The 56316-nt window shown below is 69.2% G+C and carries 61 protein-coding genes (2 of these 61 cut by a window edge); 22 read left to right on the top strand and 39 right to left on the bottom strand.

Annotated features, from left to right (window positions below):
- Window positions 1-222, bottom strand: partial view of a DNA helicase PcrA gene (gene pcrA / locus IG04_RS0121145; RefSeq protein ID WP_030478402.1) — the beginning only. The gene continues 2091 nt to the left of window position 1, outside the view; only the first 222 of its 2313 coding nucleotides appear in the window; the start codon lies at window positions 220-222; the stop codon falls past the left edge of the window.
- A gap of 59 nt (window positions 223-281) precedes the next feature.
- Here pcrA and IG04_RS0121140 point away from each other — a divergent pair, with 59 nt between their 5' ends.
- The gene (locus tag IG04_RS0121140; protein ID WP_030478401.1) at window positions 282-494 is read left to right on the top strand and encodes a hypothetical protein; all 213 of its coding nucleotides are present in this window, start codon (window positions 282-284) and stop codon (window positions 492-494) included.
- Window positions 424-846, top strand: a complete 423-nt coding sequence (locus IG04_RS48980; protein ID WP_420843952.1) for a chorismate mutase — start codon at window positions 424-426, stop codon at window positions 844-846. The genes IG04_RS0121140 and IG04_RS48980 overlap by 71 nt, the downstream gene beginning before the upstream one ends.
- Before the next feature lie 21 nt (window positions 847-867).
- On the opposite strand, the gene IG04_RS0121130 is transcribed toward IG04_RS48980, so the two are convergent.
- Window positions 868-1920: an arginase family protein gene (locus tag IG04_RS0121130; RefSeq protein WP_036015389.1), complete on the bottom strand. Its 1053-nt coding sequence runs from the start codon at window positions 1918-1920 to the stop codon at window positions 868-870.
- 70 nt (window positions 1921-1990) lie between these two features.
- Here IG04_RS0121130 and IG04_RS0121125 point away from each other — a divergent pair, with 70 nt between their 5' ends.
- The 6 genes from IG04_RS0121125 (at window position 1991) to IG04_RS0121100 (ending at window position 8548) form a co-directional block, all read left to right on the top strand.
- Window positions 1991-2317 carry a hypothetical protein gene (locus tag IG04_RS0121125; RefSeq protein ID WP_030478398.1) on the top strand — a complete coding sequence of 109 codons (327 nt, stop codon included), beginning with the start codon at window positions 1991-1993 and terminating at the stop codon, window positions 2315-2317.
- Window positions 2318-2422: 105 nt separating this feature from the next.
- Complete coding sequence (locus IG04_RS0121120) at window positions 2423-3271, top strand: hypothetical protein (RefSeq protein ID WP_030478397.1); 849 nt, start codon at window positions 2423-2425, stop codon at window positions 3269-3271.
- Between the two features lie 172 nt (window positions 3272-3443).
- The gene (locus IG04_RS0121115) at window positions 3444-4280 is read left to right on the top strand and encodes a hypothetical protein (RefSeq protein WP_030478396.1); all 837 of its coding nucleotides are present in this window, start codon (window positions 3444-3446) and stop codon (window positions 4278-4280) included.
- 192 nt (window positions 4281-4472) lie between these two features.
- Entirely contained in the window at window positions 4473-5312 is an 840-nt protein-coding gene (locus IG04_RS0121110) for a hypothetical protein (RefSeq protein WP_030478395.1), read from the top strand.
- A gap of 146 nt (window positions 5313-5458) precedes the next feature.
- A complete protein-coding gene (locus IG04_RS0121105; RefSeq protein WP_036015317.1) occupies window positions 5459-6784 on the top strand; it encodes a serine/threonine-protein kinase in 1326 nt (441 codons plus the stop codon).
- Between the two features lie 120 nt (window positions 6785-6904).
- Window positions 6905-8548, top strand: coding sequence for a serine/threonine-protein kinase (locus IG04_RS0121100; protein WP_030478393.1), 1644 nt, complete (start codon window positions 6905-6907; stop codon window positions 8546-8548).
- Window positions 8549-8563: 15 nt separating this feature from the next.
- On the opposite strand, the gene IG04_RS0121095 is transcribed toward IG04_RS0121100, so the two are convergent.
- Window positions 8564-9466 (bottom strand): LysR family transcriptional regulator, encoded by a 903-nt coding sequence (locus IG04_RS0121095; protein ID WP_030478392.1) that lies wholly within the window; start codon window positions 9464-9466, stop codon window positions 8564-8566.
- A gap of 81 nt (window positions 9467-9547) precedes the next feature.
- On the opposite strand from IG04_RS0121095, the gene IG04_RS0121090 reads away from it, so the two are divergent.
- Both IG04_RS0121090 and IG04_RS0121085 read left to right on the top strand, forming a co-directional pair.
- Window positions 9548-10474 (top strand): DMT family transporter, encoded by a 927-nt coding sequence (locus IG04_RS0121090; protein WP_030478391.1) that lies wholly within the window; start codon window positions 9548-9550, stop codon window positions 10472-10474.
- A 121-nt stretch (window positions 10475-10595) separates the two neighbouring features.
- A complete protein-coding gene (locus IG04_RS0121085) occupies window positions 10596-11015 on the top strand; it encodes an SsgA family sporulation/cell division regulator (RefSeq protein ID WP_030478390.1) in 420 nt (139 codons plus the stop codon).
- Between the two features lie 145 nt (window positions 11016-11160).
- Here the strand turns inward: IG04_RS0121085 and IG04_RS0121080 are convergent, their stop codons facing one another.
- Window positions 11161-11511 carry a hypothetical protein gene (locus tag IG04_RS0121080; protein ID WP_030478389.1) on the bottom strand — a complete coding sequence of 117 codons (351 nt, stop codon included), beginning with the start codon at window positions 11509-11511 and terminating at the stop codon, window positions 11161-11163.
- Window positions 11508-11996: a hypothetical protein gene (locus IG04_RS0121075; RefSeq protein WP_030478388.1), complete on the bottom strand. Its 489-nt coding sequence runs from the start codon at window positions 11994-11996 to the stop codon at window positions 11508-11510. The genes IG04_RS0121080 and IG04_RS0121075 overlap by 4 nt, the downstream gene beginning before the upstream one ends.
- A gap of 130 nt (window positions 11997-12126) precedes the next feature.
- Between IG04_RS0121075 and IG04_RS44120 the strand changes: the two genes are divergently transcribed.
- Complete coding sequence (locus IG04_RS44120) at window positions 12127-13416, top strand: serine/threonine-protein kinase (protein ID WP_051770322.1); 1290 nt, start codon at window positions 12127-12129, stop codon at window positions 13414-13416.
- On the opposite strand, the gene IG04_RS0121065 is transcribed toward IG04_RS44120, so the two are convergent.
- Genes IG04_RS0121065 through IG04_RS0121055 form a run of 3 tightly spaced genes read right to left on the bottom strand, consistent with a single transcriptional unit; the run spans window position 13409 to window position 15530 of the window.
- Entirely contained in the window at window positions 13409-13600 is a 192-nt protein-coding gene (locus tag IG04_RS0121065; RefSeq protein WP_030478386.1) for a hypothetical protein, read from the bottom strand. The genes IG04_RS44120 and IG04_RS0121065 overlap by 8 nt on opposite strands.
- A gap of 5 nt (window positions 13601-13605) precedes the next feature.
- Entirely contained in the window at window positions 13606-14256 is a 651-nt protein-coding gene (locus IG04_RS0121060) for a response regulator (RefSeq protein WP_030478385.1), read from the bottom strand.
- Entirely contained in the window at window positions 14253-15530 is a 1278-nt protein-coding gene (locus IG04_RS0121055; RefSeq protein ID WP_420843951.1) for a PspC domain-containing protein, read from the bottom strand. Before IG04_RS0121055 ends, IG04_RS0121060 begins: the two co-directional genes overlap by 4 nt.
- Window positions 15531-15554: 24 nt before the next feature.
- Here IG04_RS0121055 and IG04_RS0121050 point away from each other — a divergent pair, with 24 nt between their 5' ends.
- The 4 genes from IG04_RS0121050 (at window position 15555) to IG04_RS0121035 (ending at window position 18761) form a co-directional block, all read left to right on the top strand.
- Window positions 15555-16739, top strand: coding sequence for a PspC domain-containing protein (locus IG04_RS0121050; RefSeq protein ID WP_144065195.1), 1185 nt, complete (start codon window positions 15555-15557; stop codon window positions 16737-16739).
- Complete coding sequence (locus IG04_RS46600) at window positions 16732-16923, top strand: hypothetical protein (protein ID WP_036015313.1); 192 nt, start codon at window positions 16732-16734, stop codon at window positions 16921-16923. Before IG04_RS0121050 ends, IG04_RS46600 begins: the two co-directional genes overlap by 8 nt.
- Before the next feature lie 168 nt (window positions 16924-17091).
- Window positions 17092-17616 carry a DUF4365 domain-containing protein gene (locus IG04_RS0121040; RefSeq protein ID WP_211257787.1) on the top strand — a complete coding sequence of 175 codons (525 nt, stop codon included), beginning with the start codon at window positions 17092-17094 and terminating at the stop codon, window positions 17614-17616.
- Window positions 17613-18761 (top strand): hypothetical protein, encoded by a 1149-nt coding sequence (locus tag IG04_RS0121035; protein WP_030478381.1) that lies wholly within the window; start codon window positions 17613-17615, stop codon window positions 18759-18761. The genes IG04_RS0121040 and IG04_RS0121035 overlap by 4 nt, the downstream gene beginning before the upstream one ends.
- A 37-nt stretch (window positions 18762-18798) precedes the next feature.
- Here the strand turns inward: IG04_RS0121035 and guaA are convergent, their stop codons facing one another.
- Window positions 18799-20358, bottom strand: coding sequence for a glutamine-hydrolyzing GMP synthase (gene guaA, locus IG04_RS0121030; RefSeq protein ID WP_030478380.1), 1560 nt, complete (start codon window positions 20356-20358; stop codon window positions 18799-18801).
- Window positions 20359-20377: 19 nt separating this feature from the next.
- Between guaA and IG04_RS42725 the strand changes: the two genes are divergently transcribed.
- Entirely contained in the window at window positions 20378-21046 is a 669-nt protein-coding gene (locus IG04_RS42725) for a phosphotransferase family protein (protein WP_051770317.1), read from the top strand.
- Window positions 21047-21056: 10 nt separating this feature from the next.
- Window positions 21057-22502, top strand: a complete 1446-nt coding sequence (locus IG04_RS0121020; RefSeq protein ID WP_030478378.1) for an aldehyde dehydrogenase family protein — start codon at window positions 21057-21059, stop codon at window positions 22500-22502.
- Between the two features lie 13 nt (window positions 22503-22515).
- Here the strand turns inward: IG04_RS0121020 and IG04_RS0121015 are convergent, their stop codons facing one another.
- From IG04_RS0121015 to guaB, 9 genes are all read right to left on the bottom strand, one after another.
- Complete coding sequence (locus IG04_RS0121015) at window positions 22516-23835, bottom strand: FAD-binding oxidoreductase (protein WP_245815889.1); 1320 nt, start codon at window positions 23833-23835, stop codon at window positions 22516-22518.
- A 95-nt stretch (window positions 23836-23930) separates the two neighbouring features.
- Entirely contained in the window at window positions 23931-25184 is a 1254-nt protein-coding gene (locus tag IG04_RS0121010; protein ID WP_051770315.1) for an FAD-dependent monooxygenase, read from the bottom strand.
- Window positions 25181-26140 carry an MBL fold metallo-hydrolase gene (locus IG04_RS0121005; protein ID WP_030478375.1) on the bottom strand — a complete coding sequence of 320 codons (960 nt, stop codon included), beginning with the start codon at window positions 26138-26140 and terminating at the stop codon, window positions 25181-25183. The genes IG04_RS0121010 and IG04_RS0121005 overlap by 4 nt, the downstream gene beginning before the upstream one ends.
- Before the next feature lie 12 nt (window positions 26141-26152).
- Complete coding sequence (locus IG04_RS0121000; RefSeq protein ID WP_030478374.1) at window positions 26153-27829, bottom strand: FAD-dependent oxidoreductase; 1677 nt, start codon at window positions 27827-27829, stop codon at window positions 26153-26155.
- A gap of 33 nt (window positions 27830-27862) precedes the next feature.
- Window positions 27863-28402: a type II toxin-antitoxin system RelE family toxin gene (locus IG04_RS0120995; protein WP_030478373.1), complete on the bottom strand. Its 540-nt coding sequence runs from the start codon at window positions 28400-28402 to the stop codon at window positions 27863-27865.
- A complete protein-coding gene (locus IG04_RS0120990) occupies window positions 28395-28715 on the bottom strand; it encodes a type II toxin-antitoxin system Phd/YefM family antitoxin (RefSeq protein ID WP_030478372.1) in 321 nt (106 codons plus the stop codon). Before IG04_RS0120990 ends, IG04_RS0120995 begins: the two co-directional genes overlap by 8 nt.
- A gap of 65 nt (window positions 28716-28780) precedes the next feature.
- Complete coding sequence (locus tag IG04_RS0120985; RefSeq protein WP_144065194.1) at window positions 28781-29005, bottom strand: hypothetical protein; 225 nt, start codon at window positions 29003-29005, stop codon at window positions 28781-28783.
- A gap of 148 nt (window positions 29006-29153) precedes the next feature.
- Window positions 29154-30287: a GuaB3 family IMP dehydrogenase-related protein gene (locus IG04_RS0120980; RefSeq protein WP_030478370.1), complete on the bottom strand. Its 1134-nt coding sequence runs from the start codon at window positions 30285-30287 to the stop codon at window positions 29154-29156.
- 51 nt (window positions 30288-30338) lie between these two features.
- Window positions 30339-31850: an IMP dehydrogenase gene (gene guaB / locus IG04_RS0120975; RefSeq protein ID WP_030478369.1), complete on the bottom strand. Its 1512-nt coding sequence runs from the start codon at window positions 31848-31850 to the stop codon at window positions 30339-30341.
- A gap of 142 nt (window positions 31851-31992) precedes the next feature.
- On the opposite strand from guaB, the gene IG04_RS0120970 reads away from it, so the two are divergent.
- On the top strand, window positions 31993-32376 hold the full coding sequence (locus tag IG04_RS0120970) for a DUF5319 domain-containing protein (protein WP_030478368.1): 384 nt from the start codon (window positions 31993-31995) through the stop codon (window positions 32374-32376).
- Window positions 32377-32493: 117 nt separating this feature from the next.
- Here IG04_RS0120970 and IG04_RS0120965 read toward each other — a convergent pair whose 3' ends face one another.
- The 5 genes from IG04_RS0120965 to IG04_RS0120945 form a co-directional block, all read right to left on the bottom strand.
- Entirely contained in the window at window positions 32494-33390 is an 897-nt protein-coding gene (locus IG04_RS0120965; protein ID WP_030478367.1) for an anti-sigma-D factor RsdA, read from the bottom strand.
- Window positions 33391-33963, bottom strand: a complete 573-nt coding sequence (locus IG04_RS0120960) for a sigma-70 family RNA polymerase sigma factor (RefSeq protein WP_030478366.1) — start codon at window positions 33961-33963, stop codon at window positions 33391-33393.
- A gap of 308 nt (window positions 33964-34271) precedes the next feature.
- Window positions 34272-34868, bottom strand: coding sequence for a response regulator transcription factor (locus IG04_RS0120955; RefSeq protein WP_030471988.1), 597 nt, complete (start codon window positions 34866-34868; stop codon window positions 34272-34274).
- Window positions 34869-34949: 81 nt separating this feature from the next.
- Window positions 34950-35846: a hypothetical protein gene (locus tag IG04_RS0120950; protein ID WP_051770311.1), complete on the bottom strand. Its 897-nt coding sequence runs from the start codon at window positions 35844-35846 to the stop codon at window positions 34950-34952.
- 86 nt (window positions 35847-35932) lie between these two features.
- The gene (locus tag IG04_RS0120945) at window positions 35933-36871 is read right to left on the bottom strand and encodes a MerR family transcriptional regulator (RefSeq protein ID WP_051770360.1); all 939 of its coding nucleotides are present in this window, start codon (window positions 36869-36871) and stop codon (window positions 35933-35935) included.
- Between the two features lie 180 nt (window positions 36872-37051).
- Here IG04_RS0120945 and IG04_RS45450 point away from each other — a divergent pair, with 180 nt between their 5' ends.
- Window positions 37052-37348 carry a WhiB family transcriptional regulator gene (locus tag IG04_RS45450; RefSeq protein WP_084400893.1) on the top strand — a complete coding sequence of 99 codons (297 nt, stop codon included), beginning with the start codon at window positions 37052-37054 and terminating at the stop codon, window positions 37346-37348.
- A 197-nt stretch (window positions 37349-37545) separates the two neighbouring features.
- Here the strand turns inward: IG04_RS45450 and groL are convergent, their stop codons facing one another.
- Window positions 37546-39171 (bottom strand): chaperonin GroEL, encoded by a 1626-nt coding sequence (gene groL / locus IG04_RS0120940; RefSeq protein WP_030478363.1) that lies wholly within the window; start codon window positions 39169-39171, stop codon window positions 37546-37548.
- Window positions 39172-39255: 84 nt separating this feature from the next.
- Window positions 39256-39549 (bottom strand): co-chaperone GroES, encoded by a 294-nt coding sequence (gene groES / locus IG04_RS0120935; RefSeq protein ID WP_030478362.1) that lies wholly within the window; start codon window positions 39547-39549, stop codon window positions 39256-39258.
- Between the two features lie 175 nt (window positions 39550-39724).
- On the opposite strand from groES, the gene IG04_RS0120930 reads away from it, so the two are divergent.
- A complete protein-coding gene (locus IG04_RS0120930; protein WP_030478361.1) occupies window positions 39725-41230 on the top strand; it encodes an alkaline phosphatase D family protein in 1506 nt (501 codons plus the stop codon).
- Window positions 41231-41232: 2 nt separating this feature from the next.
- Here IG04_RS0120930 and IG04_RS0120925 read toward each other — a convergent pair whose 3' ends face one another.
- From IG04_RS0120925 to glmS, 12 genes are all read right to left on the bottom strand, one after another.
- Window positions 41233-42483: a hypothetical protein gene (locus IG04_RS0120925; RefSeq protein WP_030478360.1), complete on the bottom strand. Its 1251-nt coding sequence runs from the start codon at window positions 42481-42483 to the stop codon at window positions 41233-41235.
- Window positions 42476-42910, bottom strand: a complete 435-nt coding sequence (locus IG04_RS0120920; RefSeq protein ID WP_051770309.1) for a GtrA family protein — start codon at window positions 42908-42910, stop codon at window positions 42476-42478. The genes IG04_RS0120925 and IG04_RS0120920 overlap by 8 nt, the downstream gene beginning before the upstream one ends.
- Entirely contained in the window at window positions 42907-43875 is a 969-nt protein-coding gene (locus IG04_RS0120915; protein WP_051770307.1) for a glycosyltransferase family 2 protein, read from the bottom strand. Before IG04_RS0120915 ends, IG04_RS0120920 begins: the two co-directional genes overlap by 4 nt.
- Window positions 43876-43927: 52 nt before the next feature.
- Window positions 43928-44983 (bottom strand): tRNA (adenosine(37)-N6)-threonylcarbamoyltransferase complex transferase subunit TsaD, encoded by a 1056-nt coding sequence (gene tsaD, locus IG04_RS0120910; protein ID WP_030478357.1) that lies wholly within the window; start codon window positions 44981-44983, stop codon window positions 43928-43930.
- Window positions 44976-45434: a ribosomal protein S18-alanine N-acetyltransferase gene (gene rimI, locus IG04_RS0120905; protein WP_030478356.1), complete on the bottom strand. Its 459-nt coding sequence runs from the start codon at window positions 45432-45434 to the stop codon at window positions 44976-44978. The genes tsaD and rimI overlap by 8 nt, the downstream gene beginning before the upstream one ends.
- Window positions 45431-46111 carry a tRNA (adenosine(37)-N6)-threonylcarbamoyltransferase complex dimerization subunit type 1 TsaB gene (gene tsaB / locus IG04_RS0120900; protein ID WP_030478355.1) on the bottom strand — a complete coding sequence of 227 codons (681 nt, stop codon included), beginning with the start codon at window positions 46109-46111 and terminating at the stop codon, window positions 45431-45433. Before tsaB ends, rimI begins: the two co-directional genes overlap by 4 nt.
- An 83-nt stretch (window positions 46112-46194) precedes the next feature.
- On the bottom strand, window positions 46195-46530 hold the full coding sequence (locus IG04_RS0120895; protein ID WP_030478354.1) for a hypothetical protein: 336 nt from the start codon (window positions 46528-46530) through the stop codon (window positions 46195-46197).
- Window positions 46531-46593: 63 nt separating this feature from the next.
- On the bottom strand, window positions 46594-47055 hold the full coding sequence (gene tsaE / locus IG04_RS0120890) for a tRNA (adenosine(37)-N6)-threonylcarbamoyltransferase complex ATPase subunit type 1 TsaE (protein ID WP_036015380.1): 462 nt from the start codon (window positions 47053-47055) through the stop codon (window positions 46594-46596).
- On the bottom strand, window positions 47052-48149 hold the full coding sequence (locus IG04_RS0120885) for an alpha/beta fold hydrolase (RefSeq protein ID WP_030478352.1): 1098 nt from the start codon (window positions 48147-48149) through the stop codon (window positions 47052-47054). Before IG04_RS0120885 ends, tsaE begins: the two co-directional genes overlap by 4 nt.
- Entirely contained in the window at window positions 48146-49231 is a 1086-nt protein-coding gene (alr, locus tag IG04_RS0120880; RefSeq protein ID WP_030478351.1) for an alanine racemase, read from the bottom strand. Before alr ends, IG04_RS0120885 begins: the two co-directional genes overlap by 4 nt.
- Window positions 49232-49268: 37 nt before the next feature.
- The gene (locus IG04_RS0120875; RefSeq protein WP_030478350.1) at window positions 49269-50654 is read right to left on the bottom strand and encodes a bifunctional ADP-dependent NAD(P)H-hydrate dehydratase/NAD(P)H-hydrate epimerase; all 1386 of its coding nucleotides are present in this window, start codon (window positions 50652-50654) and stop codon (window positions 49269-49271) included.
- Window positions 50655-52514, bottom strand: a complete 1860-nt coding sequence (gene glmS / locus IG04_RS0120870) for a glutamine--fructose-6-phosphate transaminase (isomerizing) (RefSeq protein WP_030478349.1) — start codon at window positions 52512-52514, stop codon at window positions 50655-50657. It abuts the gene before it with no gap.
- 134 nt (window positions 52515-52648) lie between these two features.
- Here glmS and IG04_RS0120865 point away from each other — a divergent pair, with 134 nt between their 5' ends.
- Window positions 52649-53476: a dienelactone hydrolase family protein gene (locus tag IG04_RS0120865; protein WP_030478348.1), complete on the top strand. Its 828-nt coding sequence runs from the start codon at window positions 52649-52651 to the stop codon at window positions 53474-53476.
- Between the two features lie 10 nt (window positions 53477-53486).
- Window positions 53487-54143: a hypothetical protein gene (locus IG04_RS0120860; RefSeq protein WP_144065190.1), complete on the top strand. Its 657-nt coding sequence runs from the start codon at window positions 53487-53489 to the stop codon at window positions 54141-54143.
- Window positions 54144-54188: 45 nt separating this feature from the next.
- On the opposite strand, the gene IG04_RS0120855 is transcribed toward IG04_RS0120860, so the two are convergent.
- Together IG04_RS0120855 and IG04_RS46595 are read right to left on the bottom strand one after the other, a co-directional pair.
- Window positions 54189-54692 carry a hypothetical protein gene (locus IG04_RS0120855; RefSeq protein WP_030478346.1) on the bottom strand — a complete coding sequence of 168 codons (504 nt, stop codon included), beginning with the start codon at window positions 54690-54692 and terminating at the stop codon, window positions 54189-54191.
- Window positions 54689-56316, bottom strand: partial view of a hypothetical protein gene (locus IG04_RS46595; RefSeq protein ID WP_030478345.1) — the 3' portion only. It continues 1036 nt past the right edge of the window; the window shows 1628 of its 2664 coding nt (coding positions 1037-2664); the start codon falls outside the window, past its right edge; the stop codon is at window positions 54689-54691. Before IG04_RS46595 ends, IG04_RS0120855 begins: the two co-directional genes overlap by 4 nt.

Below are 56316 nucleotides of genomic sequence, written 5' to 3'. Positions count from 1 at the left end.
CGTGATGGCCATGATCTGGCCCGGGTGCACGTCACGCGCCGCGAGCAGGTACGCGATCCGACGGGTGAGGACGCGCGTCTTGCCCGAGCCGGCGCCCGCCACCACCAGCAGCGGGGAACCGGCGTGCTCGACGGCACGGCGCTGCGCGGGGTTCAGGTCGTCGAGCAGGTGGCCCGCGCGGGAAACGGGGGGACTTGAAGGCAAGTCGAACAAGGCGCTCATCGTCCATCCACGGTACCGGGCGGCACCGACAAATCCGGTACCGCCCGACCATGTGTTCGATGAGCAGGAACTATCAGGTGCTGGTGTCGATCATGAAGTTCTGCCCGGAAGACGGACAGGCCCTGCCTGCGGCCCGCACGTCCCACCTGGTGAGCCTGTTCACGGCCCGAACTTGGCGGGCCCCGGAGGTTCTGTGCAACACTGAATCCATGCGCGCGACGTTCTTCGAGTTTTTCTACGGGACCCGGACTCCGGCTCCCGTGGTCGTCTAGCGCTGAAAAGCCACCACGAAGCCCCGGAGTCCTCGGACCCCGGGGCTTCGTCGCTTCCGGGCCAGGACTCGAAGTTCTCGAGAGGTCATCAATGATGGACACCACCACTGACCCCGACATCAACGAGCTGCGCGAGGAGATCGACCACCTCGACGCGGAGATCCTCCGCCTGGTGCAACGGCGCGTCGAGATATCCAAGATCATCGGTGCGGCCCGGATGGCGGCCGGCGGCACGAAGATCGTGCACAACCGCGAGATCGACGTGCTCAACCGCTACCGGCCGCTCGGCCCGGAGGGCAAGGACCTCGCCATGATCCTGCTCAAGATGGGCCGCGGCCCGCTCGGCAGGTAGCTGGTCAGGACGGGCCCGGCGTCACAGCACGCCGGGCCAAAAAGGCTTCAGGGCGGCCCTGACGCGCTCGAGGTCCGCGTCCGCCGACCGGCTGTCGTCCGGCACGTAGGCCAGCGGATCCTCGAGCAACGGCTCCGGCAGCCGCAGCAGGCCCTCGACCAGCGCGTGCAGGCACAGCGCCGAGTACCCGCGCAGGTAGCCGCCCTCCTGGGTGAGCACGGCCCGCGGTCCGAACGACGCCACCCGCCGCCCGATCTCGCGGTACCCGTCCGCCGTGAGGTTGTGGCGCCCGTTGGGGTCGAACGCCGATCCGTCGAACCCGGACGCGCACACCAGCAGGTCCGGCTCGAACTCGCGCAGCAGTGGGAAAGCGATCTCGTCAAGCGCGCGCATATATGGCGTGTCGCCCGCACCGAGTGACAGCTCGATGTTGACGTTTCTGCCGTTGGCGCCCACTTCTGACGGCGCGCCCGTCTGCGGGTGGTTGGTGCCCCACGAGCCGTGCCGCATGTGCACCGAGATGGTCAGCACGTCCGGCCGGTCGTAGAACACCTCCTGCGTGCCGTTGCCGTGGTGCACGTCCCAGTCGAGGACCGCGACCCGCATCCCTTGCCGTCGCGCGGTTTCCGCCACTAATGCCGCGTTGTTCACGAAGCAGTAGCCATCCGCCATGTCCGGCTGCGCGTGGTGCCCCGGCGGCCGCACGAGCGCGTACGCCACCGGCGCACCGGACTCCAGCGCCGCCAACGCCGTCCCCGCCGCCGCAGACGCCGCACGCCACGTCTCCGGCCCTACGACCGTGTTCACGTCCAGCGCCACACGCTCCGATACGCGCAACGAATCCAAGTACCCCGCTGTGTGCACGCGCAGAAGCTCGTCGACGGACGCATGCCGCCCCTCGTGCCACTTCAAGTGCGGCGCCACGGGACCGTGCGTCAGCGCGTGCCGGAACGTGCGCAGCCTCGCCGCCGTCTCCGGATGCGGTTCGGCGACGTCGAGCCACGGCCAGGAGCCCGGCAGCTCCCACAGGCCCTCACCGGCGTCGTGCTCGAGGCAGTCGTCGTGCCAGAACATGTCCACCCGAATCGGATATCAGGGCGATCACGGATGGTCCACCGAAAAATTCTCGGGGCACACTGGAGGCATGGGCCTCATCGCCGCACTGATCGCCATCGCCGGCCTGCTCGCCGCCTTGGCGCACGACGCTTACCTGGGCTTGCTCGGTTCGGCCGCGAACAAGAAGGGCCTCGCCGGAGCACCTGTCTCACAGTTCGTCCGCAGCCGCTGGAAGACCGCGATCATCACGACCGCGGGCGCGGTGATCGGTTTGCTGATCACCAACGGCGACTCGCTGGGCGCCGACGTCATCGGCTCGCTGATCGCGGGTGGCAGCGGCCTGGCCGCACTCAACGGCGTGCAGAACACGCGCAAGCAGCTCAACAGCGGTCAAGCTCAACTGCCACCGCGCTGACAAAGTTCACACAAAAGAGTGTCACTCGTCCTGAACACCCCCATTTGATTGCTTCGGCACCGCCGGACGGCCCTACCCTGATTGCGTCGCAGAGGGGTGTCGGGGATGGACGAACTGCCGGGCAAACATCGTGTCGACGACGGGCCGCGGCCGCTGGACGCGCGACCCGTCGCCGGGGGCGACCGCATCCCGCTGCCCCGCCGCCGCCAGATCGACCCGCTGCAGGACACCGACGGCCTGCGCAAGTTCAACATCGGGCTGGTGCCCGCCTCGGTCACGCCGCCGCGCACCTGGAAGCGCGCGGCCTGGTTCGCCGTCGTCTCGTCGGTGCTCGTGCTGGTCGGCCTGAGCGTCGCCGCGGCCAAGCTGGTCGGCGGTGGCGGCGAGGTCGAGACGGTAGGGCTGCCCGGCTACCCGTCGGACGTGCCGACGATCGCGGCACTGCGCACGGGCGGCACGAGTCCGTCGGCCACCGGCGGCTCCACGCCCTCCGCCGCGCCCACCGGCAGGGTCGCTCCCGCGCCGGGCACGGGAGCGAGCAGCGTGCCGGGCACGAGCGGCCCGGCGTCCGCCACGAACACCAAGCCGTCCGGGACGCTCCCGCCGGTCATCACGACCGTGCCGGCCTCCGAGGTCCCCGTCGTCGACGGCGGCAAGATCGCCGAGCAGACCGAGCACTTCTACCAGGCGATGGCGACGAACGCCGACACGGCGCTCGCCATGACCACGGACACCGTGCGCTCGAACGCCGATGCGTTGCTAGAGGGCCGGATCGCCGACATCTCGCTGATCGAGGTGAAGGAGATCCTGGTCGACCCGAGCAAGGGCCTCACCGTGAGCCTGCTGCAGGTGACGAAGAAGGACGGCTCGATCAGCACCGAGAAGCGCGAGCTCACCTTCACGCTGGACGACCTGCCGCTGATCAACGGTGAACGGTTGAAGCTCGGCGGCTGAAGTGGCTAAAGGTCATGCCCTGAGTTACCGAACGTAGTAGGTAGCACCATCGAGCGAATCCTGATCACCGCTGGCCGCCACAGACGAGTGAAGTCCACCAGGAAACTGGCGTCATGACGTGAGGCCACGGTACGTCTTCACCTGAACACGGACAGTACGGAGGACCAGAGCAGTGCAGCGTCCCGCGGCGACGACCGGACGGCGGCACAACCGCGCCGGCTCGATCAGCGTGGCCGAGCTGATCAAACAGCAGCCGGCACCGATGCGCATCCTGTCGAACGAGGAAGCCGCCACCGACGCTCTCGTCACCTCCCTGCTCGGCCCGACCGAGAACATGACCGCGGCGACGACCGTGATCCCGGTCGTCCCGAACCGCCGCCGGCGCACGAAGCCGGGCCCCGTCGCCAGGGTCGCCGGCCTGCTGACCGGCGTGGTCGTACTCGTCTCGTCCATCGCGGGCGCGGCGATCCTCGCGGGCAAGCGCCCGGCGAACGTCGGCGTCCCGGTCGCCGACCGGCCCGTCGCGCTGTCGGGTTCGAGCGCGCTGCGTCCCGACGTCCTGTCGGCCCAGCTGCCGCACGAGCACCCGCCGCTGCAGACCACCTCCACCGCCGTGATGCCGATGCCGCAGCCGTCCGCGTTGCTGCTGGAGACCGCCGCCGCGACCACAGAACCCTCCACGCCGGAGGTCTCGATCGGCCCGCTGCCGCAGGTAGACGTGGTGAAGAAGTTCTACGAGCTGCTCGCGACCAAGCCGAACTCGGCGGCCAAGCTGCTCTCGCCGGAGCTGGTCGGCGCGAACCCCGCGGAGTTCGCCCGGTCCTGGGGAAAGATCAAGACGGTGAGCGTCGACCAGACGTCGGTGCGGCCGGACGGATCGGTGCTCGCCGTCGTCTCGATGCAGGAGATGGACGGCGGCTGGCTGCGCATCGAGCAGCTCTTCTGGCTGACCAGCACGACCCAGCCGCGGATCGTCGGCACCGAGGTCCTTTCGGCGCAGCGCAGTTAGGTCGCACCCAACTGGCTCGCCGTTCGCAGTCGAACGGTGACCGCTCGTCGCGAAAACTGGGTTTCGATCGTGAAAATTCCCCCATAGGGGTTACATCTCGGGTCACGATTCGGTATCCATGAGCCCGCCAGTGCGCGTACGCGAACTTGGAAGGGTGAACGAGCGGTGTCGATTGAGGACCATCGTCGGCGGTTGAACGGATCGGCCGAGTCGACCGGCCAGTTGTCCGTCGCCGAGCTGATCGCCCGCCGCGAGGCGGAGACCGTGGAGATCCCGGTGATCACCGCCGACATCACCCCCGAGGCGTTCGAGCCGACGATCAAGTTCAAGGCGGTCAAGGCTCCGGGCGGCAAGAAGAAGCAGCCCATGAAGGAGCTGCACATCACCGAGCTGCTGCGCCGTGAGGGCCGCGCCGACGACACCCAGCGCGGCGGGTTCACCGTCGGCAAGCTGGCCGCCGCCGCCAGCGGTGGTGTCATCATCTGCGGTTCCGTGGCGTTCGCAGCCTCCTCGTGGCTGTCCTCGCCGGACGAGCGCCCGCTCGCCGAGGTGCGGTTCGACGAGCGCGCCCAGGCCCGTGGCGCGAGCGCGGGCACCGAAGGCGTCGTGAAGCTGCCGTCGAACAAGACCCAGCAGTCCGACGCCACCGAGACGCAGCAGGCTGACCCGACGTCGGCGGACCCGACCACGCGCGTCGCCCCGTACGTCCAGACCCAGCAGCAGCGTCCGACGCAGCAGACCCCGACCCAGCAGCCGACGCAGCAGCCCACCACCGAGACCTCGACCACTCCGTCGACGTCCACGGAGACCAGCACGCCGAGCACTCCGCCGTCGAGCGAGACGCCTCCGCCGCCGAGCTCGTCCGCTGCCACCCCGCCGACCAACAGCACGCCGCCGCCCAGCTCCGAGAACCCGCTGCCGCGGCCGTCCAACCCGGTCGACGTGAGCGTGGACCTCGGCATCCTCGACCCGGTGCTGAACACCGTGGGCGACACCCTCGGCGGATTCGACTTCTTCGCCCCTGTGAACTGATGTACGACAGGTAGCTCAGCGGCGGGCCCCGACAGGTACCCTGTGCGGGCATTCCGGACGACCGCTGACTACCGCACGAGGAGCACGAGCGTGGGATCTGCTGCCGCAGCCGCAGTCACGCCTTCGAGCACCCCTGGGGTGGGCTTGTGACGACGTCCGGCACCTCGGACGGCCGTCTGATCGCCGACCGTTACCGCTTCCTCGACCGCATCGGCTCCGGCGCGATGGGCATCGTCTGGCGTGCCCACGACGAACGCCTCGGCCGTGAGGTCGCGATCAAGCAGCTGCTGCTCGCGCCCGGCCTCGACGAGGCCGAGCAGGACGAGGCCATCCAGCGCGCCATGCGCGAGGGCCGCATCGCCGCCAAGCTGCACCACCCGAACGCCATCGCCGTGTACGACGTCGTCGAGGAAGACGGCGTCCCGTGCCTGGTCATGGAGTACCTGCCGTCCTACAGCCTGGCCGACGGGCTCGCCGAGGGCGGGCCGATGGACCCGGTCGAGGTCGCCAGCATCGGCGCCCAGTGCGCGGCGGCGCTGGCCGCGGCCCACGCGGCGGGGATCGTGCACCGCGACGTGAAGCCGGGCAACGTGCTGATCGCCGAGAACGGCGTCGTCAAGATCACCGACTTCGGCATCTCGCGCGCGTCCGACGACATCACGGTCACCAAGACCGGCCTGATCGCCGGCACGCCCGCGTACCTCGCGCCGGAGATCGCGCGGGGCCAGGACCCGACGCCGGCCTCGGACGTCTACTCGCTCGGCTCGACGCTGTTCGCCGCGATGGAGGGCGAGCCGCCCTACGGAGTGAGCGAGAACACTCTCGGTGTGCTGCACGCCGTCGCGGCCGGGCGGATCAACCCGCCGACCGTCGACCACCCGCTGTCCGACACGCTGCTGTACCTCCTGAACTACGAGCCGGACGACCGGCCGACCATGACCCAGGCGCGCGAGGTGCTCAACGCGGTCGCGCACGGCCGTTCGCCGTCGTTCAGTGGCCTGGCGGTGCCCGACGGACCCGATCCGACGGCGATCGTGGAGCCCGATCGGACCCGAGTGGTCCGGCCGGTGGCTCGGACCGCGCCCCCGCGGACCGCTCCGCCGATGGCGCCCGCCAGGAGCCAGGAGAACAACAAGCCGCTGGTGATCGCTGCCGTCGTGCTGGCGTTGCTGCTGATCATCGGCGGTTTGATGGTCGCGCTCGGGGTGTTCAACAAGGAGCAGCAGACCCCGTCCGCGCCGCCGGCGAGTTCGTCGCAGACGGTAGAGCCGACGAGTTCGTTGCCCGAGGTGACGACAACCACGCCCGAGGCAACGACAACGCGCGAAACGACGTCTACGACTACGACGACAACAACTACGACCACCACGACTACGACGACGACTACGACCACAACGACAACAACGACGCCGCCGCCGTCGTCCACAACCACGACGACGACTACCACAACCCCGCCAGCGGGTCAGGCCTAAGCGTCGTTACTCCGTAGAAGTCTCGTAAGGTGGGTACTCACACCTGATGGGGTGATCTGAACCCGAAGGTGTGATCAGCCGTTGAACAGAGAGCAAGTGACCGCACAGCGGGGAGCAACTGTGACCGACGATGGCCGATTGGTCGCTGGTCGCTACCGATTGAGCCAGCGGATCGGCAGCGGCGCCATGGGCGTCGTCTGGACGGCACACGACGAACGCCTGCACCGCACAGTCGCGGTCAAGCAACTCCTCCTGCAGCCTGGACTAGCCGAAGCTGACACGGACGAGGCCAAGAGACGTGCCATGCGCGAGGGCCGTATCGCCGCGCGCCTGCAACACCCTCACGCGGTCGCCGTCTACGACGTGGCCGAGGACGACAGCCAGCCGTGGCTGATCATGGAGTACCTGCCGTCGAAGAGCCTGTCCGCGGTGCTCTCCGAACGCGGCACGCTCCCTCCGCGGGACGTGGCGTCGATCGGCATGCAGGTCGCGTCCGCGCTGGCCGCCGCGCACATCGCCGGCATCGTGCACCGCGACATCAAGCCCGGCAACATCCTGCTCGGCGACGACGGCACGGTCAAGATCACCGACTTCGGCATCTCCCGCGCGACCGGTGACGTCACGGTCACCGCGACGGGCATGCTCGCGGGCACCCCCGCCTACCTCGCACCCGAGGTGGCCAAGGGCTACGACCCCGGCTCGCCGTCCGACGTGTTCTCCCTGGGCTCGACGCTCTACGCCGCGATCGAGGGCGAACCGCCGTTCGGTCTGAGCGAGAACACCATCGCGCTGCTGCACAAGGTCGCGTCCGGCAAGGTCAACCCGCCGCGCAACGCCGGCCCGCTGACGGCGCTGCTGATGCGCCTGCTGCGCGCGGAGCCGGAAGACCGCCCGACCATGGCCGAGGCCCGTGACGCGCTCGCCGCAGTCGCGAACGGCCAGGCCGCTCCCGCCTTCACCCCTGCCGTGGTTGCCCCGACCCACCCGCCGTCGTGGCGCGGTGCGCCGGTGCCGCAGCAGCAGCAGACCGCCACGCGGGCCCTCACGCCGCCGCACGGCCACCAGCAGGCCCCGCCGCCGCCCAACGCGACGCGGGTGGACATGCACACGCCGCCACCGCGCACGGCGTCCGCGCAGCAGCAGCCGTCGAACCACCGCCCGGCCGCCGCGCCGCAGTACTCGCAGCGCCCGAGACAGGCAGCGGCCTCTTCGGCGTTGAAGAGCAAGAAGTCGACGGTCTACACCGCGCTCGCCATCGTGGCGGCGGCGGTCATCGGCATCATGTTCGCGAGCATGATCTCGAACGGCGGCGGCAACGGCAGCGGCAACAACGCGGGCGCCAACACCTCGACGCAGCAGACCCCGGGCGGCGACCCGACCAAGCAGTCGACGACACCGAAGTCCGCGGGCAAGGCCGGTCAGTGGACGAGCCAGCCCGGCGCGCCTGACATGGAAGCGTTCCTGAACGAGTACTTCGACACCGCGCCCAAGGACCAGCAGGCGGCCTGGGCACTGGGCAACGGCAACTTCCAGGGCAGCTTCTCCGGCGGCTACGGCGGTTTCCAGGACTTCTGGTCGGGCGTCAAGGACGCCAAGATCCTCAAGGCGACCGAAAAAGAAGGCTTCTACTGGGAAGTCGACGTCCAGTACACGAAGAAGAACGGCGGGACGACCACCGAACGCCGGGGCATCTCGTTCGAGTGGAAGAGCCCGAACTTCCTCCTGCACAGCGACAAGTCGCTCGGCCCGGCTACCGGCTACTGATCGCGTCAGCCCTGGTCAGGAGGCCCGTGCGGCCTTCTCCAGGGCTTCCGCGAGAGTGAGCACGGCGGGATTCCGCGCGGCATCCTCGCGGTACACGACGTGAATGTGCCGGACGGGTTCTGGATTGCGCACCTTGCGCACGACAACGCCGGGGTGCGCATATCCCAGCCCGAGCCGGGGAATGATCGTGACGCCCAGCCCAGCTGCCACGAATCCCTGCGCGGTCGCGTAGTCGTCGCTTTCCACGACGACCTTCGGTGAGAACCCGGCGCCCGCGCAGGCATTTCGCACCAGGTTCGCGCACAGACCCGTGGCACCGCAGTCCGCGTCGATCCACGGCTCGTCGGCCAGTTCACCGAGGTCGAGCACGCGTTTGCGCGCCAGGACGTGGCCTCGCGGGAGCACGGCGTACAACGGGTCGGCGAGCAGGTGCCGCGCGACCATGCCCTCCGGGGCTGGCGCGTCGGGTTCGAGGACGGTGATCGCCACGTCCGCGCGGCCAGCCGCCAGTTCGACGAAGGGGTCGGTCGGCTCGGTGAGCTTCAGGTCGAGCTCCACCCCCGAGCGCTCGGCCCGGAACGCCGCGACCGCGGGGGGCACGAGCGCCGCTCCCGCCGTGGCGAAGTAGCGGACGCGCAGGGTTCCGGCGCAGCCGTTACGCAACGCCGTGAGGGCGCTCTCGGCCTCGGCCAGTTGCTCGGCGAGGCGGCCGGCGTGCTCGGTGAGGAGGCGACCGGCCGCGGTCGGCCGGATGCCCCTGCCGACGCGTTCCAGCAACGGCATGCCTGCCTGCTTCTCCAGGCCCGCGACCTGCTGCGAGATGGCGGACGGGGTGTAGCCGAGGTTCGTCGCCGCCGCGGTGATGGAACCCGTGCTCACGACGGCCCTGAGCACCTGCATTCGTCGCACGTCCAGCATGCCTCGACCTTACAGCGCTGCTTAAAGGTTTCCCACAACAATTAAATTGTTTTCACGTGTTCCCGGGCGCATGGTTGACCCGTGAACCAACGCGGAACGTTGATCAGGATGGGCGTGCTCGCCCTGCTGTGGGGATCCAGCTTCCTGTGGATGAAGCTCGCGCTGGGAAGTCTCGCGCCCCTGCAGATCTCGCTCGTGCGGACGTTCTTCGGGGCTGTCGTGCTGTTCGCCGTGCTCGCGCTGGCGAAGATGAGCCTGCCGCGGGATCGGAAGATCTGGGGTCACATGCTCTTCGTGGCCCTGTTCGGCAGCGCCATCCCGTTCACGCTGTTCGCGTTCGGCGGCCAGACCGTCGACTCGGGCGTCTCCGGGGTGCTCAACTCCACGACGCCGCTGTTCGCGCTGGCCATCGGCCTCGTGCTCGGCTCGGAGAAGATCAGCAACTTCGTGCGCCTGCTCGGCCTCGGGCTCGGCTTCGCGGGCGTGCTGGTGATCTTCGCGCCGTGGCAGTCGGCCAACAGCATCGCTAGCTGGGGTGCGGTGCTGTGCCTGATCGGCGCGGCGAGCTACGCCATCGGCTACTCCTACGCCGGCCGTTACCTGGTCAACACTGGCGCCACCTCGACGCAGCTCGCCGCCATGCAGCTGACCACCGCGTTGGGAATGCTGCTCCTGGCGACGCCGTTCGGCGGCCTGGAGCCGCTGCACCTGCACTGGGTCGGCATCGTCGCCGTGATGATCCTCGGCGTCTTCGGCACCGGCGTGGCGTTCATCCTCAACTACCGCGTCATCGCCGACGAGGGAGCCACGACGGCGACTACCGTGGGTTACCTGCTGCCGGTGGTTTCGGTACTCCTTGGAGCGATCTTCCTCGGGGAGCAACTCAACGCGAGGATCGTCATCGGCATGCTGGTGGTGCTCGTGGGCATTGCGCTGACCCGGCGGAAGCCCGTCGCGGCAGGTCAGACCGTCTCACCAAACGAGACGCGCGACCTGGTCAAACGCTGAGAGGTGAGACGCACGTCTCCCCCGTTAGGATGGTTCCGAGACGAATCGCGTCCTTATCAGGCTGCTTGGCCGTCTCCTCTTTGTGAGCGGACATGGAGACCAGCCTGGAAAGGACATCGACATGAACACCGACAACCTGAAGGTCACCACCCGGACGACTTTTCAGCTACTGGCACCCGGAGCGGCCCCCGCCCCGGTCGAGGCCGAACTCGTCTACGACCCGGAAGACCCCTACGCCGTCGCCGTCGTCTTCTTCACGGGCTCCGGCCGCGTCGAGTGGATGTTCGCCCGCGACCTGCTGGCCGACGGCCTGCTGACGCCGTCCGGTGAGGGCGACATCCTGGTCCGGCCCGCCTCCGACGACCCCGAGCGCGTCCTGGTCGAGCTGAACGCGCCGACCGGGTTCGCCATCCTCAGCGCCGTCGCCGAGGACGTGGCGGAGTTCCTGGACAACTCCTACGACGTCGTCCAGCCGGGCGAGGAGGACCTGTGGATCGACTTCGAGCGGGAGCTGCAGAAGCTGGTCTCGACGATCGACTAGTCCCTGATGACGGTCCGGGGTGGTCATACGGGCGCGGGGCGAGGTGCCGGCACGCGGGGCAGCGTGGCCGACCAGCTCGTCACCGGAGACCAACCGGGGCTAGCGATCTGCGACGTCGTGGGCAGCGGCGGCGAGATCGCGACTGCTACTCGGTCGCCTTGGGGTGCGCGCCGGCGTAGTCGATCCACACCGTGTGCTTCTCCACGTCGAGCAGGTACCAGACACGGTCCCCACCGGTGACTTCGATCTGCCAGCGCGGCATGGCACGGCCGCCGCGGGCCCCGCACGAAAGGCTGCCCTTGAGCTGCTCGTGACGGCTGGTCTGCACAGCAGGTCCAGGGTCCGTGCGCATGGCGTCCCAGGCCCGGCGGAGGTTGTTCGTAGCGCGGTTCTCCAGTTCCTGCCAGCCCTTCACCGACTCGCTGGTGCGAAAACGGATCTGCCACTCCCCGTTGACGGGTGGCGGAGCGACCGGATCGTTCTTCTTCGGGCTCACGCGATGGTGGCCCCCGGCGCCGGAACCTCGCCGAAGTCCTCGCCGTCATCCCGGTTGAGGATCGCGACCAGTCGCGGATCAGCGTGAACCTCGGCGGTGCGCCGCCATTGACCGATCAGCCGCGACACGGGTGCCGGACTGCCCAGGGAGTTCGCGGCTTCGAGCGTTTCGACGAGTTCGACGACAAACGCCTGCATGTCCTCGCGCGGCAGAAACCGGACCCACGGGAACACCTTGGGCATCACATCTGTGACCAGTTCGCGGACCTCGGCGTGGTGCTGCATCAGAGCGATGAAGAGGGTCGTGGTGGTCGAGACGACCTCCCGCACTTCCTCAGCCCTGCTGGCCGTCGTCAGCACCAGGTCCTCCTCACCACCGCGGCGATGCAGGAGCAGAGTCTGATTCGGCGACTCGTGCAGCTTTCGCACCGAGTCGACAGGCTTGTTGGACAACTCGCTGAAGTTGATCCCAGAAGCGGTGGGCATACTTTTAAAGTACTTGAAAACTGGCCGCGCCGCCAGCGGCTACCGAAGACCCTTCGTCCGGCGCGATCTGCACCACCCCGCAAGCGGGGAACCGCAGATGCACGTCTGCGCGATTGATTAGTCTCAGGGTGTGACAACCATCGGGGGCCGCTACACGCTGCTCGAGCGAATCGGCAGCGGGGCCATGGGGGTGGTCTGGCGGGCACGGGACGAGGTGCTGGCCCGCGAGGTGGCGGTCAAGGAGCTCATCACCGGTGACCACCAGCGGGCGATGCGGGAGGCGCGCAACGCCGCCCGGCTGCACCACCAGCACGCGATCGCGGTGTTCGACGTCGTGGGCAGCGACGACGAAGAGCCGTGGATCGTCATGGAGTACCTGCCGTCGCACAGCCTCTCGGCGCTGATCGCCGAGCGCGGGCCGCTCAAGCCGGCCCAGGCCGCGAGCATCGGCGCCAAGGTCGCCTCGGCGCTGGCCGCCGCGCACACCGCCGGACTGGTCCACCGCGACGTCAAGCCCGGCAACGTCCTGATCGGCCACGACGGCACGGTCAAGCTCACCGACTTCGGCATCTCCAAGGCGACCGGCGACGGCACGATGACCGACACCGGCATGATCTCGGGCACCCCCGCCTACCTCGCACCCGAGGTGGCGCGCGGCGAGCAGCCCGACGAGGCGTCCGACGTGTTCTCGCTCGGCGCCATGATCTACACGGCCATCGAGGGCGAGTCGGTCTTCGGGCCGAGCGACAACAGCTTCGGCCTCATCTACCGCGCCGCCAGCGGGCAGCTCCGCGATCCCAAGAACGCCGGTGAGCTCACCCCGTCGCTCATGCGGCTGCTCTCACAGGACCCGAAGGACCGGCCCACGGCGCAGGAGGCCGCGGATCTGCTGGCCGCCGAGCCGCAGCCGTCGCAGCCGCTGCAGATCCCGCAGCAGCAGAGCAGGCGCAGGGCGCCGAACAGGCGGATCCTGGTGATCCTGGCCGTCATCGCGGTGCTGGCGATCGGTGGTGGCGCCGCCGCCGCGTACTGGAGCGGCACCCATGGCGGGGGCACCACCCCCCTCTACCAGTCGGACTTCCAGCAGCAGCAGCCCCGCTACTTCACCGCGACCGAGGCGGCCGGGTTCGTGCTCGACCACTACGGCCAGCTCCCCACCAGCGCCGACGTGGCGTGGCGCAACCTCCACGAACAGGCGACCGAGCCGCAGGAGAAGTACGTGGCGCGGTGGAAGGGCTACTCCTCGGTCAAGTGTTCCCTGTCCAGCGTGCCCGTCCGGTCGAACGGCCCGAAATGGGTGGTGACCTTCGACCTGGCACTGCAAACGGCCCTGGGCGAGCAGAAGAACGGCGTCTACGAGGCCGAGGTCGCCGCCGTCAACAACGAAATGCGGATCACCAGCATCACGCAGATCAGCTGAGCAGCCAGAAGCTCCCGCCGCCGGCCGCGCGGGACCACGCCACGAACGCGGCGGGCAGCGCGAGAAGCAGCCACCACGGGCTGTGGACGATCGCCGGCGTCACGACGGCTGCCCAGGCCACAGCGGCGTGCAAGACCCACGGCGCCAGTACCTCGGTGGCACCGCGGGCGACCTTCTTGATCAAGTCCGTCAGACCAGTCTGCGGTCAGTGGCCCAGCGGGAGAGCTCGTACCGGTTGGACAGCTGGGTCTTCCGCAGGACGCTCGACACGTGCGTCTCCACCGTCTTCACGCTGATGAACAGCTCGGACGCGATCTCCTTGTAGGCGTAGCCACGCGCGAGGAGCCGCAGGACGTCACGTTCGCGCGGCGTCAGCAGGTCGAGCTCGGGGTCGCTGATCGGCGCGGCACCCGGCCGGTCGGCGAACGCGTCCAGCACGAACCCGGCCAGGCGCGGCGAGAACACCGCGTCGCCCTCCGAGACCCGCACGACGGCCTTGACCAGCTCCTGACTGGAGATCGTCTTCGTCACGTACCCGCGTGCGCCGGCGCGGATGACGTTGATGACGTCCTCGGCCGCGTCGGAGACCGACAGGGCGAGGAACGTGACCTCGGGGATCTTGGTCCGGATCTGCCGCAGCACCTCGGCGCCGCCGCCGTCGGGCATGTGCACGTCCAGCAGCACGACGTCCGGCCTGTGGTGCGCGATGCCCGCCACCGCCTCGCCGACGCTGCCGGCCTCGCCGACCACCTCGATCTCCTCGGTGATGGTGTCGAGCTCCGCCTTGACCCCCGCGCGGAACAACGCGTGGTCGTCCACCAGGAACACCCTGACGCTCATGTCCTGGCCTCCGTCTTCCTCGGCATCTCGAGCTGCACCTCGGTCCCCTCTCCCGGAGCCGTGCGCAGTCGCACCTCCCCGCCGTGCCGGGTCATTCTCCCCCGGATGCTGCCCGCGAGGCCATGCCGGTCCTCCGGCACCGCGTCGGGGTCGAAACCCTTGCCGCGGTCGCGCACGAACACCGTCACCCTTTCCGGCTCGACCTCGGCGTAGACGCTGACCTCAGCCACCCCCGCGTGCTTGGCCGCGTTGACCATCGCCTCCTTCGACGCCTGCACCAGTGCGAACATCCCGTCCTCCAGCTCGCAGTCGCCGACCACGACCTGGGAGACGGCGATGGCGAAGTCGTCCTCCACCTCCGCGCACGCCTGGGCGATCGCGACACTGATGGAGAGCGGCAGTTCGCCCACCTCACGGCCGTAGAGCCAGCTGCGCAGCTCGCGTTCCTGGCTGCGTGCCAGGCGCTTGACCTCGCGCGGCGACTCGGACTGCTTCTGGATCAGGGCCAGCGTCTGCAACACCGAGTCGTGCAGGTGGGCGGCGATCTCGGCGCGTTCCTCGGTGCGGATGCGCGCACGGCGTTCCGAGTCGAGATCGCGCACCAACCGCATCCACAGCGGCACGGTCAGCACCGCGACACCGATCAACGTCGCCAGCACGGAGAGCACGACGGTCGAGAGGTTCTGGACGGAGTCGTTCACCACGAGGAACGCGGCGACCCCCGCCACGACCAGCGCGCCTCCCGCGACCGTCCGCACGATGCCGGTCTTCCCCTGCGAGAAGGCCCCGTCCCTCCAGCGGCGTCGCTGCGCCTCGTCCGCCTCACGCCACACGACGGCCGCACCGATCAGCGCCACGGCGATCGGCCCGGTGATCCACCCGCTCCACGCTCCCCCGAGCAGGCCGGTGAACACCGCGACGCCGATGCCGAGCGCGGCGAGGCCCACGGCCTGCTGCCACTCCTTGCGGTCCTTGTCGGTCTCCGGTTCCGTGACCGCCGACTGCGGGACGAACATCCAGAGCAACGCGTAGGCGATGATCCCGCCCCCGCTGAACGCGGCGAACACGGCGAAGATCGCGCGCACCCAGAAGACAGGTGCGCCGAGATGGTCGGCCAGTCCGCTCGCGACGCCCGCGACCACCCGGCCGGTGCGTCGACGGCGCATCGGCTCAATGCGTGCACTCACCGACTGATCGTCACACGTCGTGGCTGGTTGTTCATCAGGGATGACCCCGGTTCCGTGAATCAGGGCTGGTCCCTGATGTGGTTCCAGGCGTGACAGCGCAATCTTGTCGTCGTGAGCGGGACTGAGAAGGCAATGCAGGGCGTGGCGGACACGCTCAGAGAGTTCTGGGTCCACCGTCCGGTGCGGCCCCGTGCAGGTCGCAAGGCCGGTGGTGTCGCCACCGGTATCGCCCTGCGCTTCCAGATCGACCCGGTGATCGTCCGGATCGCGTTCGTCGCACTCGCCCTGTCGGGCGGCGTCGGCCTGCCGGTGTACCTCGCGGGCTGGTTGCTGCTGCCCGAGGAGGGGGACGCGGTCTCGCCCCTGGAGTCGCTGATCAACAAGGGCTCCAGCTCGATGTCGCACGGCCAGACGGTGCTGCTGGGCATCCTGATGTTCCCCACGCTCGCGTTCACCTTCGGGGGCAACAGCGGGTTCCAGGTCTTCGTGACGCTGGCCGCGACGGTCGCGTGCATCTACCTGCTGCAGAAGAACCGCGGGCACCTGCAGCCGGCCGTCACGCTGACCGAACCCGCGCCCGTGCCACCGGCGCCGGGGGCGCCGGCCTGGGACCCGCTGGGCGCCGCCCCGTTCGCGTGGGACCTGCCCGAACCCGCGCCCGCCCCGACGCCCAAGCCGCCGATGCACCGGCCACGCAAGCCGCGCATCGGGCTGATGACGCTGGGCGTGGCGACGCTGGTGGTCGCCGGATCGGCGATCGCGGGTGTCTGGGCGCCGTGGTTCACCGTGGCGCACACCATCGGCCTGCTGATCGCGGTGCTGGCGGCGGGCCTGCTGGTCGGTTCGTTCACCGGCGGCGGACGTGGCCTGGTCTGGCTGCTCATCCCGTTGTCCGTGGTCGGCTTCGGCCTGACCGCCATCGACTTCGACGGCAGCCCCAGCAAGCTGAGCAGCTTCAACGAGACGCCCAAGACCGTCGGCGACGTCCGCGACCGGTACGCGACGAGCGTCGGCAGCGTGATGCTCGACCTGCGGCAACTGCCGGACTCCGGTGAGGTGAAGACCGCGATCGCGGTAGAGCTCGGCGAGGTGAGGGTGCACGTGCCGAAGAACGCGGACGTGACGTACCGGTGCGAGGCCTCGTCCATCGGCGACCTCGACTGCCTCGGCAAGCGGGCGGAGGGCAGCAGCGTGGACGTCAGCGGCAAGGACCTCGGCGAGAACGGCGAGGGCGGCCTGAAGATCGAGCTCGACGTGCAGGCGAGCGTCGGAGAGGTGAAGGTGCTCCGTGACTGAGCAGGGGATGCGCAGGCGGATCGACCCCGTGACGCTGGTGTTCGGGATCGGCGGCGGGCTGGTGGCGGCCTACGTGCTGAGCAACGGGTCGTTCTGGTTCGACTTCCGGTGGGCGCTCGGGGGGACGGCCATCGTGGTCGGCCTGGTGCTGCTGACGAACTCGCTCCGACGCAAGAGCCGCTGACGCACGAGCCGCTGACGAGAAAGGCCCCGGTCTCCCGGGGCCTTTCTTCACTTTCGGGTGAGCGTCCCACATATCCCCCTTTCGCCCCTCTCGACGGCACCTAGTGTGCTGGCGGTCCGCCGCTGGAGGAGGGAGCCCATGACAGACGGAGGCGACGGTCCGGATCCGGTGACACCGCTCGACGGCGGCCTGCCGATCACCGCCCGTCAGGAGCAGTTCAGCCTGGCGTTCGTGAGGATGATCGCCGCTGCGGCCGGCTGCTCGATCAAGTGGCACGAGACGGATTACGACGGTGTGGACATCACCATCGCATCATCGACCGAGTACGTGAAGTACTACTGCCCGGAGTTCGAACTTCAGCTCAAGTGCACCACCCAGCAGGTCCGGCTCCGAGACGCGCACTTCTCGTGGAGGATGGAGCGCGACCCGTTCCTGAAACTCACCCATGGCAAGCGGTACAACGAGGCGTTCCTCGGTGTGCTTGTGATTCCTCGCGACGAACAGCCGTTGGTGAGTCTGAGCGAGCAACGCCTTCTCACCGCCAGCCGGATGTACTGGCAGCACGCCAGGCTTCTGGGCGACATCAGCGACGGAGCCACCAGCAAGACAGTCCATCTGCCGAGAACTAACCTCTTCGATGTAGAAAGCTTGCAGAGCATCATGCAGAGGGTCGGCGAAGGAGGTGAATGGTGAGCAGCCCATCACTGGACGAGTACCGCGAGCTCGCCGACAGCCTCAACCCGTTGGCCGTCCAGCAGTACCTCGCCGCCAACGACTGGCAGCTCGAAACGCAGGTTCCCGAGGTGCGGCAGATCTGGCGCCTGAACGACGAGGCGCGGATCATGCTTCCGCTGGCCACGGACTTCGTCGACTTCGCCCAGCGTTTCCGCGACACCCTGCACAGCCTGGCCATCGTCTACGACTGGGATCCCGCACACCTGGCCGAAAAGATCACAGCCACCCGCGCCGATCTGTTCTTCGTCCGCTTCGACCAGATGATGATCGACGGGACTCTGCCGTTCAAGCAGGCCGAAAAGTCCCTGGACGCCCTGTTCAAGATGCTGAAGGCGGCTGCGACCTCTGCTGACGATCCGTCGCACTCCCATCGCGGGCGCCGCTCCAGCACGGTGACCGATTTCCTCGACGAGGACGTTCGGCTCGGCCACACGAAGCGCGGCAGTTTCGTATTCACCGTCGTAACGCGGCTCGGCGATCCACTTCCCGAGTCCGATGCCCCGGTCATCCGTGTGACCCCGTTCCAACGACGCGTGATGGAAACGCTTGCCACAGGCCTGTACGCGGCCAAGGACCTGTCGCTGAACTGGGACCCCCGTGCCGTCGAACGTGCCGCTGAACTTGGCCTCAGCGCCAACCTCGTGGAGTCGCTCCAAGATCTGACGGAGTCAGACTCGTTACGCGAGCTGGACCTGTCATTCGACTGGGCTGCCAGCGAACCTCGGCCAGAGGTGCCCGCCTCCCGGATCGTGGTCAACCGTGACGCGATGCTCGGACTGCCACGTGTTCGGGAACGCCTCGTCCGGCGTGAAGAGCCGCCGCACACGGAGACCATCGTCGGCCAGGTTCGATCGCTCACCCGCGAGGATTCAAGCGGAGACGATCAAGAAGAAACGACGATCGTGCTGAGTGCCGAGGTCCGAGGACGAACGAGGAAGATCCACGTCCCGCTGAGCGGCGAGGACTACGACTGGGCGATCTTCGCTCACCGGAGCAGGCTGCCGTTCACGGTCACGGGCAACCTGGCCTTCGAGCGAGGAGCGTGGCGCCTGACCGGCCCGGTGACCGTCGACTCCAGTTTTCTCCAGCATCAGCGGCGTTGACGAGAAAGGCCCCGGTCTCCCGGGGCCTTTCTTCATGTCATTCCCACTCGATGGTGCCCGGCGGCTTGGACGTCACGTCCAGCACCACGCGGTTGACCTCCGCCACCTCGTTGGTGATCCGGGTCGAGATCCGCTCCAGCACCTCGTACGGCAGACGCGTCCAGTCCGCGGTCATCGCGTCCTCGGACGACACCGGGCGCAGCACGATCGGGTGCCCGTAGGTGCGGCCGTCGCCCTGGACGCCGACGCTGCGGACGTCCGCCAGCAGCACGACCGGGCACTGCCAGATCTGCCGGTCGAGGCCGGCCAGGGTGAGCTCCTCGCGTGCGATGGCGTCGGCCTGGCGCAGCGTGTCGAGGCGGTCCTGCGTGACCTCGCCGATGATGCGGATGCCGAGGCCAGGGCCGGGGAACGGCTGGCGCTGCACGATCGTCTCGGGCAGGCCGAGCTCGGTGCCGACGCGGCGGACCTCGTCCTTGAACAGCGCGCGCAGCGGCTCTACCAGCTCGAACTGCAGGTCGTCCGGCAGGCCGCCGACGTTGTGGTGCGACTTGATGTTCGCGGTGCCCGCGCCGCCGCCGGACTCGACGACGTCCGGGTAGAGCGTGCCCTGGACCAGGAACTTGTAGTCGCCCTCGGCCTTGAGGTCGCGCTCGGCCTGCTCGAACACGCGGATGAACTCGCGGCCGATGATCTTGCGCTTCTCCTCCGGGTCCGTGACGCCGGCGAGGGCGTTCAGGAACCGCTCGCGCGCGTCGACCGTCACCAGGCGGATGCCCGTGGCGGCCACGTAGTCGCGCTCGACCTGGGCGCGCTCGCCGGAGCGCAGCAGGCCGTGGTCGACGAAGACGCACGTGAGGCGGTCGCCGATCGCGCGCTGGACCAGCGCGGCCGCGACGGCGGAGTCGACGCCGCCGGACAGGCCGCAGATCGCCTTGCCGTCACCGATCTGCTCGCGGATGCGGCTGACCTGCTCGTCCAGGATGGACGACGTGGTCCACTGCGGACGGATGCCCGCGATCTCGTGCAGGAACCGGCGCAGCACCTCCTGGCCGTGCGGCGAGTGGTGCACCTCGGGGTGGTACTGCACACCGGCGAAGCGGCGCTCGGTGTCCTCGAACGCGGCGACCGGCGCGCCCTCGCTGGTCGCGGTGACGGTGAAGCCCTCGGGCGCCTTGGTGACGGCGTCGCCGTGACTCATCCACACCGGGTGGCTCGCGGGGAGTTCCTGGTGCAGCGCGCCGCCCTCGGTGGGCACGCTCAGGTCAGTGCGGCCGTACTCGCGGGTGCCGGTCTGTTCGACCGCGCCGCCAAGTGCGCGCGCCATCGCCTGGAAGCCGTAGCAGATGCCGAAGACCGGGACGCCGGTCTCGAACAGCTTCGGGTCGACCTGCGGCGCGTTCTCCGCGTAGACGCTCGACGGGCCACCGGACAGAACGATGGCCAGCGGGTTCTTGTCGAGGATCTCGCTGACGGTCGCGGTGTGCGGAACGACCTCGGAGTAGACCTGGGCCTCGCGGACGCGGCGGGCGATCAGCTGCGCGTACTGGGCGCCGAAGTCGACGACGAGAACAGGGCGGTTGCTGGTGTCGGACACGCCGTCAAGGATCTCATGCGTGGACGGTGAACTGCTGACCGGTGGCGGGCTGAACCAGGTGTTCAGGGTGGGTGACGCGGTGCGGCGACCGGCCGGGCCGTGGGCGCCGCGCGTGCACGAACTGCTGCGACGCTTGGCGCCTCTGGGGATCGCGCCGGTTCCGCTCGGGCTCGACGCGGAGCACGAGCTGCTCAGCTACCTGCCCGGTGACGTTGGCCACGTGCCCCCTTCGAGCGACGCGACGTTGATCGAGTCGGCCCGGTTGCTGAGGCGGCTGCACGACGAGACATCTCGTCTCGGGATTCGCCTGGACGGGTGGCAGTTCGCGGCGAGGGAGCCGGTCGAGGTGGTGCTGCACGGTGATTTCGCGCCGTACAACATCGTCTTCGCGGACGGGCGTCCCACCGGGGTGTTCGACTGGGACGGCGCGCACCCGGGTCCGCGCTGGTGGGACGTCAGCTGGGCGATCATCCAGTTCGTGCTGGCCCTGCCGGACGACCGCGAACGGCGTACCCGGCTGTTCTGCGAGACGTACGGAATCGAGTACGTGGCGGAGCACGTGTTGATCCGGCTGGACGACATGATTCAGACGATTCGGAAACATCCGGCGTTCGTGCTCCAGCGGACTGAACGGCATGACGACTACTACTTGGAACTCATCAAGTACGTGCAGGCCAATAGGGCTTAACGTGAGTCTCATGGACGCGTTCACGCCGCAACCCAGGCCGTGCTGGGTCGCCGGCCGCCCCGAGCAGGGCGAGCAGGCGCTAGAGGTCTTCCACCCGTTCGACGGCACCGCGGTCGCCTCGGTGGCCGTGCCGGGCAGAGATCAGGTGGAACGCGCGATCGCGGCGGCGGCGTCCGTCGCGAAGGAGTTCCGGCGAACACCCGCGCACGTGCGGGCCGAGGCGCTGCTGCACGTGTCGCGGGCGCTGGCCGAACGCGCTGAGGAGATCGCCGAGACGATCACCGCCGAGAACGGCAAACCGCTGAAGTGGGCCGAGATCGAGGTGCAGCGCGCGGTCAACACGTTCCGCTTCGCCGCGGAGGAGGCGCGCCGGTTCACCGGTGGACTGCAGCGGCTCGACACCGATGCCGGTGGCGTGGGACGGATGGCGATCGTCCGGCACGTGCCGCGCGGGCCGGTGCTGGCCGTGGCGCCGTTCAACTTCCCGCTGAACCTGGTGGCGCACAAGGTCGCCCCGGCGCTCGCGGTGGGTGCGCCGGTGATCGTGAAGCCCGCTTCGGCGACGCCGCTGAGCTCGTTGCTGCTGGGCGAGATCCTGGCCGAGACCGGTCTGCCCGAGGGCGCGTTCTCGATCCTTCCCGTGCGCGGCAAGGACATGGACGCTCTGGTGAAGGACGAGCGACTGCCGGTGATCTCGTTCACGGGATCCACGAAGGTCGGCTGGTCGTTGATGGAAGCCGCGCCGCGCAAGCACGTCGTGATGGAGCTGGGTTCCAACGCGGCCGCCATCGTCTGTCCTGATTGGACGGACATGGACCACGCGGCGCAGCGCATCGCGACGTTCGGCAACTACCAGGCCGGGCAGTCGTGCATCGCCGTGCAGCGGGTGATCGTGGACCGGTCGAAGGCCGGTGAGTTCGTGCCGAAGCTCGTGGAGGCCGTTGCCGCGCTGAAGACCGGCGACCCCCACGACCCCGAGGTCGAGGTCGGGCCGTTGGTCGACGAGGACAACGCCCGGCGCGTCGAGGAGTGGGTCAACATGGCCACCGACGTCGGCGCGAAGGTGCTGCTGGGCGGCAAGCGGACCGGGGCGACGGTCGAGCCGACCGTGCTCACGGACGTGCCGAAGACCGCCAAGGTGTGGACCGAGGAGATCTTCGGGCCGGTGCTCGTGGTGTCGGTCGCGGACGGCGTGGAGGACGCGTTCGCACAGGCCAACGACAGCAAGTACGGGCTGCAGGCCGGGGTTTTCACCCGTGACGTGCAGGTGGCGTTCGAGGCCGCGGCCGAGCTCGAGGTCGGTGGCGTGATCATCGGTGACGTGCCGTCCTACCGCGCCGACCAGATGCCCTACGGCGGCGTGAAGGGGTCGGGCACCGGACGTGAGGGTGTCCGGTCGGCGATGGAGGACTTCACCGAGGAACGAGTGACCGTGCTGACCGGAATCCAGATCTAGGCGCGGAATCCGGCTACAGGCCCTGCGGGAACGCCAGCACGCGGTCCGGGTCGTAACGTCGCGCGACCTTCCTGAGTCGCGCGAGGTTGCGGCCGTAGTAGGCGGTCGGCCAGTCGGGCATCTCCGGGTCGATGTAGTTCACGTACCCGGTGTTGCCCGCGCCGAGCCCGTCCCGCACGCCCGCGAGGATCCGGCGCGCCTCCGCCTCCGTCCGGTTCTCCGCGCCCATGAAGATCTGCGCGCTGGCACGGGCGTCGCGGTGCGGGAACGCCGTGGCGTCCGGCGCGACCCTGGCGAGCGCGCCGCCGAACGAGTCGAACAGGATCGCACCGTCGGTCTGCCCGTCCATCAGGCCCGCGGCCCGCTCGCCCGGCACGTGGTGGCGGAGCATGCGCGACGACGCCGCGAAGCGGGAACCCGGCCCGGGATTGCCCGCGTAGTGGCGCATCGTCTCCAGGTAGCCCATCTCCTGGACCACACGCGTCCCGGCCGGCATCTTGTCCAGCAACGGCAACAAGTTCTTCTTCGGGCCCACGTACACACCGCCGACGTTCGGGGCCGACACCTCGCCCGCCTCGATCCGGCAACCCGACCACAGCTCGTCGGGCGCCTGGGCCATCCACTCCTGCCAGGCGTCGAACACGTCCGCCGACGCCCCCGCCGGGTAGGCGAGGTTGAACACGGTCAGCTCGGGCGCGGGATCGGTGCGGAAGGTGAACTCCGTGACGATCCCGAAGTTGCCGCCGCCACCGCCGCGCAACGCCCAGTACAGGTCGGGTTCCTCGTGCGCGGAGGCGGTGCGCAGGCACCCATCCGGTGTGACGATCCTGGCGCTGACCAGGTGGTCGCTGGTGAGGCCGTACTTGCGGCCGAGCACGCTGATGCCGCCGCCGAGCGTGAGCCCGCCGATGCCGACCGAACGGCACGTGCCCGCGGGCAGGGCCTGGCCGGCGGCGCCGATCGCCTCGTAGACGGGCAGGAGCTGCGTGCCCGCACCGATCCGCGCGCGGTTGCCGGCGACGGTCACCGCCGACATCGCGGCGAGGTCGACGACCAGGCCGTTCTCGGGCAGCGAGTAGGCCGCGTAGCTGTGCTTGCCGCTGCGTGCGGCGACCGGGATTCGTTCGTGCGACGCGAAGTCCAGGCACGCCTGCACGTCCTCCGGCCGGACGCACCTCGCTATCGCGGCCGGCCTGCGGTGCGCGTAGATCGTGTTCCACGGGACGCGCAGCTCGTCGTACCCCGGATCCTGTGGCAGCACGAGCCGGCCGCCCAGCCTCCTGCGCAGCTTCGCCCAGTTCGTGCCGGCGGCTGCGGCCGTCGCGGTGCCCATCCCCAAGCTTGCGACGCCGAGTGCGGTCCCCTGCAAGAAAGTTCGCCTGTTTACCCCCATGGCGTGAACACGTCCGGCTCGCATCGTGGGTTGCCCTACCAACCGAGCGCGCGCCGCTTCACCTGTTCGTCGCAACGGTGTGCGGCGACGTGCCCGTCCGGCCTGACCAGCCACCCGTCCTTCGTGGTGAAGCCCGGCCCCGCGGTGCGGGAGCCCGGGATCAGCCCGCCGCCGTCCGTCGTCAGCGGGGAGTTCTCGTAGGAGAACGGGGTGAAGAGCTGGCCCGAGTCGATGCCCTCGCCGGATTCGAGCGCCTGCTGCCGGTGCGCTCGTTGCTCGGGAGTGCCCGGCACGAGGAACCGCATGGTGTCGCCGGTGATGCGGAGGTTCTCGTCGGCGGCGGCACCGCGTTCGGCGTCGTAGGAGTCGAGCAGGTGCGGGCCCGCCTCGCCGGTGCGGTCGGCCGCGATCTTCCACGCCGCGTTGTCGGCGTCGCAGATGCCGGAGTTCAGGCCTCGTGCGCCGAACGGGCTCATGACGTGCGCCGCGTCGCCGGCCAGCAGAACCCTGTGGTCGCGGAGTTTCGCGGCTCGGCGCTGGTGGAAGCGGTAGGTGGACTGCCAGACGATCTCGTACGGCTTGTCACCGACGATCGCGCGGACGTGGGCGTCGGTGAGCTGAACGTCCTCGGCGACCTGCCAGTCGATCCGCCAGACGCCTTTCGGTTGCGGGTGCAGGAGGACCTGACGGCCCGGATTCCAGGGCGGGTCGAAGTAGAAGCGGCGTTCGGGTGTCTCGAAGTCCAGGTCGACACGGACGTCGGCGATGATGAACCTGTCGTCGAACGAGAAGCCCTCGAACGGGATGTTCAGGAGCTGTCGCACCGTCGAGTGCACGCCGTCCGCCGCGATGCAGTGGGTGCCCCTGACTCCGTCCTGTGTGGACACTCCGTCGTCGTCCTGGGTGAGACCGGTCAGGGAGTGTCCGTAGCGGAGTTCGATCAGCGGTTCGGCGCGGACCCGTTCCTCCAGCAGCTGTTCGACGACCGTCTGCGGGGTGTTCACGAACGGCGGGAAACCCTTGGCCTCCGGGAAGGTCAGGGTGAGCACCTCGCGGTCGCGGTGGTAGGTGCGGCCGGTGTACCAGGTGACGCCCGCGTCCGCGACGGCCTGGCCGACGCCGATCCGTTCGAGGATCTCCAGGACGTCGCGCTGGACGCAGATCGAGCGGCTGCCCGTCTGCGCACGCCTGGGTTCCCTCTCCAGGACGATGCTCGGCACACCGGCTCTCGCGAGGAACAATGCCGACGCCAGCCCCACCGGCCCGGCACCGACCACCAGGACCGTCATTGCAGCGCGTCCCAGACGGCACGGTCGCGTTCGGCGGTCCAGATCTCGGGCCAGTCCTTGCCGTCGCACTCGTCCCAGTAGCGCTTCACGTCGAACGGCAGGCAGTGCTCGAAGATCGGCCAGCGGCCGTAGCGGGCTTCGAGCGTCCGGTGCGCGAGTTCGAAGGCCTGCTTGAGCGTGCCGCCCTCGGCGTGGACCCCGCCGACCGTGCGGCGCAGTTCGTTGAGGAAGTGCCTGCTCTGGTTGATCGCGGCCTCGACCTCGATGCGGTCGCGCGCGACCTTGCCGCGCCCGCCGACGAGGACCTCGGCCCCCAGGTCCTCGATCTCGTCCAAAGTGGACGTCGCCCACTCGTCGTGGAACGCGTCACCGGTGTAGAGCGCGGCCTGCGACTCGACCAGGTCACCCGCGAACAGGATGCGCTGCTGCGGCAACCAGGCCACGATGTCGCCTGCCGTGTGCCCGCGCCCGAAGAACTGCAGCACCAGCTCGCCGCGCTCGTCTCCGAGCGGGATCGTCATGCGGTCGGAGAACGTCAGCGTCGGCCACGTCAGGCCGGGGATCTCCTCCGGCTGTTCGAAGAGCCGCGGCATGCGGCCGAACTCGCTCTCCCAGTCCTGCTGCCCGCGTTCGGCGATCAGCACGCGCGTCATCTCGTGGGCGACGATCTCCTGGGCCTCGAAAGCGCTGGCCCCGAGCGTGCGCACGGCGTGGTAGTGGCTGAGGACGAGGTACCGGACCGGCTTCTTGGTGTGCTTGCGCAGCTGGCCGAGCCACCTTCTGGCAGCCGCCGGGGTGGCGCGGGCCTCGAAGCAGATCAGGAAGTCCTCGGCCTCGATGGCCGCGACGTTGGGGTCGCCTTCGGCGGTCAGGGTGTAGACGCCCTCGGCGAGTTCGACGAAGACCTCGTCCTTGGGGGCGAGGTCGGCGCTGGACGCGAACGGCTTGTTGGCCATGCCTCCACCGTGTCAGGACGCCTTCACGATCGGCAACCGCAATGCGGCTGGAGCTTGATCGGGAACCGCCGGGTTCTTCGGCTTCGTCGGGTTGATCCGCTTGTAGGGCTGCTCCTGCGACGGCCGCTGGTCCTGCTCGCCCTTGTTCGGCCACAGCGAGAACGCGCGCTCGGCCTGCGCGGTGATGGTGAGGCTCGGGTTCACGCCGAGGTTCGCACTGATCGCCGAACCGTCCACAACGGACAGTCCGGGGTAGTTGAAGACCCGGTGGTACGGATCGATCACGCCCTGTTCCTCGCCGCTCGCGATCGCGCAGCCGCCGATGAAGTGCGCGGTCAGCGGGATGTTGAACAGCTCGCCCCACGTGCCGCCGGCGATGCCGTCGATGTGCTTGGCGGCCAGCAGGTTCGCCTCGTGACCGGCGGGGATGAACGCCGGGTTCGGCTCACCGTGGCCCTGCTTGCTGGTGAGCTTGCCGCGCTTGAGGAACGTGGTGATGGAGTTGTCGAGGCTCTGCATGACCAGCAGGATCACGGTCCGCTCGCTCCACCGGTGCACGCTCAGCAGCCGGAGCAGCCGCAGCGGGTGCCGGACCGCCTGCTTGATGAACTGCAGCCACCGCGGCGTGCTCAGCGCGCCGTCCGTGGCGAGGGTCTGCAGCATGCCCATGGCGTTGCTGCCCTTGCCGTACCGGACGGGCTCGATGTGCGTGATCTCGTCGGGGTGGATGGAGCTCGTGATCGCGACGCCCTGCGTGTAGTCGGTGTCCGGGTCGACCGTGTAGCGGGCGGCGCCGATGATCGACTCGGAGTTGGTGCGGGTGAGCTCGCCGAGCCTGCCCGAGATCTTCGGCAGGGTGCTCGCCTTCGCCTGGTGCAGGAGCTGCTGGGTGCCCCACGTGCCGGCGGCGATCACGACCTGGTCGGCCGTGAACGTCCGGGTCGCCTTCCCGCCGGTCATCCTGGTGTCGATGGTCCAGGTTCCGTTGTCCTCGTTGAGCCGCGTGACCGTGGTCAGCGGGAAGACCTGGGCGCCGAGCTTCTCCGCGAGGTAGAGGTAGTTCTTGACCAGCGTGTTCTTGGCGCCGACCCGGCAGCCCGACATGCAGCTGCCGCACTCGGTGCAGCCGGTGCGTTCCGGTCCGGCGCCACCGAAGTAGGGATCCGCTGCCTTCTTGCCCGGCTCGCCGAAGAACACGCCGACGGGCGTCGCGTGGTAGCTGTCCTCGACGCCCATGTCCTTCGCGACCTTCTGCATGACGACGTCGCTCGGGGTCGTCGTGGGGTTCGTGACGACACCCAGCATCCGGCTCGCCTGGTCGTAGAACGGCTCCAGCTCGTCCTGCCAGTCGGTGATGTGCGCCCACTGCCGGTCCTCGTAGAACGGCTTGAGCGGCCGGTAGAGCGTGTTCGCATAGACGAGGCTGCCACCGCCGACACCGGCCCCGGCGAGCACCATGACGTTGCGCAGCAGGTGGATGCGCTGGATGCCGAAGCACTTGAGCTGCGGCGCCCACAGGTACTTGCGGAGATTCCAGCTGGTCTCGGCGAACTCGTCGTCGGCGAACCGGCGCCCCGCCTCCAGGACGGCGACGCGGTAGCCCTTCTCGGTCAGGCGGAGCGCGGCCACGCTGCCACCGAACCCGGAGCCGACGATGACGACATCGAAGTTACCGGCGAGTTCACCCATGGATCGGAGAGTAGGCGTTACTTCCGGTAACGCCTAGTCCCCTATCGGTTCAGACGGGCGGGGTGCGCTCCTGAAATCGGTCCAGAGATCGACTGCCTGCTCCAGGCTCAACGCCGCGACCTGCTCCGGAGGGATCCCCGCGGTGTGCACGAGACGCTGCGCCAGCCAGTCTGGGACCGGCTCTCGCGGCGGGGCCTCTTCCACGACCACGTCGCCGGCGAGGCGACCGAGTCTTCTGATTACGTCGGCCAACTTGGCCAGCGTGGAGCCCTCGCCAGCCATCGACGTGACTCTCGCCGACGCCTCGGCGTAGACCTCGGCATCCGAGCGCACGCCCACGCACCAGACTTCACAAACCTCGACGGCACCATCGGTGGCGATCCGGTAGACGACCCGCCAGTGGTTGCGCCCCACCACCAACTTGCGAAATCCGGTCAACTCGCCGCCGAGCGGATGCCCGGCCTCCGGATCGTCGAACAGAATCTGGATCTTCTTGAGGATTCTGGGCACGACGTCCGGGCCCAGGCGACGCAGGTCATCAATGGCCGCGTCGGTGAACAGAACTTCAGCCATCGAGCGAGTCGTCGTCCTCCACCGCTGCCAGCGACTCACGGGTGTGCCCGAACGCCGCCAGCACGTCGTCGAAGGACGTGCGCCGACCAGAGTCAGCAGCCGACCGTGCGAGCACGAGCGCCAGGTCCCTCAGGTCAGCCGCCGCTTCGTCGATCTCAGCCAGGCGACTCATCGGGACAACAGCGGCCACCGGCCGACTGTGTCGCGTGACGACCACCGGACCACCCTGCTCGGCGTCGGCGACCAGCCCGGCGACGCCACGTTTCGCGGCCTCCGTGACGGTCAGCTCGCGAGCCTCGTGAATTGCGGTCATGTACAGAACTGTACAGAAAAACTGGACAGAAAGTCGAGGGTGCGCGGGCAGGCGCACCCGTCGACTCAGAACACCAGGCCCTCGATCGCCCAGACCATGAACGACACGGCCAGCGCGGTGATCACCAGCCCACCGCAGACGAACAGGGTCAGCATCTGCCAGCCGATGCCGCCGACGCCCTCATCCTCCTCGGGCACTTCCTCGATCTCGAACTCTTGGACCTCGGCGTCCGGGTCGATCGTGTCCACATCACTGTTCTTGCCGTCGCCGAACAAGGCATCCAATTCCACGCTCAAGAGGACGCGCGGGGTAGCCGTCTGGTTGCAAGATCAGGTTTGGGCCCATGCGGCGATCGCCTCCGCGATCGCCGCGCACAGGGTCGTCGACGCGCAGAGGGGCGCGTTCCGGCAGGAACGCGCCCCTCGACGTCGATCGGGATCAGCCGCGGATCGTCAGGCCGACCTTCTGGAACTCCTTGAGGTCCGAGTAGCCGGTCTTGGCCATCGCCCTCTTCAGAGCGCCGAACAGGTTCGTCACGCCGCGCGGGTCGGCGGACGGGCCGAACAGCAGCTTGCGCAGGTCGAGCTCCTGGTCCACCGCCTCGGCGACGAGGCTGCGCGGCACGGACGGGTGCGCGGACGCCGCCGTCCAGTACAGGCCCTGGCCCGGTGCCTCGGTCGCGGCGGCCAGCGGCTCGCCGAGCATCACGGCGTCGGCACCGCAGGCGATGGACTTCGCCACGTCGCCCGAGGTCGTGACGCCGCCGTCGGCGATGACGTGCACGTAGCGGCCGCCGGTCTCGTCGAGGTAGTCGCGGCGCGCGGCCGCGGCGTCGGCGATCGCGGTGGCCATCGGCACGCCGATGCCCAGCACCGAGTCGGTGGTCGTGACGCCGGGCGCGTAGCCGTAGCCGACGATCACGCCCGCCGCGCCGGTGCGCATGAGGTGCATGGCGGTGCGGTAGTCGCCGACACCGCCGGCGATCACCGGGATGTCGAGGTCCGCGATGAACGACTTCAGGTTCAGCGGCTCACCACCGCGGCTCACGTGCTCGGCCGAGATGATCGTGCCCTGCACGACCAGGATCTCGACGCCCGCGGCCAGCAGGTCCGGCGTGAGCTCCGCGGCGCGCTGCGGGCTGACGCGGACCGCGACGGTGACGCCCGACTCGCGGACCTGCTTGATCGCCTCGGCGATCAGGTCCATCCGCAGCGGGGCGGCGTGCAGCTCCTGCAGCACCTTCACCGCGGCCGCCGGGTCCTCGCTGTCCTCGGTCGCCTGGACCAGGCGGAACAGCGCCTCGTCCACGTCGCCGTGCCGAGCCCAGAGGCCCTCGGCGTTGAGCACACCGAGGCCACCGAGCTCGCCGACCGCGACCGCCGTGCCCGGCGACACGATGGCGTCGGTCGGGTGGGTGATCAGCGGGATGTCGAAGCGGTAGGCATCGATCTGCCACGTCGTGGAGACGTCCTTCGACGACCTCGTCCGACGCGACGGGATGATCTCGATGTCGTCCAGCTCGTAGGCCCGCCTCGCGGTCCGGCCCATGCCGATCTCGACCAGATCGCGCACCTGTGGTTCCTCTCCAAGCTGTTGAGCAAGCGTTCTAGCAGCCGAGACACCCTAACGGGTGGTGTAGTTCGGGGCTTCGACGGTCATCGTGATGTCGTGCGGGTGGCTTTCCTTCAGGCCCGCCGCGGTGATGCGCACGAGCTGCTGCTGCTGCAGCTCGGCGATCGTGTGCGAACCCGTGTAGCCCATGGCCGCGCGCAGACCGCCGTTGAGCTGGTGCACGACCTGCGACAGCGGGCCGCGGAACGGCGTGCGGCCCTCGATGCCCTCGGGGACGAGCTTGTCCTCGTTGAGCACGTCGTCCTGGAAGTAGCGGTCCTTGGAGAAGGACTTGTTCTCGCCACGGGACTGCATGGCGGCGAGCGAACCCATGCCCCGGTAGGTCTTGAACTGCTTGCCGTTGACCAGGATCAGGTCGCCGGGCGCCTCCTGGGTGCCCGCGAGCAGCGAGCCGAGCATCACGGCGGACGCACCGGCCGCGATGGCCTTGGCGATGTCGCCGGAGTACTGGATGCCGCCGTCACCGATCACCGGCACGCCGGCCGGGGTGCAGGCCAGGGAGGCCTCGTAGATCGCGGAGATCTGCGGCACGCCGACACCGGCGACGACGCGCGTGGTGCAGATCGAGCCGGGACCGACGCCGACCTTCACGCCGTCCGCACCCGCGTCGACCAGCGCCTGGGCACCGGCGCGCGTCGCGACGTTGCCGCCGACGACGTCCGCCGAGTCGCCGAGCTCCTTCTTGATGCGGGCGACCATCTCCAGCACACCGCGCGAGTGCCCGTGCGCCGTGTCGACCATCAGCACGTCGACGCCGGCCTCGGCGAGCGTCATCGCGCGGATGAACGAGTCCTCGCCCACACCCACGGCGGCGGCGCACAGCAGGCGGCCGTCCGGGTCCTTGGTGGCCATCGGGTACTGCTCGGTCTTGACGAAGTCCTTGACCGTGATCAGGCCCTTGAGCTTGCCGTCACCGTCGACGATCGGCAGCTTCTCGACCTTGTGGCGGCGCAGCAGGCCGAGCGCGGCCTCCGCGGACACGCCGACCTGGGCCGTGACCAGCGGGCCCTTGGTCATGACCTCGATCACCCGCTTGGAGTGGTCGAGCTCGAAGCGCATGTCGCGGTTCGTGATGATGCCGACGAGCTTGTTGTTCTCGTCGGTCACCGGCACGCCGGAGATGCGGTAGCGGGCGCACAGCGCGTCCACCTCGGCCAGCGTGGCCTCGGGCGAGCACGTGACCGGGTCGGTGACCATGCCGGCCTCGGACCGCTTGACGGTCTCGGCCTGCCGGGCCTGGTCCTCGATGCTCAGGTTGCGGTGCAGCACACCGATGCCGCCCTGGCGGGCCATCGAGATCGCCATGCGGCCCTCGGTGACCGTGTCCATCGCGGCGCTGGCCAGCGGAATCTTCAGGGTGATGTTGCGCGAGATCCTGGTGCTCGTGTCGACGCCACTCGGGACGACGTCGGACTCGGCAGGCAGCAGGAGCACGTCGTCGAAGGTCAGCCCCAGCATGGCGAACTTGCCCGGGACTCCATCAGCGTTGAGCTCGCTGGTCATAGCGGGTGACATGCCTTCCGTCGTGCGGTCTGCGCTCTGCCTGCCCTTTTGGGGTCCTGCGTGTCCAGTTTCCGCAGGCGGAGGCGGTGCGACCCATGGTATCTGGACGACCGTGGGGGTACGGCGGGTACCGTGCGGGGTCGTGCCGCACGACGCGTTGCCACCAGACCCCTTCGAAGGCGACCCAGAAGACCCCGCACTCTCTCTGGGCGAGCCCGACCACGACCATCCCCCGATGGCTGAAGACGAGCGAACAGAGCTGGTCAGCGACCTGGCCGACCTCGCCGTCTACCAGGCGCTGCTCGAACACAGAGGCGTCCGGGGCATCGTCGTGGACTGCGGTGAGTGCCAGGAACCGCACTACCACGACTGGGCACTGTTGCGAGCCTCACTGGAGCAGCTGCTCGTCGACGGCCGCATGCGCCCGCACGAGCCGGCCTTCGATCCGAACCCCGGCGCCTACGTGAGCTGGGAGTACTGCCGGGGGTACGCGGACGGCGTGACGGCCACCGAGTCTGCCCGCTGATCTCGCGGCGCGGTGTGAGGTCGGACGCACCCCGGTCACATTCCACCTGACGTGTGAACGCCTGAGCATGTGAACGGCCCCTGACCTCGAAAGATCAGGGGCCGTTCACACTGCGTCTCAGTTGGAGCCGGTGCTCCCGGCCGACTGCCCGGTGGACTCGACGTTCGTACCGGTCGACCCCGGGTTCTCAGCACCGGGATCCGGCGGCGGCGGAGGCGGCGGGTTCTCCTCGCCGTTCGACGTCGGCGGCGCGGGAGTCTGCGACGACGGCGGCGTGGACGGCTGGGTGGTCGACGGAGTGGTCGACGGCGCCGACGGCGTGGTCGACGGCTGCGAGGACTGGCTCGGCTGCGTCACCGGCGGGAGCGTCGAGGTGGGCGGCGCGGTCGAGGTGTTGGTGTCGAGCTCCTTTTCGAGCTCCTTGTGCTTCTGCTCGAGCTGCTGCTTGCCGTCGGCCGTGGAGACCGAGCCGAGGCTCGCGCCGACCTTGTTCAGCTTCTCGCGCGCCTCGTTGACCTTGCCCTCGCGCAACGCCAGCCGCGCCGCGTCGAGGTCACCGCTGATGATGGCCGCGGCTTCGATCGAATTCGCGTGCTCGGAGTAGAGCACTCGCGTGAGACCCCAGAGCGCGTCGCCGGGCTGGGCGTCACGGGCGACGAGGCTCACGCCGGTGAAGGCGATGGCCAGGACCGCCGCGGCACTTGCCAGCGGGATCAGGAAGCGGTGCCTGCTCACCGGCTGCGGGCGGGCAGCCTGGATCGTGGCGATGGCGGTGTCGGTGTCGACGAGCTCGCCGAACGGCTCCGTCTCCACCTCGTTGCGCCATGCGAGCAGCAACGCGTTCAGGTCGTCGTCGCCCAGGGAGCCGGCCACGCCCGGAGTCGCCGACCCCAGTGCGTCCAGCAGCCTGTCATCAGCCTGTACAGCCGAAAGATCGTCGGCGACGGGTTCGTGCGGGGCTCTATCGTCCTGTCCGCGCACTTCCTCGTCGTCCTTTCCGTGTTCGTCGGCCACTCAGACCACCTCCTCCGCTGCCAGCGATTTGCGCAGCCGAGCCAGCGCACGATGTTGCGCCACCCGGACCGCACCCGGCGTCGAACCGACCGCCTCGGCTGTTTCCTCGGCGGAGAGTCCGACCACCACCCTCAACAGCAGGATCTCCCGCTGCTTCTCCGGCAGGACGCGCAACAACACAGCCATCCGGCCGGAGAGTTCTCCCTGCATCGCCCGCTGCTCCGGACCAGCTTCGGTCTCCGGCGCGTCGGGAACTTCGGGAACGGGCTCGGAGCGGTTCCTGGCGGCAGACCGATGTGCGTCGGCCACCTTGTGAGCCGCGATCCCGTAGACGAACGCGAGGAAGGGCCGACCCTGATCGCGGTAGCTGGGCAATGCCGTGAGCACCGCGAGACACACCTCCTGGGCCACATCGTCCGCCGAAGCGAAGCTTCGCTCCTGCCTGCCAACTCTGGCGCGGCAGTACCGCACCACGAGAGGACGAATGGAGGCCAGCAGGCGTTCGATCGCCTGGCGGTCGCCGTCGACGGCCGCGCCCACTTCGGCGTCCAGTCCGTCCCCCAAGTTGGTCATCGCAGACAACAGCCCTGGTGTTACTTGTTGGCGCACCGACATGAAACAGCACGAGTCACTCACAGCGACCCGTTGCAGCAGCTTCACCGTACCGGTCTTCAGGCGTTCTGTTCATAGGTGGGGTATGGACACCCCGAGTGAACAGCGGACACGCCCGAACGGATTACAGCCCGGCGACATTGTCACCGGGCTGGGCTAAACGCGCGACCTGAGGACCCACCGGTTGCACGGGTGAGCCGTCTCACGCCACCGGCCCCGCTTCCCCACATGCGGCATATGAGGATGCGGGGCCGGTGCGGCAAGAGCGACTACTGAACGAGGCCTCGCCGGAAGCCGTGTGCGACCGCCTGAGCGCGGTCACGCACACCGAGCTTGCGGAAGAGACGACGCGCGTGCGTCTTCACCGTGTCCTCCGACAGGTAGAGCTCGCGGCCGATCTGACCGTTGCTCTTGCCCTGGCTCATGCCACGCAGCACCTGGAGCTCGCGCTCCGTGAGCTGCACGCCGGGGTCGGAGGGCTGACGAGGCGCCGGCACCGAGGTGCTGGCGAGCGTGTGCGCGAGGGCTGCCACAAGCTCGGGACGCGACGCGTCCCACCTCAGGTAGCCGCGGGCACCGCCGGCGATCGCCGCGGCGATGCTCCCGGCGTCGTCGGGTGCGCCGAAGACGATGACGTTTGCCTGCGGATTCGCAGAGACGAGCCGACGGGTTGCTTCAACCCCGGTCGGGACGGCGCGCTGGGTTCCCACCAGGACGACGTCGACCGGCTGCCTTGAAAAGCGAGCCAACAACTCGTCACCGTGCGCTACGCAGTCGATGCGGCTAACCCCGGGGACAGCCGACATCACGCGGGTGAGACCCTCCCGCACACTGCGCCGGTCGTCGCAAATAAGGACCGTGGTCACGGGGACTCCTTTCCTGCAGCCGAGTGACGTTCCATCTCCCCTATCGGACGCTGGCGGCCCAACCTTGACACGATCCGGTGCTTAATCCGTCAAGTAGTTCGCCTGAGGGTCTGCGTTCGGGGGTTCCCCGGAACGGAGCAGCCCGGTCGGCACCCACGGGGAATCAAGGGCGACCTGTCGGCTGACGGGATCAGCTCTGCGTAACACGCAGCTCAGAGCATCCGTCGCCCGGTCGATGGCGACTGCGCCCACCGTGGGGGCATGGCCCACCAGAACAAGAGCGCTCGGCCAGATCAACGGATGAAGTCCCTTCGTCGCACTGTGATTTAGCTCACACTCGACCAGTTCAACTCCGCGGTTCAGGCCGTCGGGGGTCCCCCACACGACCAACGAGGTGCCCAGAACGAGTGCCGACTTGAGCTCGTGCCGCAGCGCCTTTCTGCTCGTCGCTACGCCGTACGCCGCCTCCGCGGGTGCCACGGCGGCATGCGCGCGACCGTCCACCAGCTCAATCTCAGCGGATACCCAGCCCTTGCGGACCTCACTCCGCCACGAGCGCGTCTCAACTCGTGCGAGCAACCTGCGGGCCTCGTTCAGGCGTTGGGCACCGAGCGAATCGGCGGCGAGGCCGAGCAGAGCGTCCGTCCGGGCGCCTGCGGCGTCGATCCCGTCGGGGTCGCTCTCGCCCGCAGGCTGAACGCGCGCGAGGGCGGCGCCGTCGAGGGCGCGGGCGAGGTGATGGGCCCCTAGCTGACGGTGGTGCGACGCGCGAGTCGAGAGAGACAGGGACGCCACGACCGGGTCGGGGTCGTGACGGAGCGCGTCCAGCACGGTGGCGGCGGCCGCGTAGTGGCCCTGACCGCCCAGGACGACCGCCGCGAGCCACCTGGCCCAGGCACTCGGCGCCGAGAGGGCGGGCCACACGTCGAGGTCGGGTGAGTCGCCGAACGCGGCTCGGCGCAGCTCGTCTTCGGTCACGGTGAGGAGTCTGCCCGCCAGGCGCCGGGCGCTTCGGCCGTGGGCAGTCGGCGCGGGCGTCAGGCGGGGCCTCGAGAGAGGCAGCGTCAGGTGACGGCGGCCTCGACCGCGTCGACAGCGGCGGCCAAGTCCTCCACGCGCTCGGCCGGCGCCGTCACCACGCCCCGCCGCCACCCCGGCCCTCCCACGAACACCCGCACCTGCTGCCGGGTCCGCGGCAACGCGGAGATCACCCCCGGATCGGCGTAGCGCGGCAACTGCGCCCACAGCACCACCGCGGAGGGTGCGGTGCGGCGTACGGCGACGGCCAGCGCGTCCATCGGCAACGCCGCCCCCAACTGCCGGACGACGACGCCGCGCTGCGCCAGTTCCGCGGCCAACGGGTAGAGCGGAAGGTTGTGCCTCTCCTCCGGCATGCACGCCAAGAGCACGGGCCGATGATTGCGCCCGAGCGTGACGAGCGGTGTGGCGCGTACGAACGCCGCGAGCACGCACTCGTTCAGCAGGTGCTCGACCTCGACGCCGGTCCCGGAGAGCTGCCAGCGCGCGGCGACGGCCGTCAGCACGGGGCGCACCACCTCGTTCCAGGTGGCGATCACCCCGTCGGACGCCAGCGAGTCGGCGAGCATTTCCTGCACCGCGATGGAGTCCATCGCGACCGCGGCGCGGCCCAGTCCGCGCGCCAATCGAGACGCTCCGGGCATTTTCAGTCCACGTCCACCCGATGGTGCGACGGGAACCACTCCGTGTGTCATCGACGATTTCGAGTCAAGCGCGAAACGGGCCGCTTCGGCGGACGACGCACCACGAAGAAGAGCGCGCTGCATCAATTCGAGACGGGCCACGTCGGGTGGCCCGTATTTCCGGTGCCGGCCCATGGTGTGGCCGGTCGGGCCCAGTCCGTAGCGGCGGTCCCAGGTGCGAAGGGTGGCGGGAGCCACGCCGAGTCGCCTGGCCACCGCGGCCACTGAGAGAAGGGGCTCACTCGTGTGACCACCGGCAGATCTCTGCTCCGGCTGTGTCATCACGAGAGCCATGTTCCGTTCACCTCATCCGGTCGGCAACTCCGGGGGGTGAGTGATCGAACACGCGTGCCGTCACCCATCAGTTGATTTGGGTCTTCAGCCTCTTGAACAAGTTTTGACGCGGTTCTACGGTGGATCATCGTTAAGCCGAATGGAGCAGTCGTCACGGAGGCGGTCTCGATGGCGGACACCCGAAGGCTCCCTGGTCCCAACGCAGACCTGTGGGACTGGCAGATGCGCGGTTCGTGCCGGGGCATGGACAGCGCGTTCTTCTTCCACCCCGACGGTGAACGGGGCCCGGCGAGATCTCGCCGGGAAGCTCGCGCCAAGGCTGTCTGCCTCGCCTGCCCGGTGCTGGAGATGTGCCGCAAACACGCGCTGGCAGTGCAGGAACCGTATGGAATCTGGGGCGGGCTCTCGGAATCGGAGCGCGACCACATCATCAAGGCACGAAAGCGACAATTGGCTGTTGTTTGATTGCCGCTGCTCCGCAGACGGCGGCGAGTTCGCCGAGAAGTCGGTCGTCCGGCCACCGCTTCGGCCCGAATCGCCTGCGGCGGTTGACCCGAAGAGGTGACCGGACGACCGACGCGAACTCGCGACTCATTTGAAAGCAAAAGGGCGGCACTCGCGAGAGTGCCGCCCTTTTCGAGTTCGAAAACTCAGTGTCTAGCTCAGTGGCCGTGCCCGTGGCCGTGGCCATGGCCGCCGGCGGAAGCAGGCTCGTCCGCCTTCTTCTCGACGATGGCGCTCTCGGTCGTGAGCACCATGCGTGCGATGGACGCGGCGTTCGCCACGGCGGAACGCGTGACCTTGACCGGGTCGATGATGCCCTGCTCGAGCAGGTCACCGAACTCCAGCGTGGCCGCGTTGATGCCGAAGCCCCACTCGCCCTCGCGGACCTTGTTCACCACGACGGCGCCTTCGAGGCCGGCGTTCGCGGCGATCCAGAACAGCGGCGCGGACAGGGCCTTCGCGACGAGCGCGACACCCGTGGCCTCGTCACCGGACAGGCCGAGGCCGCCGTCGAGCACCTTCGCGCCGTGCACGAGAGCGGAGCCACCGCCGGGGACGATGCCCTCCTCGACCGCGGCCTTCGTAGCGTTGACCGCGTCCTCGATGCGGTGCTTGCGCTCCTTGAGCTCGGTCTCGGTGGCGGCGCCGACCTTGATCACGGCGATGCCGCCGGAGAGCTTCGCGAGGCGCTCCTGGAGCTTCTCGCGGTCCCAGTCGGAGTCCGTGGCCTCGATCTCGCGGCGCAGCTGCTCCGCGCGGCCGGCGATGTCGGCCCTGGTGCCGCCACCGTCGACGATCGTGGTGTCGTCCTTGGTCACGACGACGCGGCGGGCGGAACCCAGCTGCTCGAGCGTGGTCTCGGACAGCTTCAGGCCGATCTCCGAGGAGATCACCTCGCCGCCGGTGACGACCGCGAGGTCGTCCAGGAACGCCTTGCGGCGGTCACCGAAGAACGGCGCCTTCACGGCGACGACCTTCAGGGTCTTGCGCACCGCGTTGACCACCAGCGTGGACAGGGCCTCGCCCTCGACGTCCTCGGCGACGATCAGCAGCGGCTTGCCGGACTCCGCGACCTTCTCGAGGATCGGGAGCACGTCGGCCAGGGCCGAGATCTTCTCGCGGTGCAGCAGGATGCGGACGTCTTCGTAGACGGCTTCCTGCGCCTCGAGGTCGGTCGAGAAGTGCGTCGACACGTAGCCCTTGTCGAACTGCACGCCCTCGGTGATCACGAGCTCGGTCGCGAGCGTGGACGACTCCTCGACGGTGATGACACCGTCCTCGCCGACGCGCTCGATGGCCTCGCCGAGCAGGGCGCCGATGGACTCGTCACGCGACGAGACCGTGCCGACCTGCGCGATGTTCTCGCGGCCCTTGACCGGGGTGGCCTTGGCCTTGAGCGCGTCCACGACGGCGTCGGAGGCGGCCTGGATGCCACGGCCGAGCGCGGTCGGGTTCGCACCCGCGGCGATGTTGCGCAGGCCTTCCTTGACCAGCGCCTGCGCCAGCACGGTGGCGGTGGTGGTGCCGTCACCCGCGACGTCGTTGGTCTTGGTGGCGACCGACTTGGCGAGCTGAGCACCGAGGTTCTCGAACGGGTCGTCCAGCTCGATCTCGCGAGCGATGGTGACACCGTCGTTGGTGACCGTCGGGCCACCGAACTTCTTGTCGAGGACGACGTGGCGCCCGCGCGGGCCAAGGGTGACCTTGACCGTGTCCGCGAGCTTGTTCACGCCGCGCTCGAGCGCCCGACGAGCGTCCTCGTCGAAGCTGATCTGCTTGGGCATTTGACTCAAAGCCTCTCTGGGTAGCGAAACGCCCCGGACACCCCGGTTGGGGCGCCGGGGCGTCAGGCATGACAGCCGGGCGTCTTAGTTGACGACGGCCAGCACGTCGCGAGCGGAGAGGATCAAGTACTCCTCGCCGTTGTACTTGACCTCGGTGCCGCCGTACTTCGAGTAGATGACGACGTCGCCGACAGCCACGTCCAGCGGGACGCGGTTGCCCTTGTCGTCGATGCGGCCGGGGCCCACCGCGAGGACCTTGCCCTCCTGGGGCTTCTCCTTCGCGGTGTCCGGGATCACGAGGCCGGAGGCGGTCGTCGTCTCAGCCTCGGAGGCCTGGACGACGATCTTGTCCTCAAGCGGCTTGATGTTCACGCTCACCGGGATGACCTCCACGGGTCGTTGGCAGGTTCGTTTGTTTAACGGCTCCTGCCACCCCGCCGTCGCGGGGGTCGGGGCGGTGCTGGTGCCGTGCAATTGGCACTCTACCCATGAGAGTGCCAAGCCTTCAACGAGACCCCCGAACCGATCACCATCCGGGAGCCGTATTCAGGGCATGTCCTCGTTGACGCGCCGAACGCTGCTGCTCGCAGGCGTGGCCGGAGTCACAGCGTTCTCGGTCACCGCATCGGCCCGGCCGAGCGACCCTTTCACACTCGGTGTGGCCTCGGGCGACCCGGCACCCGACGGGGTGGTCCTGTGGACGCGGCTGGCCGTCGAACCGCTCGCGGAAGACGGCCTGGGAGGCATGCCGTCACGTCCGATCGAGGTGCAGTGGCAGATCGCCGAGGAAGAACGATTCACCCGAATCGTGCAGCGTGGCTCCACCACGGCTCGACCGGAAGAGGCGCACAGCGTCCACGTGGAACTCGTCGGGCTGGAGCCCGGCCGCGAGTACTTCTACCGCTTCAAGGCCCTCAACCACCTCTCGCGGACGGGCCGCACGCGCACGGCGCCTTCTCCTGGCTCGTTGCAGGTACCGCTGACGATGGCCTTCGCGTCGTGCGCGCAGTACGAGCACGGCTACTTCACGGCGTATCGCAGACTCGCGGAGGACGAGCCCGACCTGGTGCTGCACCTCGGCGACTACACCTACGAGTACGAGAGCGGCATCCACGTCGCTCCGAGCGGCAACGTCCGGCACGTCGAGGGCCCGACCACCACGACGCTCGCGGGCTACCGGCGGCGGCAGGCGCAGTACAAGATCGACCCCGACCTGCAGCAAGCACACGCCGTGGCGCCCTGGTCGGTGATCTGGGACGACCACGAGATCGACAACAACTGGGCGGGACTGCTGCCGGACAAACCCCAGCCGGACTTCCCCGCGCGCAGGGGCGCGGCCATCCAGGCCTACTACGAGAACATGCCCCTGCGCAGGTCACCAAGGCTGTACCGGCGGATCGGATGGGGTTCGCTCGCGACGTTCCACATGCTCGACACCCGTCAGTACCGGACCGACCAGGCCTGCGGCGACGGGCTGCAGCTCTGTCCCGAACGGCTGGAACCGTCCCGCACGATGCTCGGCGCCGCGCAGGAGGACTGGCTGTTCGACGGCTTCCGCGGCTCACGGGCGCGCTGGGACGTGCTCGGGCAGCAGGTCTTCTTCTCGCAGTACGACTACATCCCCGGCGAGGTCGACAAGTTCCTGCTGGACGCGTGGGACGGCTACGCGGCCGACCGGAACCGGGTCGTGGCGGGGTTCGCGGACGTCCGGAACCCGATCGTGCTGACCGGGGACGTGCACGCGGCGTGGGGTGCGGAGGTCAAGGAGCGCTGGAACGACCCGTCGTCGAAGACGCTTGCCACCGAACTCGTCACCACCTCGATCACGGCCGGTGGCGACGGCTCGGAGGAGTACGCCGAGACACCGCTGTGGCTGCGCGAGAACCCGCACGTGAAGTACTTCAACAACCGACGCGGTTACACACTCACCCGGTTCACGCCCGATGAGCTGCGCACGGACTTCCGGGGACTCGACTACGTGACGAGGCCCGGCTCTCCGATCTCCACCAAGGCGTCGTTCGTCGTGGAAGATCGGAGGCCGGGCCTCAACAAGCTGTGAACTCAGCCGGACCAGTTGCCCGACACGAACATCACGTACATCAGGGTCTGCGTGACCAAGCCCGTGTACATGACCACGTACACCGCGGGCTTCAACGCGGAGACGCGCTGGCCGAGCAGCACCAGCGCCAGGTAGATGCCGAAGCACGGCAGCAGGTAGCGCTGCACGGACCACAGGTTGCCGTTGAGCGTGAGCATCACCAGCGACGCGAGCCCGAACAGGCCGACCGGCACAAGCTCGTTGCGGCGTACCGCCAGCAGATAGATCGAGCCCGCCGCCAGCAGGGCGAGACCGGCCAGCGGGACCACGTGGTTCGTGAGGTTCCCCGTCGTGAGCCAGGCGGGGTCGGTCAGGGTGTTGATCGAGATCTGGAGCTCGTTCCAGAGCGTCCCGAAGATGTTCGGGGTGAACTTGTGGTACGACCAGGCCGGGGCCTTCTCGTACGCCGAGGTCATGCCCAGCGGGTCGCCGACCAGGATCTTCAGGTACAGCGCGAAGCCCAGGAAGCCCACGGCGCTCGCCGGGAACCAGAGCAGGTGCCACGACAGCAGGCCGCGGAACTTCCACTCCTTGCTGCGCCAGAACTCCAGGAAGCACAGGCCGACGAACAGCACGGCGGTGATCCGCACGCCGGTCAGCGGCATCAGGCACAGGCCCATGAAGACCCACTGGCGGCGCAGCGCGAAGAGGTACGCCCAGAAGCCGAGCGCGATGAACACGGCCTCGCTGTAGAACGCGTGCAGGAAGTACGCCGACGGCCACGTCAGCATGGCCATCACGACGAGCCACGGCGCGCGCTCGCCGGTCAGGAACGTCCTGGCGATCTTGAGCAGGGCCACCGCGCCGAGCCAGGTGGCGACGGTGTTGACGATGATGCCGGCGACCAGCGTGCCGATCTTGCCGAGGAACAGCATCTTCACGAGCCACACGAACAGCGGGAAGACCGGGTAGAACGCCTGCGAGGTCGGCACGTTCTGGTAGGCCGTGCCCTCGGCGATGCCGGTGAAGTTCTCCGCGTCCCAGCGGTGCGTGTGCGACAGCAGCGTGTCGACCGCACGCGACGAGACCGGCGTGCCCTCGAAGATCGGCAGCAACGGTTCCAGCACCCGCCCGAGCACGGTCATGAAGACCTGCCAGGCGAAGACGAGCAGGAAGACCTTCGCGAAGTCGCCCGTCAGTGCGGTCTTCCACCGGGGAGCGGGTCTGGACGCCTCGGCGACGACCTCCGGCTCGCGGATCGCGGTGTCAGTCATGAACGGGTTCCTTTGCGGGCTCTTCTACCGGGCGGAACACGAGCCGGCTGTACAGCACGTAGTTCCAGACGAGTGCGACGCAGATGCCCGCGAGCTTGGGTGCCGCGATGGCGAGCATCTCGGGCAGACCGGCGAACAGGTCGCGGGTCAGCATGATGACCAGCGGTTGGATCACCCACAGGCCGATGCCCGTGACCAGCACGAACAGCACGATCTGACGAACAGCGCCACCGCCTGCCGCACGGAACGTGAAGCTGCGGTTGAGCGTGAAGCTGAGTGCCATGCCCATCGTCGTCGAGATCAGGTTCGCGATCACCAGGGGCGTGCCGAGCGCGAACAGCACCGTGTAGCCGACCAGGTCGACGACGGTGTTGCCGATGCCGACCAGGCCGAAGCGCAGTTGCTGGGCACTCAGCAGCTTCTTCACGGCGCGAGAGCCCTGACGTCGTTCGGCACCGTCGTCCCGGTGCGCACCGACGCGACGCTGTAGAGCGGACGGCCCTGCACCTCGGTGTAGATGCGGCCGACGTAACTGCCGAGCACGCCGAGCATGATCAGCTGGATGCCGCCGAGGAAGAACACCGCGCTCGTGATGAACGCCCAGCCGGGAACGGCGGTGTCCGGCAGGAACAGCTTCACGCCGACGACGTAGCAGATGCCCGCGAACGCGAGGAACGAGATGAAGTAGCCGACCTTCGAGATCAGCTTCAGCGGTGCGGCGGAGAAGCCGACGATGCCGTCCGCGGCGAACCGCATCATCTTGCGCAGCGGGTAGCCGGTGACGCCCGCGTGGCGCTTGTCGCGGTCGAACTGCACGGCGGTCTGCTTGAAGCCGATGAAGCTCACCAGTCCGCGCAGGAACCTGTTGTGCTCGCGGAACTTGCGCAGCTCCTCGACGACCTTGCGGTCGATGAGGCGGAAGTCGCCGGTGTTCTCCGGGATGTCGATGTCGGCGACCTTGCGCAGGAACCAGTAGAACGCCCGCGCGGTGGCCTTCTTGAACGCCGTGTCCTGGCGCGAGCGGCGCTGGGCGTAGACGACGTCGTAGCCCTGCTCCCACTTCTCGATCAGCTCGAGGCTGACCGCGGGCGGGTCCTGCATGTCGCTGTCCATGATGATCACGGCGTCGGCGTCCGCGAGGTCGAGCCCCGCGGTCACGGCGAGCTGGTGACCGAAGTTGCGGGCCAGGTCGATGACCGTGACCCGGTCGTCCGCGTCGGCGACGGCGTTGAGCAGGTCCAGCGAGTTGTCGCGGCTGCCGTCGTTGACGTAGACGAAGTTGACCCGGTACCGGTCCTCCAGGGGCTTCACGACCTCGGAGACCGTCTTGTGCAGCAGATCGATGTTCCCGCCCTCGTTGTAGATCGGGAACAGGTACGTGATCGTGCGCATGGGTTCAGCGCTCACCGCTTACTCCAAGATTCAGGTCCGCCCAGGATTGGCGTCAGAGTATCTGCACCGTGCCGACGGGCAGACCGGGCGTGGTCGAGAGGTCCATCGGGGACGGCTTGGCGCCCGCCGCGACCAGGTGGGCGCCGAGCGCGGCGATCATCGCGCCGTTGTCGGTGCACAGCCGCGGCCGCGGCACGCGCAGCTCGATGCCGGCCTCGGCGCAACGCTCGGCGGCGAGCCCGCTCAGACGGGAGTTCGCCGCGACGCCGCCGGAGATGACCAGCGTGCCGACGTCCAGGTCCTTCGCGGCACGGATCGCCTTGGCGGTCAGCACGTCCGCGACGGCCTCCTGGAACGACGCGGCGACGTCGGCCAGCGGGATCTCCTCACCGGCGCGCTCGGCACGTTCGACCCAGCGGGCGACCGAGGTCTTCAGGCCGGAGAACGAGAAGTCGTACTTCGCGTCGCGCGGGCCGGTGAGGCCGCGCGGGAACGCGATCGCGCAGCCGTTGCCCTGCTTGGCGAGCTTGTCGATGGGCGGGCCGCCGGGGTACGGCAGGTCGAGCAGCCGCGCGACCTTGTCGTACGCCTCGCCGGCCGCGTCGTCCACGGTGGACCCGATCTCGGTGATCGAGTTCGCCAGGCCGCCCTCGATCAGCAGCAGCTGCGAGTGGCCGCCGGAGACCAGCAGCGCGAGACAGCGCTGCGGCAACGGACCGTGCTGCAGCGTGTCCGCGGCCACGTGACCCGCGAGGTGGTTCACGCCGTAGAGCGGCTTGCCGAGCGCGGCCGCGTACGCCTTCGCGGCGGACACGCCGACCAGCAACGCGCCGGCCAGGCCCGGTCCGGCAGTGACGGCGATGGAGTGGATCTGGGAGAGCTCGACCTTCGCGGTGTCGAGCGCGCGGCGCATGGTCGGGACCAGCGCTTCGAGGTGGGCGCGGGAGGCGACCTCGGGCACGACGCCGCCGAAGCGGGCATGCTCCTCGACGCTGGAGGCGACCTCGTCGGCGAGCAGTTCGAGCGAGCCGTCCGGACCAAGGCGGACGATCCCGAAGCCCGTTTCGTCGCACGAGCTCTCGATGCCGAGGATCAGGCGATCAGACACTGTGAGCAGGCCTTCCCATCGTGTACGCGTCGGCACCCGACGGCTGGTAGTAGCGGCGGCGCAGGCCGAGGCGTTCGAAGCCGTGCGCCAGGTACAGGGCGATCGCGGGCTCGTTGTCCGTGCGGACCTCGAGGTAGACCGGCACTTTGATCTCGTCGACGCGCGCCAGCAGGTCCCTCAGCAGCATCTTTCCGACGCCCCTGCCCTGCCAGTGCCCGACGACGGCGATCGTGTGCACGCTGGCCTCGTACTCGCCGGCGGCGAGCCCGGCGTACCCGATCAGCTCGTCGTCGGCGTACGCGCCGATGTAGTAGTTGCCGTGGTCGAGCTCGCTGCGGAACGCGTTCTCGCTCCACGGGTCGTCGCCGGGGAACAACGCCAGCTCGATCTCGTGGCACCTGGGCACGTCGGCGTGCCGCAGCGGCGCGAGCGTGACGGTGCCGGTGGTCATGCCCTGGTCACCCTCTTGCGCCCGGTGGGCTCGACGGCGTCGGGACGACGCAGGTAGAGCGGGGTGAGCGCGGCCGGGCGGGCCTTGGCGAGCACCTCGGCGGCCGCGGCGGCGACCAGGCCCTCCGGACTCGGGTGCTTCGCTTGGAGGAGCTCCAAGCCGAGGACTTCGGCGTAGATCTCGGCGCCCTCACCCGTGGCCTGGTGCACGCCCAGGGCCGGCAGCTTCGCGGCGAGGTCCTGCGGGCGCTCGACGTGCGGGCCGTCCGTGCGGCGACCGGCGGCGTCGTAGGCGGCCCAGTAGACCTCCTTGCGCCGCGCGTCGGTCGCGACGAGCAGCGGGTGGCCGCTGGCGGCGTCCTTGGCGAGTGCGTCCGGGGTGGCGACCGGGTAGACCGGGCGGTTGAGCGCCTGGCCGAGCGCGGCGGCGGTGGCGAGACCGACCCGCAGGCCGGTGAACGGCCCGGGGCCTGCGCCGACGACGATCGCGTCGAGGTCCTGGAAGGTCTTCCCGGCTTCCGCGAGCGCGTCGGTGATGTGCGGGGTGAGCAGCTCGCCGTGCGCCTTGGCGTTGAGCGTCACCCGCTTCGCGAGCAGGCGCGGCGGGGAGTCGGGCACGAGTTCGACCACACCGGCGGTGACTGCGAGGGTGGCCGTGTCGACGGCGAGCACTAGCACGGTTGTCCAGAGTAGTACGAGGTCATGTCGGTTATCCGGCCGCCTCTTGCCGTCAACCGCCGAAGGCGATTCTGAAAGGACCGTCAGCCGGCCGAGTTGCCGGTGCAGGCGACGTAGGGATGGTCGACCGTGAAGATCTCCACCGGACGGGTCCACTGCCACGGCGCGACGCAGGCGTTGTCCAGCACGCTGATGTCCGAGCGACCGCCGGCGTGGTTGTCGTTGCACGCGGCGTAACCGGAGGTGTGGCCCTCGTGCAGCAGCAAGAGCGGGCCGTTCCACTGCCACGGCGCGGCACAGAGGTTGTCGCCGACGCTCATGTCGTCGTGGTGGTCGTGTTCACCGGCGGTGACGGAAGCCGTGGCCGCGAGCATGGCGCCACCGATGACAGCAGTCGCCAGAGGCGGCTTCTTGATCATGCGCGTCCCATCGGCCCGGCACGGTCCGTCCTTAATGGACGTCATCCGATGCGCCGGACAACGTCACACAGGCAGGTTACGTGCGCCCCACTCGCCGTGCGGGATCAGCTGAGCCGTGCGAACGTCGTCGATTCCGCGTTCGAGGCGGATCAGCAGATGATCTTCGCTCAGGCGTTCCGCGACGCCCTCACCCCACTCGACGGCGACCACGGCGTCGACGAGGTCCGTGTCCAGGTCGAGATCGTCCAGCTCGTCCAGGTGACCCCCGAGCCGATACGCGTCGACGTGCACCAGCCGCACGCCCCTGCCGTCCTCGGCGGGCTCGTGCACGCGGGCGACGACGAACGTCGGCGAGGACACCCTGCCCTGCACGCCGAGGCCGCGCGCGAGCCCGCGGACCAGCGCCGTCTTGCCTGCTCCCAACGGCCCGGCGAGCAGCAGCAGGTCGCCCGCCCGCACCACTTCACCCAGCTTGCGGCCGAACTCCTCGGTGTCCTCCACCAGGGGCAGTTCGACGGTCTTCACGCTCGGCGCCACCACTTCTTCCGACTCTCTCCGCGATCGGCCGCGCAGCGTTCGACGAGCGCGACCAGGTGGTCGTTGACGAGATCAGCCTGCTCCATCATCACCATGTGTCCGGCACCGGGGGCCCGCACCAGGGTGGCGTGCGGCATCTCCTCGGCCATCCGCTCGGCGTGCGAGAACGGCGTGAGCTTGTCCGCGTCACCGCTCAGGATCAGCACCTCGCAGTGCCGCAGTCCGGCGAGCGCCTTGTAGCGGTCGTGCGTGCCGAGGGTCTCCAGGAACTCGGTGAGGACCTTCACCGTCGTCCCGTTGATCATCTGCTCCATCAGGTCCACAAGAGACGGCGCGACCTTCCGGTCGCCGAACGCCAGCGCGCGGATGCCGCTCCACGTCAGGGTCTTCGTGCCCTTGCGGACCCACTCGACGAACCCCGGCTGGATGCCCGCGAGCCGGCCGACGCCGAGCGTCACCGGGTTGTACCGCGACAGCACGGACTTCGGCAGTCCCGCGCCGCCCACGGCACCGGCGGCCGTGCCGACCAACGCGACGCCGCGCACCCGTTCCTCGAAGAGTTCCGGGTGCTTCTCGGCCAGCGCCATGATCGTCATGCCGCCCATGGAGTGGCCGACGAGCACCAGCGGGCCCTCCGGCACGACCGCGCGGAGCACCGAGTCGAGGTCGAGCGCGAGCTGGTCGATCGTGCTGTGCTCGGCGGAGGACTTCCCGGAACGGCCGTGGCCGCGCTGGTCGTAGATCACCTGGTGGACGCGGGGATCGATCAGCTCGGCGAGGTCGCGGCGCTGGAAGTGGAAGCAGCGGCGGTCCAGCGCGAACCCGTGCACCAGCACGACGGTGATGTCCGGCTCGCCGCCGTCCGCGGGGTCGACCTCCTCGACGGAGATCGGCACGCCGTCCTCGGCGGCCACCGTCGACTCGCGATCGGGCCTCAGCCGGCCTAACGGCTCGTCGGCGAGGCTGTCGGTCGCGGTCTTGCGCTCGTGCGAGACCTTCGCGGTCTGCGCCACGGCCGCACCGGCGACGGCGGCGCCGAGCGCGCCACCGACCCATCCGACGACCTTCCACACCGGCTTCACGTGTAGATCCTCCGCACCCGCGGCCGGTACATCCCGCAGACGATCTCGTAGTCGATCGTCCCGGTCAGCTCCGCCCACTCCGTCGCCGTCGGCTCCCCCCGGCGCCCGTCGCCGAACAGGACGACCTCGGCACCCTCCGCGATCTCGTCGTCCCCGCAGTCCACGACGATCTGGTCCATGCAGACACGGCCGACCACCGGGCGGCGCCTCCCGTCCAGGAGCACCTCCATCCGGCCGGAGAGCGCCCTCGGGACACCGTCCGCATACCCCGCCGGCACCAGTGCCAGCGTCGTGTCGGTCGTCGCTGTCCATGTCATCCCGTAGGAGACCGACTCGCCTGCGGGGATACGTTTCGTGAGCGCCACGTGCGACCGGAAGCTCATGACCGGCCTGAGGTCGTGATCGGTCGGCACCGGGTTCAGCCCGTAGATGGCGATGCCGGGCCTGACGATGTCGAAGTGCAGATCGGGCCTGGTCAGCAGGGCCGCCGAGTTGGCGATGTGCCGTTTCGGGTCGAGACCGGCGGCCTTCGCGACCTCGTAGGCGTCGTCGAACCGCTTGGCCTGCAGGTCGATGGACGGGTCGCCGATCTCGTCCGCGGACGCCAGGTGCGACCAGATGGCCACGACCTCGTGTTGCTTCGCGGCTTCTACGAGCTCGGGCCAGTCCTGGGGCTGGCAGCCGTTGCGGCTCAGCCCGGTGTCGATCTTGAGATGGAGCCGCGGCCGTGCGTCGGCCTCCAGCGCGGCCTGCTCGACTCGGCGCAGGTCGGACAGCGATGCCACGGACATGTCCACGTCGGCCGCGAGACCGGCCGCCAGGTCCTCGTCCGGGGCGTCGAGCCAGGCCAGGACCGGGGCCTGGATGCCCGCCGCCCGCAACGCGAGGGCTTCCTGCGTCGAGCACGAACCGAGCCAGGTGGCGCCGGCTTCGAGGGCGGCGCGGGCGACCTGAACCGCACCGTGGCCGTAGCCGTCCGCCTTGACGACGGCCATCGTCTCGGAGGCAGGGGCCAGACCGGCGAGCAGGGCGACGTTGTGCCGCAGCGCGCCTAGGTCGACGACAACTTCTGAACGGGCCATAACCTGTTCATCGTGCCATGACAGCCGCGAACAGGGACTATGGCGCAACTCGCAGCGCACGGATCGCCGCGGGGATCGCCTCCATCAAACCCGAGGCGGGCAACGGCGCCCCGTCCGCTCCCAACTCGGCGGCCAGCACGTGCGCGTACGCCGCGTGACCCGCCGCCAGGAACGGGTCCACGCCACCGGCCAGCAGCGCGCCGATGACGCCGGACAGGACGTCGCCCGATCCGGCCGTCGCAGGCCAGGACGACGTCGCCGAGTTGACCAGCGCCCGTCCGTCCGGCGCCGCCACGACGGTCCGATGGCCTTTGAGCAGCACCACGGCGTTGAACCGCTGCGCGGCCTTCCTGGCTGCCGCGACGCGGTCCGCGCCGACCGGGCCGGCCAGGCGTTCGAACTCGCGGTCGTGCGGGGTCAGTACGAGGGCGGCGTCGGGGTCGCGGGCGTCCCAGAGCGACGGGGTCGAGGCGAGCAGCGTGATGGCGTCCGCGTCGGCGATCACCGGCACACCGGCGTTCAGTACGAACCGCAGGACCTCCGCGGACGAACTGCCGGTGCCCATGCCGGGGCCGACGACCCAGGCCTGGACGCGGCCGGCGTCGGTGATCGAGCCGGTGCAGATCGTCTCGGGCCAGCGGGCGCGGATGGCGTCGGCGGCCGGACCGGCGTAACGGACCATGCCCGACGTCGCGAGCACGGCGGCGCCGGTCGACAGCACCGCGGCGCCGGGATAGGTGGTGCTGCCGGCCGCCACTCCTGTGACGCCCTGGGTGTACTTGTCGTCGGACGGGCCCGGCACCGGCCAGGAGATGTCCGCGCGGTCGAGCAATACGAAGTCTGGGTCCACCGGCCGCAGACCGATATCCACCAGATGCACGTCACCGCAGTCGGCCAGCGCGTGCACCGGCTTCAGGCAGCCGAACGTGACGGTGGTGTGCGCCTTCACGTGCGGGCCGGTGATCTCGCCGGTGTCCGGGTCGATGCCGGACGGCAGGTCCACCGCGAGGATCGAGACCTTCACGCTCTCGACCAGAGCGGCGGCTGCCGGGCGCAACGGGCCGCGCGCGGACAGGCCGACGATGCCGTCGATCACGAGATCAGGGCTGCCGACCTCGGAGACGATCCGGCCACCGGCGCGACGGAAGGCGGCGAGGCCTTCGGCGTGGGCCTTGGCCGGGTCGAGCAGGACCGCGGACACGGCGACTCCCCTGCGGCGCAGGAAGTAACCGGCCCACAGGGCGTCGCCGCCGTTGTTGCCCGCACCGACGAGCACCGTGACGCGGCGATGTCCGGACAGAAGCCTGAGAGCGTGGGTGGCCACACCGAACGCGGCCTTGCGCATCAACGAGCCCGGCGGGACGACCGCCATGAGCTCCTCTTCAGCGGCCTTGACGCGTTCGGTGTGCCAGACGCCTCTCACTCACTCGACGGTAACGGACTTCGCCAGGTTGCGAGGCTTGTCGACGTCGTAGCCACGGGTCTTCGCGATCTCCGCCGCGAGGATCTGCAGCGGCACGGTCGAGATGAGCGGCTGCAGCAGCGTCGGGACGGCCGGGATCTCGATCAGGTGGTCCGCGAACGGGCGCACCGTCTCGTCGCCCTCCTCCGCGATCACGATCGTGCGGGCGCCACGGGCCTGGATCTCGCTGATGTTCGACACCAGCTTCGAGTGCAGGACGGCGCGGCCCTTCGGCGACGGCATCACGACGACGACCGGGAGGTCCTTCTCGATCAACGCGATCGGACCGTGCTTGAGCTCGCCGGCCGCGAAGCCCTCGGCGTGCATGTAGGCGAGCTCCTTGAGCTTGAGCGCGCCTTCCAGTGCCACCGGGTAACCGACGTGGCGGCCGAGGAACAGCACCGCCTTCGAGTCGGCGAGCTCACGGCCGAGCGCACGGACCTGCTCGGTCGTGGCGAGCACGCGCCGCACGGCCTCGGGCATGGCCTCCAGCTCGTGGAACTCGCGGGCGACCTCGTCCGGGTACTTGGTGCCGCGGGCCTGCGCCAGGGCCAGGCCCACCAGGTAGTTCGCGGCGATCTGGGCGAGGAACGCCTTCGTCGACGCGACACCGATCTCCGGACCGGCGTGCGTGTAGAGGACGGCGTCGGACTCGCGCGGGATCTGCGCGCCGTTGGTGTTGCAGACGGCCAGGACGCGGGCCTTCTGCGCGCGTGCGTGGCGCACGGCCTCCAGCGTGTCCGCGGTCTCGCCGGACTGCGAGACGGCGACGACGAGCGTGTCGCGGTCGAGCACCGGGTCGCGGTAGCGGAACTCGGAGGCCAGCTCGACCTCGACGGGCAGGCGGGTCCAGTGCTCGATCGCGTACTTCGCGACGAGACCGGAGTGGTACGCGCTGCCGCAGGCGATGACGAAGACCTTGTCGACGTCGCGCAGGTCCTGGTCGGAGAGGCGCTGCTCGTCGAGGACGATCCGGCCGTTCGCGAAGTGGCCGCGCAGCGTGTTCGCCAGCGCCTCCGGCTGCTCCTCGATCTCCTTGAGCATGAAGTACTCGTGGCCGCCCTTCTCGGCGGCGCTGAGGTCCCAGTTGACCGTGAACGGCTTGGCCTGCGCGACCTCGCCGTCGAAGTCGGTGACCTCGTAACCGTCGCGGGTCAGCACGACCATCTGGTCCTGGCCCAGCTCGACGGCTTCCTTGGTGTGCGCGATGAACGCGGCCACGTCGCTCGCGACGAAGTACTCGTTCTCGCCGACGCCGACAACCAGCGGCGAGTTGCGGCGCGCGGCGACGACCTGGTCCGGCTCGTCGGCATGCGTGATCACGAGCGTGAACGCGCCCTCGAGCCGGCGGGCGATCTTGCGCACACTGGCCGGCAGGTCACCCTTCGTGTCGCCCTCGGCGTAGGCGAACGCCACAAGGTGCGCGACCGTCTCGGTGTCGGTGTCCGACGTCATCTCGACGCCGAGGCCTTCGAGTTCGGCGCGCAGCGCGAGGAAGTTCTCGATGATGCCGTTGTGCACCACGGCGACGCGGTTCGTGGCGTCGCGGTGCGGATGCGAGTTCTTGTCGATCGGCGCGCCGTGCGTCGCCCACCGGGTGTGGCCCATGCCGACGGTGCCCACGAAGTTGTCGCGGCCCACCTCGTCGAGCCTCGTCTCCAGGTTCTGCAGTCGTCCGGCCTTGCGTTCGACGGCGAGGTCGTCGCCTGTCACGACCGCGACGCCCGCCGAGTCGTAACCCCGGTATTCGAGGCGCCTCAGCCCGTCCAGCACGACGTCGAGCGCCGACTGGTGACCCACGTATCCCACGATTCCGCACACGGGAAACAGACTAGCTAGACCACGCCGCTAACCCTAATGAGTGAGAGTGCTCTGTTTGCGCTGGTCAAGCGCACATATGGTGTAGACCAATCTCGGGTGTGGTGCAGACGACAGGATCGACTACGGTTCACGACATGGCTCGCCGCGTGATCACGCTGACCGCGAAACAGGCCCTCGAGCAGCTCAGCAGGCCCGGCCCGCACCCCGTGCTGCGCGGCGACCTCGCGCTCGTCGGCCTGCCGGGCGTGATCTTCACGCCGCAGTCCGGGCTCGGTCTGCCCGCCGTCGCGTTCGGACACGGCTGGATGCAGCCCGTACGCCGCTACCACGGCCTTTTGCGGCACCTGGCGTCATGGGGCGTGGTCGCCGCGGCACCGGCCGTGGAACGCGGGCTGCTGCTGTCGTCGCGAGTGCTGGCGGCGAACCTACTGACCACATTGGACATCTGCACCGGCGTGCGGCTCGGCACCGGGGAGATCAGCGTCGACCCGGCCCGGCTCGCGCTGGCCGGACACTCGATGGGCGGCGGCGCGGCCGTGCTGGCAGCGTCCTCGGCGGACCGGGTCCGGGCCGTTGTGACTTTGGCCGCAACGGAAACGCGTCCCTCGGCACTGGACGCGGCCCGCGAGGTCCGCGCGCCCGGCCTGCACCTCGCGGCGGGCGAGGACCGCATCGCACCACCGGTCGGCCACGCCGAGGCGATCGCGTCCGCGTGGGGCGGCCCCGTGCAACTGCGGCTGCTGCCCAAGGCCTCGCACCTCGGGTTCACCGAGGGCAGGCATTGGAGCGACCTCATGCTGGACGGCAGTGCGGAACGCGGATCACACAAGCTCGGCCGCGCGTTCGTCACCGCTTTCCTGCTGCGCGTGCTGACCGGCGAGCGCACGTACGACGAACTGCTGGACAGCGACCTGAAGAACGCGAACCTGGTCTTCCAGCGCGAAGCCCTGCGCAGCCGCTAGGTTGCTCGGCGTGATGCCGAATCAGGGCTGGCAGCAGCAACAGCCGCAGCAGCAGTGGGGTCCGCCACCACCGGCGCCGAAACGCGGGAACTTCGCGATGGCGATCGTCACGGCGGTGGGCGCAGGTGGAGTCGCCGTGTACTGGGCGGTCCTCGGGGTCATGAGGATCATCATCAAACGCCCGCACGAGTCGGAACCCGACGTCGTCGCGCGCCTGCTCTCGCAGACCGGCGGCAACGGCGACCTGCTGGTCCCGTTGAGCATCGCCGACATGGTGCTCAAGCTGCTCGCGGCGGCGGTGCTGATCTTCGGTGCGGTGCTGATCGTCCTGCGCAAGATGCCCGGCGCGTTCCTCGTCGCCGGTGCGGTCCTGCTGGGCCTGCTCGCCGCCGGCTGCCACTTCTTCTACTACAACCAGCTACTCGGTTGGAGCGGCACCAGCGACACCTACGTCGCGGCCGGGTTGACCTTGGTCGTCGGGGTTCTCGCGATCCTGCCGCCCGTGACCAACGCCCTGAAGCCCGCCGCTGCGCCCCACGCCGGCCATCCGCAGGGCGGGTTCCCGCAGCAGGGACCGCCGCCCGGCTACGGACAGCCCCAGCAGCCGCCTCCCGGCTACGGCCCGCCGCAGGGTCCGCCGCCACCGGGCTACGGCCCGCCTCGCTGATCGACGACAACGCCCCAGGTCCTCGTGGACCTGGGGCGTTGTTGGTCAGGACAACCAGCTCTGGTTGCTGAGGTCGTCGTCATCGTCGACGGCCGGGCGCTGCGGCCGGCGAGGTGGCGGAGGCTGGCGCACCGGCGGCGGAGGAGCCACCGGTTGCTGGATGACCGGAGGTTGCCGGACCGGCTGCACCGGAGCCGCGGCCGGGCCGCGCATGAAGCCCTCCGACTGGGCACGCAGCTCGCGCGCCTGCCGTTCCTTCTCGATCTGCGCGAGTTCGTCGGCGAGATCGTCCTGCGGAGCGGCGGTCTCGTCCTCCAGCCCGAACGAGAGCTCCTTGTTGCGGTCCTTGCCCTCGCCGCGCTGGTTGCGAGCCATCTCGCGGAGCCGCTCGGTGAGCCGCTGCTTGCGGTCGGCGAACTTGTCGTGGCTCTCCTGCGTCGCCTTGGCCGACTCGTCGAACTTCTGCCTGGCCTCCGCCATCCGGGTGGAGTGCTCCGACTCGATGCCCGAGAGCTTCGCCTTGAACGCAGCGAGGTCGAGATCGCTCACCAGCTACCACCCCGGTTGCCGTCGTCGCCGCTGAGCACGCCCTGGGCGCTGCTGAGCGGGTTGTTGTCATCTTCGAACAGCGAACCGGTGGTGCGCCACTGACTCGCGCCGCGCTCGGAGTCGCCGCCCTGCTGACCGCCGGCACCGGCACCGCCACCCATCATGCCGCCGCCCATCATCCCGCCGCCCATCCCGCCGGACGCGGGCCCGGAGGTGGGCTGGCCTTGGGCATCCTGCATGGACGGAAGGTTCGCCGAACCCGCCTGACCGGCCTCGGAGGCGTTGGTGTTGAACGAGCCGCCCTGGTCGCTGCCCTGCGACGGCGTGCTCCAGGCACTGTCCGCCGGCGACGAACCGCCGAGCACGGACTCGCTGCCGGTGGAACCGCCGCCGGTGAACGAGACACCGGACGTCGCGGTGCTGTCCGAGGACGCGGTCTGCGCGTACAGCGGGCCTTCGCTGGAGATCCGTGGCTCGCCGACGTTCGGCATGATGCCGTTGTCCTCGATGTAGCTGCGGCCCACCGACTCCTGGAAGCGCTCGGCCACGTTCGGGCCTTCCTGCCCCGGCGGGCTCCAGACCTGCTCAGCCGGGGCCGGCATGGTCTGGAACTCACCCTGGGCGGGCGCGGGCATCGCCTGGAACTCGCCCTCGACCGGCCGGGGGAAGTCCTGCTCGGGGAGGTTCAGCGGCTCGTCGAGGCGTAGGTCCCCGGTCATCCCGCCGGCACCGGCCTTGTCGGTGCCGGCCGCCGGGTTCTCGTCCTCCCCGAAGCTCACGCCGATCTCGTCGGGGGTGCCGTCGCCGTTGTCCGCGGTCAGGTTGATCTCGCCGGTCTCGGCGTCGACCTCGGCGGTGAAGTTGACGCCGTCCTGCTCGATGTGGATCTTGCCGTCCGCGCCGACCTCAACCGGGATCGGGTTCGACTCCGAGCCGGGCGCTCCCATGCCCACGCCACCGCCGGTCGTCGGCGTGCTGCCGACGGCCGCAGGGGCACCGGGGGTCTGCGCGCCCGTGGTCGCCGTGCCGGTGAGCTGGTTCGCCATGGCGGTGATGGCCTGCGTGCCGTTCTGGCCCATCAGCGCCTTGGCGGCCTCGGGGTTCTTGCTGAAGTCCAGGTCGTAGGTCTTCGGCTCACCCTTGGGCGTGTCGATCGTCATCTTCACGTGCCCGTTCGAGTCGGGCTCGGTGACCTTGATCGTGTTGTCGCCGGCCTTGACCGTGACGGACTCGAGGTTCTCCTCGGGCTTGGGCTGCTGGTTGTCCGGCTTGCCGTCGCCGTCGAGGTCGTCGACCTTGCCGTCACCGTCGGTGTCGCCGGGCACGTCCGGCTTGCCGTCACCGTTCTTGTCGAGCGGGTTCTCCGGCTTCGGGATCTCCGGCGTGCCGCCACCGGGTCCGCCACCACCGGGCCCACCACCGCCGGGACCGCCGCCGCCAGGGCCACCGCCAGGAGGCTGCTTCTTGTCGCCGCCACCGCCGGTGTCGTCACCTGGCTTGTCGGCGGGCTTCTCCTCCTTGGCGGGCTCGAACGGCTTGGTGTTGATCTTTTCCATCTCGGCGCCGAGCGCGTTCCACGCGTCGTCGACCGACTTCTTCGTGTTCTTGCAGAGTTCCTCGAAGT

Origin of the sequence: Lentzea albidocapillata, from assembly GCF_000719115.1 — a bacterium.
Lineage (GTDB): Bacteria > Actinomycetota > Actinomycetes > Mycobacteriales > Pseudonocardiaceae > Lentzea > Lentzea albidocapillata.
This window is presented reverse-complemented; position numbering and strand designations above follow the sequence as displayed.

What these genes read in the sequence shown, in the direction of transcription:
- IG04_RS0121140 (WP_030478401.1), top strand. Translation starts at nt 282, where the DNA reads ATGAGCAGGAACTATCAGGTGCTGGTGTCGATCATGAAGTTCTGCCCG.
- IG04_RS0121130 (WP_036015389.1), bottom strand. Translation starts at nt 1,920, where the DNA reads ATGTTCTGGCACGACGACTGCCTCGAGCACGACGCCGGTGAGGGCCTG.
- IG04_RS0121125 (WP_030478398.1), top strand. Translation starts at nt 1,991, where the DNA reads ATGGGCCTCATCGCCGCACTGATCGCCATCGCCGGCCTGCTCGCCGCC.
- IG04_RS0121120 (WP_030478397.1), top strand. Translation starts at nt 2,423, where the DNA reads ATGGACGAACTGCCGGGCAAACATCGTGTCGACGACGGGCCGCGGCCG.
- IG04_RS0121095 (WP_030478392.1), bottom strand. Translation starts at nt 9,466, where the DNA reads ATGCTGGACGTGCGACGAATGCAGGTGCTCAGGGCCGTCGTGAGCACG.
- IG04_RS0121085 (WP_030478390.1), top strand. Translation starts at nt 10,596, where the DNA reads ATGAACACCGACAACCTGAAGGTCACCACCCGGACGACTTTTCAGCTA.
- IG04_RS0121075 (WP_030478388.1), bottom strand. Translation starts at nt 11,996, where the DNA reads ATGCCCACCGCTTCTGGGATCAACTTCAGCGAGTTGTCCAACAAGCCT.
- IG04_RS0121060 (WP_030478385.1), bottom strand. Translation starts at nt 14,256, where the DNA reads ATGAGCGTCAGGGTGTTCCTGGTGGACGACCACGCGTTGTTCCGCGCG.
- IG04_RS0121020 (WP_030478378.1), top strand. Translation starts at nt 21,057, where the DNA reads ATGGACGCGTTCACGCCGCAACCCAGGCCGTGCTGGGTCGCCGGCCGC.
- IG04_RS0121015 (WP_245815889.1), bottom strand. Translation starts at nt 23,835, where the DNA reads ATGGGCACCGCGACGGCCGCAGCCGCCGGCACGAACTGGGCGAAGCTG.
- IG04_RS0121010 (WP_051770315.1), bottom strand. Translation starts at nt 25,184, where the DNA reads ATGACGGTCCTGGTGGTCGGTGCCGGGCCGGTGGGGCTGGCGTCGGCA.
- IG04_RS0121005 (WP_030478375.1), bottom strand. Translation starts at nt 26,140, where the DNA reads ATGGCCAACAAGCCGTTCGCGTCCAGCGCCGACCTCGCCCCCAAGGAC.
- IG04_RS0121000 (WP_030478374.1), bottom strand. Translation starts at nt 27,829, where the DNA reads ATGGGTGAACTCGCCGGTAACTTCGATGTCGTCATCGTCGGCTCCGGG.
- IG04_RS0120995 (WP_030478373.1), bottom strand. Translation starts at nt 28,402, where the DNA reads ATGGCTGAAGTTCTGTTCACCGACGCGGCCATTGATGACCTGCGTCGC.
- IG04_RS0120990 (WP_030478372.1), bottom strand. Translation starts at nt 28,715, where the DNA reads ATGACCGCAATTCACGAGGCTCGCGAGCTGACCGTCACGGAGGCCGCG.
- guaB (WP_030478369.1), bottom strand. Translation starts at nt 31,850, where the DNA reads ATGACCAGCGAGCTCAACGCTGATGGAGTCCCGGGCAAGTTCGCCATG.
- IG04_RS0120960 (WP_030478366.1), bottom strand. Translation starts at nt 33,963, where the DNA reads ATGACCAACTTGGGGGACGGACTGGACGCCGAAGTGGGCGCGGCCGTC.
- IG04_RS0120945 (WP_051770360.1), bottom strand. Translation starts at nt 36,871, where the DNA reads ATGACACAGCCGGAGCAGAGATCTGCCGGTGGTCACACGAGTGAGCCC.
- IG04_RS45450 (WP_084400893.1), top strand. Translation starts at nt 37,052, where the DNA reads ATGGCGGACACCCGAAGGCTCCCTGGTCCCAACGCAGACCTGTGGGAC.
- groL (WP_030478363.1), bottom strand. Translation starts at nt 39,171, where the DNA reads ATGCCCAAGCAGATCAGCTTCGACGAGGACGCTCGTCGGGCGCTCGAG.
- IG04_RS0120930 (WP_030478361.1), top strand. Translation starts at nt 39,725, where the DNA reads ATGTCCTCGTTGACGCGCCGAACGCTGCTGCTCGCAGGCGTGGCCGGA.
- IG04_RS0120925 (WP_030478360.1), bottom strand. Translation starts at nt 42,483, where the DNA reads ATGACTGACACCGCGATCCGCGAGCCGGAGGTCGTCGCCGAGGCGTCC.
- IG04_RS0120915 (WP_051770307.1), bottom strand. Translation starts at nt 43,875, where the DNA reads ATGCGCACGATCACGTACCTGTTCCCGATCTACAACGAGGGCGGGAAC.
- rimI (WP_030478356.1), bottom strand. Translation starts at nt 45,434, where the DNA reads ATGACCACCGGCACCGTCACGCTCGCGCCGCTGCGGCACGCCGACGTG.
- IG04_RS0120895 (WP_030478354.1), bottom strand. Translation starts at nt 46,530, where the DNA reads ATGATCAAGAAGCCGCCTCTGGCGACTGCTGTCATCGGTGGCGCCATG.
- alr (WP_030478351.1), bottom strand. Translation starts at nt 49,231, where the DNA reads ATGGCCCGTTCAGAAGTTGTCGTCGACCTAGGCGCGCTGCGGCACAAC.
- IG04_RS0120865 (WP_030478348.1), top strand. Translation starts at nt 52,649, where the DNA reads ATGGCTCGCCGCGTGATCACGCTGACCGCGAAACAGGCCCTCGAGCAG.